Source organism: Nioella sp. MMSF_3534, assembly GCF_030732985.1.
In the GTDB taxonomy this organism is placed as follows: Bacteria; Pseudomonadota; Alphaproteobacteria; order Rhodobacterales; family Rhodobacteraceae; genus Nioella.
On record NZ_JASHJX010000015.1, the window covers coordinates 1 to 55875 of the forward strand.

Here is a 55875-nt window from a genome sequence, read left to right on the forward strand (position 1 = left end):
CGTACACCCCCTGTGCAGACAGATCACCGCCCCTGCATCGCGCGGGCGACGAAGATTGCGACGGGGAAGGCCAGCAGGACACCCGCCACGACGGCCCCAGTGATCGGCCAGACCCCGACCCACCCCGCCACCAGAAGGATGACGAGGAACACGCCCGCTAGGGTGGCGCTGATGAAGAGGTGGAGGAGGAGGAGGAGATAGGACATGGGGGATGTCCTAACCGGTGGGGCGGCGGGGGGCTTTGATTTGGGTCAGGGTCGGAGAAGACGCCGGTTTCACCCCAACCCTGAACTTCTTTGGCTCCATCTCATATAAAACATAAGGAACGGATCGGTTAGATAGAGGAAATCATCGGACCACTCCAAAACAGGCTCACCCTGAATTTCGTCCTTAGCTATTCCGGACATGTGGCCCAACGCAGACGATACTTCGTGTTTCTGCGGCACATCGGAATCTACAAGAATTTTTCTCAGCTCATCACGAATGTCGTTGTAGTGAATTTTTTCTTTCGGACCAGTGTTGGCGATTGCTCGCAGAACAGCTTGATATATATCCAAGGCTTTCTCATTAGAAATTTGCCTCCGATCGATCCTCTTGGATCGAGATTGTGGACCCTTTGCTAACTTCTCGAAAGTAGGAAAACCGAACTGGCTCGCCACATCCCTGAATATCTCCTCCACTGCGTTACTGGAGGGGTTGAACTCCTTCGGATCGCTGAGGGTCTCCTCTATGTTGTAATGATGACATAGTCGGCTACAAAACCGCTGCATCAACAGAGGGCTACCGTTCGACTCCTCGGCAAACTCCTCTACTGCTGACGAGGAAACCTGCATCCCGAGGTTAGGGAATCCTTTTTGAGGAATTTCTTTGAGCTCAGAAACGAACCATGCCGGAATCTCAACGTGTGCGAAACGACCCTCCATTTCACGTTCGACGCCGATCGCGTCAAACGCTCGATGGGGAACAGCAATGAGAATTGCCACGAGGCCCTCAAATATCTCGGATTTCAGTGAACGGATCACTTCGCGTTGGACATTAGTCGGCATATAATGAAAGTCGTCGACAACAAGCGCGAGATCGTTATCTCGCATGAATTCCAACATTGTCTTTTTGTTATTGTTGTTGAAAGTTTGCGTTACACCTTCACTAGCCTTCGCTTGGGCCGAAACCAGATAGCGTATTCCGATAGAAGCTTGTTCTGATCCAGTTTCCGTCTCGCTCTCCGGGAGCCTAAGGTCTTGGAGAAGAAGACTCCAGAATTCCTCCGAGCTGGCCACTTGCCCGCCATTGACTAACGCTGAGCTATCGCGGCCAAGAACGTGCCTAGTTAGTACTGTCTTACCAGATTTAGTTGGCCCAGTGACACAAATAACTTTGTAGCCATCTCGAATTTCTGTTCTGAGCTTCTTTTCAAGATCCAGGGCTACGCGGTCCACATAAGTGACAGATGGCATTCCGCCCGCGACAAATACATTTTTAGTCTTCAAGTACTCAATCATCCATCTTGAAAGCCGACATAACCGCCAAAAGTGAGTATAGTTGCCCAGCTTTCGACGGTGTGCGCTCATGGAATTCTAAGCGCACAAGTCGCTTTAGTCCAGCACCTCATCCGCCTTCTGCAAATCAGAGTGGATGGCTACTAGCTATCCATCTTCAACGCATTGATAAACGCCGACTGCGGGATCTCCACCTTCCCGAACTGGCGCATCTTCTTCTTGCCTGCTTTCTGCTTGTCCAGCAATTTCCGCTTCCGGGTGGCGTCGCCGCCGTAGCATTTGGCGGTCACGTCCTTGCGCATGGCCGACAGCGTCTCTCGCGCGATCACGCGGCCCCCGATGGCGGCCTGGATCGGGATCTTGAACATGTGGCGGGGGATGAGCTCTTTCAGCTTTTCGCACATGGCGCGGCCGCGCTGTTCGGCCCGGTCGCGGTGGACCATCATCGACAGCGCGTCGACCGGTTCCTCGTTCACCAGCACCGACATCTTGACCAGGTGATCCTGCCGGTAGCCCTCCATCTGGTAGTCGAAGGAGGCATAGCCCTTGGTCACCGATTTCAGCCGGTCGTAGAAGTCGAAGACGACCTCGTTCAGCGGCAGGTCATAGACCACCATCGCGCGGGACCCCGCATAGGTCAGGTCAAGCTGGATGCCGCGCCGGTCCTGGCAGAGCTTCAGCACGTCGCCGAGATAGTCGTCGGGCACAAGGATGGTCGCCTTGATCCGCGGTTCCTCGATATGGTCGACATAGGTCAGGTCGGGCATGTCGGCGGGGTTGTGAAGCTCCTGCACCGTGCCGTCCTTCATGTGGACATGGTAGACCACGGAGGGCGCGGTGGTGATCAGCTCGATATCGTATTCGCGTTCGATGCGGTCGCGGATGACCTCGAGGTGCAACAGGCCGAGGAACCCGCAGCGGAAGCCGAAGCCGAGGGCTGCGGAGGTTTCCATCTCGAAGCTGAAGGAGGCGTCGTTGAGCGCCAGTTTCTCGATCGCGTCGCGCAGGTCCTCGAATTCGGCGGAGTCGACGGGGAAGAGGCCGCAGAAGACCACGGGTTGCGCCGGTTTGAAGCCGGGCAGCGCGGTGTCGGTACCGCCCTTTTCATGGGTGATGGTGTCGCCCACGCGGGTGTCGCGCACCTGCTTGATCGAGGCGGTGAGGAAGCCGATCTCGCCCGGGCCCAGTTCCTTGATGTCCTGCATCTTGGGGCGGAAGACGCCGAGCCGGTCGACGGGGTAGCGCCCGCCGGTTTTCATCATCTTGATGCGGTCGCCCTTGCGGATCACCCCGTCGATGACGCGGATGATGACGACGACGCCGAGATAGGCATCGTAGTAGCTGTCCACCAGCATCGCCTTGAGGGGCGCGTCGCGGTCGCCCTTGGGGGCCGGCAGGCGGGTGACGATGGCCTCCAGCACCTCGGGGATGCCGATGCCGGTCTTGGCGGAGATGAGGACGGCGTCAGAGGCGTCGATGCCGATCACATCCTCGATCTGTTCGGCCACGCGCTCGGGTTCGGCGGCGGGCAGGTCGACCTTGTTGAGGACCGGCACGATCTCGTGATCCGCGTCGATGGCCTGGTAAACATTGGCGAGCGTCTGCGCCTCGACCCCCTGGCTGGCATCGACGACCAGAAGCGAGCCTTCCACGGCCTGCATCGACCGGCTGACCTCATAGGCGAAGTCCACATGGCCGGGGGTGTCGATCAGGTTCAGCACATAGGTCTTGCCGTCCTTGGCCGGATACTCGATGCGCACGGTGTTGGCCTTGATGGTGATCCCGCGCTCGCGCTCGATATCCATGCTGTCGAGCAACTGCGCCTGCATATCGCGTTCGGCCACCGTCCCGGTCAGCTGGATCAGCCGGTCGGCAAGGGTGGATTTGCCGTGGTCGATATGGGCCACGATGGAGAAATTGCGGATGAGATCAAGGTCGGTCATGATGGTGGGATATGAGCGGGATTTGGGGTTTGGTCAATGGGGTCTGTTGGGCAGAGAAATCGCCTGTGACCGGTAGGTGTCAGACAGCTTCACCCTTCTCTCAATGGCAAAGTTTCAAAGACAGTCATCCAATTTTCGCACCGGTTTGGGATCAAGGCGCAACTTGTGTGCGCGGCGGGCCACGACAGGGAATTTGCCATCGCGGCCATGGCCGGCCATGATTGGGCTTTGTGATGAGAGTTCTGGTGGTTTGATATGGACAAGATTTTCGACGCACGGGGTGCCAAGGACTGGGCCAAGTCTCAACCGGTGGAAAAACGCAGCTATGTGGGGGCACGCGCGGCGTTGCGGGCCTTTCCCGCCATTTTCCTCTGCCGGGACGCGGCTTACGCAAACGACCCGGACGCTTTCAACATGAGAGAGGTGATCGCCCTGCCCACGCTCTTCGGGCTGGCCTTGTCATCGGCTGCCGCAGCACGGGACACGCAGGGCGCAGTCAAGACCGGACAAGAGTTGGATATTGTCTCGGCAGCCCTCGAACACTGGTCTGGCGAAGCGGCGAGCGGGTTCGATCCTGCGACAGCCGACGGGGATCGCGCGGCGGAACAGGCCATGACGGCAACCCTTGATGCCGTATCGGGCGTTCTGGAGAGTTTCCGGCGGGCGTCGGGCACGGCCGTCAGCAACTCGGCCCGTGCGATTTCCAAAGCCGTCTCTGTGCTGGCCGAACGGGCGGGGTGTCCACCGGACGAGATAGACGCCCGCGCTGAGGCCGCGTCATCGGTGATCTACGCCGCCGCCACCAACGACGCTAACGACCCCGAACAGGACTGGCCACCGCTTTGGTCCAGCGATCTTCCGGCGCTGCCAGAGCTGCTGGACCTCTGGGAGGTGGGCAAGGCGCATTTCGGGAAAGAGCCGGAAACCTGGGGCTTCTGGGTCGATTGGTATGAAGGCTTGCTGAACGGGCGCCAGCCCTCATGGCCAGTGACGCTTCGCATCGCCACCGGGATCGAAAGCGGCGAATGGGAGCCCGTCGGTGGTGCGGCACTGGCTGCCCGGAGGATTGCCCGGATCACAAGGTAGTCGGTTTCGAGCAAAGCCCCGTCAGCGTCCAAGCGAAGACGCTGCGCTGATCTCCCGATCCACCATCGCGCGCAGCGAAAAGCTGGTGCGGGTGGAGCGGATGCCGGGGACGCTCATCAGGTTGTGTTCGAGGAAGCTGTCGAAACTGCGCAGGTCGCGGGCGGCGATTTTCAGCAGGATGTCGCGGCTGCCGGTCATCAGGTGGCATTCCAGCACCTCGGGGAAGCGGCGGATGGCGCGTTCGAACCCTTCCAGCGCGTCGCGGCTCTGGCGTTCCAGTTCGGCGAAGACGAAGACGGTGATGGGGTAGCCCAGTTTTTCCGGGCTGACGCGGGCGGCATAGCCGGTGATGATGCCCTCGGCCTCCATCCTTGCCATGCGGCGGGCGCAGGGGGTGGGGGAGAGGCCCACACGTTCGGCCAGATCGGTGACCGGCAGGCGGCCATCGCGTTGCAGGGTGGTGACGATCTTGCGGTCGAGGTCGTCCATCCGCGTGAATCCTTCGAATCAGGGGGTGATGACAGAGAATATCACCAATCATCGGGCTCATGGAACGGATATTTGGCGTCAATCCCCCCTGATCTGACGATATCCTCCCCCTCAAAGAGGAGGACACCCCATGCAGATCACCACCCTGCCGACACCCAGCCATGAAGAGGTCTTGCGCGTTTCAGACGAGGCGACCGGGCTTGTGGGCTTTATCGCCATCCACTCCACCCAGTTGGGCCCGGCGGCGGGCGGCTTGCGGATGAAGCCCTATGCCAGCGAAGAGGCGGCGCTGACCGATGCGCTGCGGCTGAGCCATGGGATGACTTTCAAGAATGCTGCTGCTGGTCTGCCCCTGGGCGGCGGCAAGGCGGTGATCATGGGCGATCCGGCTGTGCTGAAATCCGAGGCTTTGCTGGCGGGGTTCGCCGGTGCCATCGCGGCGCTGAAAGGGCGCTACTGGACGGCGGAAGACATGGGGATGAGCCCTGCCGATATGGCGGTGATCGCGCGCGGGACGGAGTTTGTCGCGGGCCTGCCGGACGGGGATTTTGCCAGCGGCGACCCCTCGCCCATCACCGCGCGCGGCATCTTCAACGCGATCCGTTGCGCCGCGCGGCACCGGTTCGGATCGGGCGACCTGACCGGGCGCAAGGTGGCGGTGCAGGGCCTTGGGCATGTGGGCTGGTATCTGGCCGAGATGCTGCATGATGCCGGAGCGTTGCTGATCGTGGCCGATATCGACCCGGCACGCTGCGCCAAAGCGGCGGACGTGTTCAATGCGGCTGTTGCCCCGGTGGACAAGATCCTGCAGGTGGAGGCCGATATCCTCGCCCCCTGCGCCATTGGCGGCATCCTGAACGCTGAAACCATTCCGGCGCTGCGCGTTCAGGCCGTGGCGGGTGGGGCCAATAACCAGCTGGCAACCCCTGCGGATGGCGACACGCTGCACAGGCGCGGCATCCTCTATGCGCCGGATTATGTGGCCAATGCGGGCGGCATCATCAACGTGGCGACCGAGATCCTGCAGATCCGGGACCGGGAAGGCTTTGTCACCGACAAGTTGGCCGAGGCCGAAGCGACGCTTGACGCGATCCTGACTCAGGCCACCACGCGCGGGCTGGCACCGCATAAAGTGGCCGACGATATCGTTCTGAGCCGCATGCAGCAGCGCCCTGCCGCCTGACCTCTGCCATTTTCCGCCCATTTTGCCCCCGTTGCGCGCCGGGAGATTGCGCTGCGGGGGTATTTTCGGCAGATTACCTTGCAAATGGGGGGGGGCAACCCCTTGCATGGGGCAAGCGAGGCAGGGCGATGCGCAAGACATTCTCAGCATTTCTGATCACGTTTATGGTTGTGGGCGCTCCTCTGGAGGCAAGCCCGGTGGAACGCGCCTGTATGACATCGGGCCGCACGGCGGCGAACCCGTCGCTTTGCGCCTGTATCGGCAGCGCCGCGCGCCAGACCCTGAATTTCGGTGAACAGCGCCGCGCCGCGCGTCTGTTTGACGACCCGGACGAAGCGGAAGAATTGCGGATGTCCGACAACCACCGGGACGAGGCATTCTGGGACCGGTACAGGGCCTTCGGGGAAACCGCCGAACAGATGTGCGGCTGAGATCAGGCCAGCTTTGCAGCCCAGGCCAGCGCGGCTCGTTCGATCAAAATTAACGCTCCATCGAAGTCCCGCGTGTAGTACGGGTCGGGCACGTCGGTCGGGGCGTCGTCCAGCATGGAAAGGTAGAGTGACAGCTCTGCCGTGGCATCCGCTGGCCGGATCGCTTGCAGATCCTCCAGATTGCTGCTGTCCATCGCAAGGATCAGGTCGAAGCGGTGGAAATCGTCGGCTGTGACCTGCCGGGCGCGTAGTGTGGACAGGTCATAGCCCCGTGCCCGCGCGGCCGCCTGCATCGGGCCATAGGGCGGCTTGCCCACATGCCAGCCTGCGGTTCCGGCGCTGTCGATATGTGCATCAGGCAATGCCGCGCGCAAGAGTGCTTCACCGGTGGGTGAGCGGCAGATATTGCCCAGACAGACACAGAGGATAGACTTGGCCATGGGGGCTCCTTCGTTGCGCCCCCTTGATGCCACGGAAGGGGGCTGAATGGAACGCATTGTCATCCTGACCGGCGCGGGGATTTCTGCGGAAAGCGGGCTTGGCACCTTTCGCGACAAGGACGGGCTTTGGACGCGCTACGATTTGAACGAGGTCGCCACGCCCGAGGGCTTTGCCCGCAATCCCCGGCTGGTGCATGACTTCTACAATGCCCGCCGCGCCAATGCGCTGGATGCAAGCCCGAATGCCGCCCATGAAGCGCTGGCCCGGCTGGAACGGGAGAGGGCGGGCGAGCTGCTGATCGTCACCCAGAACGTGGATGACCTGCATGAACGCGCGGGCAGCCGCAATGTGCTGCATATGCATGGAGCGCTTGCCGGGGCGCTGTGTGCGGCCTGTGACCATCGCTGGCCCGCGCCACGGGCGATGGACCCCGACGCCCCCTGCCCCGCCTGCGCCGCGCCGCGCACGCGCCCCGATATCGTCTGGTTCGGCGAAATCCCCTATCACATGGACCAGATCGCCGAGGCGTTGTGGCAGGCCGACCTGTTCGTTTCCATCGGCACCTCGGGCGAGGTCTATCCCGCCGCCGGATTCGTGCAGGAGGCGCAGGCCGCCGGGGCCGAGACGCTGGAAATCAACCTGGAGCCATCGCGCGTGCCGGGGCTGTTCGACCGGGTGATCGCGGGGCCAGCCACCGACACAGTGCCGAACTGGGTGGCTGAGATGCTGGCATAGTGACCCGTTCACAAGCCGGTGAGGCGGTTTGATTGCGCACTCAATATAGTGTATAATAAACACGTATTGAGATGCGTAAAGGACTTCCCATGCAACGCCACTCCATCCTCGCTCTTTGCCTGCTATTCGCCGCCCACGGTACGGCGGTCCATGCGCAGGCCGGTCTGGAAAGCTATGACCTGACCCCCTATCGCGTGATCTCGGTACATGGTGACTGGCGCGTTCTGTGTACGCCCGTGGGCACTGGCAGCTGGTCCTATCCGCGCGATTGCGCCGTTGAGGATCGCTATGGGCTGATCGTGTTCGTCAATCCGTTCGGCTACTTCGCCTATACGCGACGCGGGCATGTTCCCGGCGATGGCATGATGCGGGAGGGCGAAGGTTTCGGCGCTGAAGAGGTATTGCTGACCTATGCCGGTCCCGACGCATCGGCCGAGTTCATTTCGGGTGGCGCAGTCTTTCCAGACGGCTCTGCCCATACGGTCAGTCTTGACGGATATGCCGAGGCGCAGGCCGCCGCGATTGCGCTGATGCAATAGGGTTTCAATTGGGACGGCGCGCCGGATGGAACCTGCGGCGCGCCGCCAAGGGCCGCTATGGGAGGGACAGCACCGTCGCGGCCCTATCCCAAGGGCTTAGTCAGAGGCGGCGTTGCCCATGTTGCCGTGGTTCATCTGGCCATGCCCCTGCATCTGCTGGCGCATCGGGTTGCGTTCCAGGTCGATCGGGATGGTCACGGTCATTTCACCGGCCTGTTCGAAGACCAGGGTCACCTCGATCTCATCACCATGTTCGAAGGGCTGGTTGAGGCCGAGGAACATGACATGGTCACCGCCGCGCGCCAGGGCGTGGCTGCCACCGGCGGGAATGGCGAAGCCTTCCTCTACGTGAATCATTCGCATCACGCCATTTGCGTCTTCCTGATGCGTGTGCAGCTCGACCCGCTGCGCCACGTCCGAGCGTGCCGCGATCAGCCGATCATCGGTGTCGGTCTGGTTCATGATCTCCATGAAAGCCGCGCCCGATTGCGACATCATCGCCGAGGCGCGCGCATAGGGGTCGTGGATCATGATACCGTCGGCAAAGGCGGGAAGGGCGAAGGACAGGGCGGCAACGCCCGCGAGAAGGGTGGATTTGAACGACATCGGTCGTCTCCTTGATCTGATTGGAATAGGGGAATTCGGGATCAGATCAGGGATGGGGGGCCACGCCCCTGCCCGCCTTGCACGTTGGTTTCGTGAATAAGCAGCGTGAAGGGCCGCGCATAGAGCCGCGCCATGCGCCATTGCGGCGCGTCCAGCGGTTGCGGTTCCGTCAGGGCCAATGCGCCGATGGTGCAATCGGGGCAGGCATGGGTCACCTCAATCGGCTGCCCATCGGGGCCAAGGGGCACGACCTGCTGGCCTGCGTCGATGCACAGAATCATTGCGCCCGACATCGACATCCCGCCACGGGCCACGGCCATGCTGACCGAGGTCATGGCAAGCACCAGACCAAGCAGCAGCGCGGTTGCGGGATTCAGCAGACGGTTCATGTGGCCTAGATAGGCACGGGTCGCGGCGCTTGCAAAGCGCAAAAAGGACGCGGCCCCCGAACAGATGCCGGGGGCCGCAAAACTGTGCCGAAAGGATCGGGGAAGATCAGGCTTCTGCCTGTGCCTTCGCGATATCTTTCTTGATTTTCAGCGCTTTGGGCGACAGCTCTTCGTCTTTCGCCTTGGCCAGGAACGCATCCAGACCACCACGGTGATCGACGGAGCGCAGGGCCGCTGCCGAAATGCGCAGCTTGAAGCTGCGATCAAGCGCCTCGGACCCGAGGGTCACGTCGTTCAGGTTCGGAAGAAACCGACGCTTGGTCTTGTTGTTGGCGTGGCTGACATTGTTGCCAGACATGGGGCCTTTTCCGGTCAATTCGCAGACGCGCGACATGTGCTTATCCTCGGTCTCAGAAACGGACAAGGGCGCTGAGCCGGTCAGCGCCCCTACAAATCTGGCGGGTGGATACGGCGCTGCACGAGCAGTGTCAAGCGATTCATCCCCGCCCGGGATGACTTTCCCTGTTTCCCGTCATAGCCTGCCGCCATGGTGAAGGAAACCGATCTCTACCCGCCAGTGAAGGCCTTTCTAGAAGGACAGGGCTACGACGTGAAATCCGAGGTCGGGGCCGCGGATGTTGTCGGTCTGCGCGCGGGCGAGGATCCGGTGATCGTGGAGCTGAAGACCCGTTTCTCGCTGGCACTCTTCCATCAGGGCGTGGCGCGGCTGGCGCTGGCGGACCTCGTCTATCTGGCGGTGCCGCGCGGGACCGGGCGCGGGTTTCAGAAGGCGTTGAAGGAAAACATGACCCTCTGCCGCCGCCTTGGGCTTGGCCTGCTGACGGTGCGGCTGCGCGATGGCTTCGTCGAGGCGCATTGCGATCCGGGGCCCTACGCGCCGCGCATCTCGAAGCCGAAACGCCAGCGCCTGCTGCGGGAGTTTTCTCGGCGCGTGGGGGACCCCAACACCGGCGGCGCCACACGGGTGGGACTGGTCACCGCCTACCGGCAGGACGCCCTGCGCTGCGCCGCCCATTTGGCCAAGCAAGGCCCGTCACGCGGGCGCGACGTAAAGGATGCCACAGGCGTGGACCGCGCCACGACCCTGATGCGCGACGATCACTACGGCTGGTTCGAGAAGGTCGATAAAGGCGTCTATGCGCTGACCCCGAAGGGGGTTGAGGGGCTGGAGGGGTACGGCGCGCCCGAGCCGCGTCCCCTGTCTGACAGCGAAGAAAGCCCCGGCTGACCCCGGATTTGGGTTTCCCTTTCCCGTCCGGCTGGTGTCATATCGCCGAAACACTCCGCCAAGGTCGCAGGCAATGTCCTTCACGGTTCTACTGGCGGTTCTGGGCGCGGCATTGCTGCATGCGAGCTGGAACGCCATCATCAAGACGGGGCTGTCTAAACAGACCTCGATGTTCCTGCTGTCTGTAGGACATGCCGCCATCGGCTTTTGCGTAGCCCTGACCAAACCGTTCCCGGTGGCAGAAGCCTGGCCCTGGCTGCTGGCCTCGGGGCTCATCCACATGGCCTATCAGCTGTTCCTCGCCTTTGCCTATGAACAGGGGGATCTTAGTCGCGTCTACCCGCTGGCACGCGGGGCCGCCCCGATGATGGTTCTGGTGGTGAGTGTCCTGTTCCTGTCGGACCCGATGGGGGTCATGGATTATGTGGGCGTACTGGTCCTTGGCCTCGGCATCGCCTTCATGGCGCGGGGGGTTTTCACCAACGGGGAATCGCGGCGGCTGCTGCCCTTTGCGTTTGGCTCGGCCATGGCCACGGCGGGCTATACGCTGGCAGACGGGTTGGGCGCGCGTGTGGCAGGCGATCCGCTGCAATATGTGGGCTGGCTGATGATGATGTCGGCGCTCTTCTACACCCCCGCCGCCATCGCGCTGCGTGGGGTCGAAGTGATCCGGGCCAGCGCGCGGGATTGGGTCATGGGAATGATCGCGGCTGCGGCAAGCTTTGCGGCCTACGCCATTGCAGTCTGGGCCATGACGGTGGCGCCGCTGGCGCTTGTCGCGGCGCTGAGGGAAACGTCGATCCTGTTTGCGGTACTGCTTGGCTGGCTGCTGTTCGGGGACAAGATGGACCGGGGCAAGATCATCGCTGCTGTGCTGATCGTCTCAGGCGTTGTTCTGACCCGGCTCTGACCAACGGACGGTCGCGTCGCCCGCCACCATGTCGCCCTTTGCCCGGTCGAAGCGCAGATAGGCAATGGCCCGCCCGCCCGATTGGGTAAAGAGCGTGCCCGCCGGTTTATCGCCCGCCATGATCGGGGTGCCCACGGGGGCGCTGCCGTCTATCTCCACCGTCACCAGCCCCTTGCGCAGGGTGGTCTTGTGTTTCATCCGCGCGGTAACCTCTTGGCCCACATAGCAACCCTTGCGGTGATCGACCCCGTGCAGCCGGTCATAGCCCATCTCCAGAATATAACTGTCCTCGGGGATCAGCTCGATGCCGGTTTCGGGGATGCAATGGGCCACGCGGATGGCGTCCCAGTCGATCTGCGGCGCGCTGCCCTCCATCCCATAGGCCCGCCAGCCGAGGGCCTTGTGGCGTGGGTCGGCAAAGGCGCCTTCCGGCATCTCGCCAAGGCCACGGGCCACCGTCAAGCCGCTGTCGTCGATCGTCACGGCTGCACGCAGCTTGTACATCGAGAGACGCCGGAACAGCCCCGGCGCATGGTCACCGGCCACATCGAGCAGGATATCCTCGCCCCGGTCGAGCAGGAAGAAATCGGCCAGAAACTTGCCTTGGGGAGACAGAAGCGCGGAATAGACGAGTGCACCGGGCTGGGCGTCATTCGTCACCAACCCGTGCAAGAAGTGATGCGCATCCTTGCCTGCAATCCGCAATACGGTGCGATTCTCTGCCTTTTCGCCGGTCATCCACGTTTCCTTTCGCGTCTTCCCCGTCATATAGGACGGCAGACCGTCCTGAACCATGGGCTTTCGCAAGATGCCTGCGCCGCTGTCCATCATCATCCCCACCCTGAACGCAGCACCTTTGCTGGCGGCGACCACTGCGGCGCTGATGGAAGGCGTCGAGATGGGGCTGGTGCGCGAACTGGTGATCTCTGACGGCGGGTCCACGGATGAAACGGCAGAGGCCGCGAGGGAACTGGGCGCAGTCTGGGTCAGCGGCCCGGCCAGCCGGGGCGGGCAACTGGCGCGCGGGGCGCAGGCGGCGTCGGCCCCGTGGCTGCTGTTTCTGCATGCCGACACGCATCTGGCCCCCGGATGGGCCGAGGCAGGTCTGACCCATATGAACCGCAACCCCGAGAAAGCCGCCTGTTTCCGCCTTGCCTTCCGCAGCGAGGCGAGCGCCGCACGGCGCGTGGCGGGATGGGCCAACTGGCGAACGCGGGCGCTTGGCTTGCCTTATGGCGATCAGGGGCTGCTGCTGTCGCGGGCGCAATACGACCGGGTCGGCGGCTACCCGGACCAGCCGCTTATGGAAGATGTGGCGATCGCGCGCGCCCTGAAAGACCGGCTTGTGATGTTGCCGGTGGAGGCGCGGACATCGGCAGCGCGATACGAGGCGGAGGGCTGGGTGAGGCGCGGGGCGCGCAACCTCGGCACCCTGCTGCGCTACCGGATGGGGGCCGATCCGGAGCGGCTTGCACGGCGCTATCACAGCACCGATTGACCCCGCCTGCGAGGGCGGCTACCGCTTTCACATGCCCTCTTGAAAGGTCCCGACATGAGCCTCGCCAACGGTCGTCATTACCTCGCCATTCCCGGCCCCTCGGTCATGCCCGACCGCGTGCTTCAGGCAATGCACCGTCCTGCGCCCAACATCTATACAGGGCAGTTGGTGGACATGACCGCAACCATCGTTGCGGATCTCAAGCAGGTGGCACGGACCCGGCATGAGGTGGCGATTTATATCGCCAACGGCCATGGCGCGTGGGAAGCGGCGCTGTGCAACACCCTCTCACGGGGCGACAGAATCCTGATTCTCGGAACCGGTCGGTTTTGCCAAGGCTGGGGCGAGATGGCGCGCGGATTGGGGATCGAGACCGAGATCATCGATTTCGGCTTCCGCGCGGCGGTGGATCTGGACCGCGTGGCAGAGGCTCTGCGCGCCGATACGGGCCACAAGATCAAAGCGGTTCTGGCGGTTCAGGTCGATACGGCTTCATCGGTGAAAAACGACATTCCCGGCCTGCGGCGCGTGCTGGATGAGACCGGCCATCCGGCGCTGCTGTTTTCCGACAATATCGCCTGCCTGGCAGTGGATGAATTCCACATGGATGACTGGGGAGTCGACGTGATGGTGACGGGCTGCCAGAAAGGGCTGATGGTGCCGCCGGGCATGTCCTTCGTCTTTTTCAACGACAAGGCGGATGCCGCCCGCGAAACGGCTGACTGCGTGACGCCCTATTGGGATTGGCGGCCGCGTGCGAACCCGGCGCTCTACTACCAGCATTTCTGCGGCACCGCGCCGACGCATCACCTGTACGGGCTGCGCGAGGCGCTGGACATGATCCTGCACGAAGAAGGGTTGGAGGCAGTCTGGCGCCGCCACAAGGTGCTGGCAGGGGCTGTCTGGGCTGCGTTCGAGGCATGGGGAACGGGCACCGATATCGAGCTGAATATCGCTGGCCCGGCTGAACGTTCACACGCGGTTACGACGGTTCGCATGGGGGGCGTGGCAGGCACGCGCCTGCGCCACTGGCTGGAGCAGCAGGCGGGGATCACGCTTGGCATTCCGCTTGGCGCACCGGAAGAAGACGCCAATGGCATCTTTCGCATCGGCCATATGGGACACGTGAATGCGCATATGGTTATGGGCGTGCTTGGGTCGCTACAAGCGGGCATGACCGCGTTGCGCATTCCCCACGGACCCGGCGGACTTGATGCAGCAGCCGAGGTCATCGCAAAGGGATAGAAGAATTTTGAACCAAAATTCTTCAGACCTTCCCAAAATTCTTCTGGAAGAATTTTGCTGGCCCGAAAAATCTTCCAGAAGATTTTTCCTAGTCGCTCGCATCTGCCAATGCGGCGGGAAGCACCTTTGCGAAGGCTGCAAGATCCTCGTCGCGCCCGCAACTCACGCGGATGCAGCGATCCTGTGGGGACGTGAACGGCATGCGCACGAAGATTCCTCGCGCCACCAGCCCCTGAAGCACGGACCGGGCAAAATCCCCGTCGCGACCGCAGTCGATGGTCACGAAATTGGTTGCTGACGGCAGCGGCGTCAGCCCGTTGTCCCGTGCAATCTGGCTGATCTGGTCGCGGGAGTCCGCAATCCGCACCACCGTTTCACGCAGGTAATCCTGATCCTCCAACGCCGCCAGCGCGGCGGCCTGTGACACGCGGCTCATGCCGAAATGGTTGCGGATCTTGTTAAAGGCGGTGATCAGCCCGGCCTCGGCAATGGCATAGCCCACGCGCATGCCCGCAAGGCCATAAGCCTTGGAAAAGGTGCGCATGCGTATCACGCGGGTGTCGCTGGCATCAAGCGGCGGGATCGCATCGACAGGGGCGCTGTCGCAATAAGCCTCATCCAGCACAAGAAGGCAGCCTTCGGGCACCGAATTGATCAGATGCTGTACGGTGTCCGCGTCGTGCCAACTGCCCATGGGATTGTCGGGATTGGCGAAATAGATCAGCTTGGCGCGCGTTTCATGCGCCTTGGCGATCAGCGACAGCGGGTCTTCATGGTCGTCGGCATAGGGCACCTTGTGAAGCTCGCCGCCGAACCCGGCCACGTGGTAGTTGAAGGTCGGATAGGCCCCGTCCGAAGTGACCACCGCATCGCCAGGTTTGATCAGCAGCCGCACCAGATAGCCAAGCAGGCCGTCGATCCCTTCACCCACCACGATGTTTTGCATGCCCACACCATGATGGGCCGCAAGCGCTGCGCGCAGATCGTAGGATTCCGGGTCGCCATACATCCACGCCTCATTCGCGGCTTCGGCGATGGCTGCCTTGGCCTTGGGCGAGGGACCGAAAACGCTTTCATTGGCGCCAAGCCGCGCGCGAAAAGCCTCACCGCGGGCCCGTTCCTGGGTTTCGGGGCCCACAAATGGGACGGAGGCGGGGAGGCTCTGGACGAGCGATGTGTAGCGTGGACCGATCATGGCAAGAGAAGAACCCAAAAGCGAAGCGACGCGCAAGGGTTTCCCGCGCGTCGCTGGTTGTAACAGAAGGGCGGGCTGTTAGCCGATCTCTGCCAGACGCGCAAGCGCGTCCTTGATCTTGGCCTCTTCCTCTTCACGCGCGGCAAGGTTGTCGCGGGTTTCCTCGACCACCTCTGCCGGGGCGCTTTGGGCAAATTTCGGGTTGTTCAGCCGTCCGCGCAGCCCGCCCAGTTCCTTGGCGAGCTTGCCAAGCACCTTTTCCAACCGCGCCTTTTCCTCGTCCACGTCGATGATGTCGGCAATCGGCAGGCCAAAGACCGCGCCTTCCACGGCGATGGTGACGGCCCCTTTGGGCAGGGCATCCACGGCCTGAACGCCGACCACACGGGCGAGGCGCAGGATCATCGCTTCGTTGCGGTTCCACGCGGCTTGCCCCTTGGCGTCCAGTTCGGCTTGCAGAAGCGGAACTTTCAGACCCGCAGGCACATGCATCTGCGCGCGGACGGACCGGATGGCTTCAATGAGGCCGATGACCCAGTTCATTTCCCGATCCGCCTCGGCATCGACCAGTTCCTCGCCGTAGGCGGGCCAGTCGGTGTGGACCAGCAGCTTTTCGCGCTCGGCGATCTGGCCCCACAGTTCTTCGGTCACGAAGGGCATGGTGGGGTGCAGCATCACAAGGCACTGGTCGATGACCCAGGCCATGGTGGCACGGGTTTCCGCGATGACGGCCTCGTCGCCCGAGGCGAAGAGGGGCTTCGCGAATTCCAGGTACCAGTCGCAGACCTGACCCCAAACGCTGGCGTAAAGCCCGTTTGCCGCATCGTTGAAGCGATAGGCATCGAGTGCTGCGTCATGGGCGACGCGGGCGCGGGCGATCTCGCCCACGATCCAGCGGTTGACGGTCTGGGTGACGGCAGACGGGTCGAAGCCCGGCACCGGCTTGCACTCGTTCATTTCCGCGAAACGGGCGGCGTTCCAGATCTTGGTGGCGAAGTTGCGATAGCCCGCGATGCGGCTGGTGGACAGTTTCAGGTCGCGGCCCATGGCGGCCATGGAGGCGAGCGTGAAGCGCACCGCATCGGCGCCGTATTCGTCAATCAGTTCCAGCGGGTCCAGCACGTTGCCCAGGGACTTGGACATCTTCTTGCCCTTCTCGTCCCTCACGAGCGCGTGGACATAGACCGTGTGGAACGGCGCCTGATCGACCACGGCCAGCTGCATCATCATCATCCGGGCTACCCAGAAGAAAATGATGTCGAAGCCGGTGATGAGCGTCGAGGTCGGGAAATACTTGGCGTATGCGTCAGTCTCCTCGGGCCAGCCGAGCGTGCCGATGGGCCAGAGACCGGAGGAGAACCAGGTGTCGAGGACGTCCTCATCCCGTGTCAGCGCCTTGCCACCTGACATGACGACAGCCTCGTCCTCAGTCGCGGCGCAGTATTCCTTGCCGTCTTCATCGTACCAAACCGGAATCTGATGCCCCCACCACAATTGCCGCGAGATGCACCAGGGCTCGATGTTCTCCAGCCAGTGGTAATAGGTCTTGGCGTCGCGTTCGGGCAGAATGCGGGTGTAGCCTGCGGTTTCGTCGAATTCGCCCGCTTCTTGCGCGGCCATGCCCTTGCGGACGGCGTCCAAAGCGGGGCCGACGATCTTTTCGGCATCCACAAACCACTGGTCGGTCAGGTAAGGCTCGATCGCCACCTTCGACCGGTCGCCATGAGGCACCATGTGGCGGTCTTCGTCGATTCCGTCGAGCCAGCCATTGTCGCGGGCCTCGGTCACGATGGCATCGCGGGCCTCGTAGCGGTCCATGCCGTCATAGCGTTCGATGGCCGCGCCGATCATCTCCGCCGGGCAGCCCTCCGCGAAATCGTCATTGCCGCGCAGGAACATCGCCGCGCGGGTGGTCATGACGTTGATGGCGCTGAGGCCGGTGCGCTTGCCGACTTCCATGTCGTTGAAATCATGCGCGGGCGTGATTTTCACGGCACCGGTGCCCTTGTCCGGGTCGGCATATTCATCGGCCACGATCGGGATCGACCGGCCACAGATGGGCAGCGTCACGGTCTTGCCGATCAGATGCGCATAGCGCCGGTCCTCGGGGTGCACGGCCACGCCGGTATCCCCCAGCATCGTTTCGGGCCGCGTCGTGGCGACGGTCAGGTAATCGCGGGTTTCCCAGTCGGTCGGGTTGCCTTCCTCGTCGAACTCAATCGGATGTTCGTAGGTCTCACCCCCGTCAAGCTTGTAGCGCAGGCGCCACATCTTGCCGTTCACCTCGACCTGCTCGACCTCCAGATCGGAAATCGCGGTCTCGAAATGCGGGTCCCAGTTCACCAGCCGCTTGCCGCGATAGATGAAGCCCTTGTTGTACATCTCCACGAAGACCTTGATGACGGCATCGTGGAAATTGGCATGGTTGCCACGGTCGGGATCGCCCTCTGCGCCACCCATGGTGAAGGCCTCGCGCGACCAGTCGCAGGAGGCGCCGAGGCGCTTGAGCTGCCCGATGATGGTCCCGCGCGATTTGACCTTCTGCTGCCAGACCCGGTCGAGGAACTTCTCACGCCCCATTTCGCGGCGCGACGGCTCGCCATTGGCGGCCATTTCGCGTTCCGTCACCATCTGCGTGGCGATCCCCGCGTGATCGGTGCCGGGCTGCCACAGCGTGTCGAACCCCCGCATCCGGTGCCAGCGCACAAGGATATCCTGAAGCGTGTTGTTGAAGGCATGGCCCATGTGCAGGCTGCCGGTCACATTGGGCGGCGGGATCATGATGCAGAAGGTCTCGTCCCGGCTGGCATTGGCACCAGCGGCAAAAGCGTTCGTTTCTTCCCATTTCGCGGAGATCCGCGGCTCGGCCTCGGCGGCGTTAAAGGTCTTTTCCATCGCCTGCATGTCCCATGTCTTGCGTCAGGTGGTGACTTATCCGCTTCGCGGGCAAAGGCCAAGGGCACGGGGCAGGGAATTGCGGTGAAATTGCGTGGGCTGGACAGTTGCCACCGGCTTGATACCTATGAAGGCGAGGCAAGTCGGAGCAGGTCATGAAATTCGGAAGCAGCCAGTCGGTGACGAGGGAAGAGGATCAGCGGTTCCTGACCGGGCAAGGGCGCTATGTGGATGACATCGCGCCGGAGGGGGCGCTTCATTGCTATCTGCTGCGCAGCCCGGTGGCCCATGCGGAGCTTACCGAGTTGGATGTGAGCGAGGCGCGCGAGGCGCCCGGTGTGCATCTGGTGGTGACGGCGGCGGACCTGACGGCGGCGGGGTTGGCCAATTCCATCCCCTTTACGGTGATCGACACCGAGGACGGGGGCAAAGCCGCCGCCCCGCGTCGCCCGATCCTGGCGGAAGGCCGGGTACGCTTCGTTGGCGAACCCGTGGTGTTCATCGTGGCTGAGAGCATGGCCGCCGCGCGGGATGCGGCGGAACTGGTGGCGCTCGATTTCGAGGAGCTGGAGCCGAAGCTGGACGTGGCCCTTGGCGGGCCGGAAATCCACCCCGAAGCGCCCGGGAACCTCTGCTACTCATGGGGCGCTGGCGACAAAGAGGCCGCGGACAGGGCGCTGGCGGACGCGGCCCATGTGGTCAAAGTCACGGTCGAAGACAACCGCATCATGTGCGCCAGCATGGAACCCCGCGCCATCTATGCCGAGATGCAGGGCGAGCGGTTGCATGTCTGCGAGAACGGACAGGGCGTTTGGACTAAGAAGGCCGAGATATCCGGGTGGTTGGGGATGGACCCTGAGGACGTTCTGGTCACCACGCCCGATGTGGGCGGGGCCTTCGGCATGAAGACCATGCGTTACCCCGAACATTTCCTTCTGTCCTTCGCGGCGCGGCAGCTGCGCCAGCCGGTGCGCTGGATGGCCGACCGGACGGAATCCATGCTGTCGGACAATGGCGGGCGCGACCTGACCTGCACGGCGGAACTGGGGTTCGATGCGGATCTGAAGCTGACGGGCTATCGGCTGCACACGGTCTCGAATGTGGGGGCCTATGTTTCGGGCTTTGCCCAGATCATCCAGAGCCGCCTGTTTTCCCACGTTTTCCCCGGGGTCTACGACGTGCAGGCGGCCTACATGAACAACAAGGCGGTGTTCACCAACACGACTCAGGTCGACGCCTATCGCGGGGCCGGGCGGCCCGAGGCGATCTATGTGCTGGAACGCGCGATGGACCATGCGGCGCGGGTTCTGGGGGTGGACCCGATGGAGCTGCGCCGCCGGGCGTTCATTGCTCCCGGCCAGATGCCATACAAGACCGCCGCGGGCGAGCTCTACGACTCGGGCGATTTCGCACGGGCGATGGACCGGGCCGCGCGGGAGGCCGACAGCGCAGGATTCGAAGCACGTCGGGCCGCGAGTGCCGCGAAGGGCAAGCTGCGCGGTCAGGGGCTGTGCTATTACATCGAGGCCATTCTGGGCCAGCCGATGGAAACCGCGAAGGTCGCGCTGACCGGGGCCGGGGCCGGGGCCAAGGTCTATGTCGGCACGCAGTCGGCAGGGCAAGGGCATGAAACGGTCTATAAACAGCTGCTGCGCGACAGGTTGGGGCTGACGCTCGACCAGATCGAAATCGTGCAGGGTGACAGCGACCGGATCGCCAAGGGCGGCGGCACTGGCGGGTCGCGGTCGGTCACGGTACAAGGCTCGGCCATCTACGCGACCTCTGACCTGCTGCTGGAGGGACTTCTGCCCTTCGCCGAGGAGGTGATCGGCGCCGAGGGTGCGCGCTTCGATCCCGAAGAGGCCGTGTTCCGCGCGCCGGGGTCGAACACGGTCGTGGGGCTGGTGGAACTGGCCGAACGGGCCGAGGCGGAGGGGCGCGCCGACCTGCTGACCGCTGAAAAGGAAATCCGCAACGCGGGCCGCTCCTTCCCCAATGGCTGCCATATCGCGGAGGTGGAGATCGACCCCGACACCGGTTTGTTAACCATCGAGCGCTACACTGTGACCGACGATCTGGGCAACATGATGAACCCGATGCTGGTCGAGGGGCAGATCCATGGCGGCATTGCGCAGGGGGCCGGGCAGGCGATGAACGAAAGGGTGGTCTTCGATGATAACGGGCAGTTGCTGACGGCAAGCTTCATGGATTACGGCATGCCGCGCGCCGGCGATTTCCCGTTCTTCGACTTCCACTCGGAACCGACCGAGACCGAAACCAACATGCTCGGCATGAAAGGCTGTGGCGAGGCGGGGACCATCGGCGCGATGGCGGCGGTGGCGAATGCGGTTCAGGATGCGCTCTGGCCCGTGGGGGTCAGGGTTGCGGATATGCCGTTCACGCCGCATCGTGTCTGGCAGATGATCGAGGAGGCAAAGGGCGCGATTGGCACCGATCAGGGGTAAATGGTCTTTCTGGCGCGGGTTTCGCAACGAGGAACCGCGCCTGCCGGATGTTCGGCCCGCCTGCACCCATGTGGTGCTGCTCGATGGCACCATGTCCACCCTGCGCCGGGGTCAGGAGACCAATATCGGCCTGACCTACCGGCTGCTGTCGGAACTGCCCGCCTCGGCCAATGTGATGCTGTATTACGAGCCCGGCATTCAGTGGCGCGGGGTCAAACGCTCGGTCGAGGTGCTGGCCGGGGTCGGGATCAACCGCCAGATCAAGCGCGCCTATCTGTTTCTTGCCCGCAACTATCACCCCGGCGACCGCATCTTCCTGATGGGCTATTCGCGCGGGGCCTTTGCGGTCAGGTCACTGGCGGGGCTCATCGACAAACTGGGGTTGCTGCGCCCTGCCCAGATCAGCGAGGAGGCGCTGGAACGGCTCTATGGACTCTACCAGGAGGCTCCGGACAGCCAGCAGGCGCGCGCCTTCCGCGCCGCGCGCTGCCATGACCGGGTGCGGATCGAGATGGTGGGTGTCTATGACACGGTGCGCGCGCTCGGGCTGCGCTGGCCTTTGCTTTGGCGGCTGGCCCCGCAAGCGCATGAGTTTCACAGCCATGAGTTGGGCCCCTCGACCCGCCACGGGCGCCACGCGCTGGCAATGGACGAAACCCGCGATGTCTATGCGCCCGTCATGTGGACCCTGCCCGAGGGGCGCGAGGGCGACGTGATCCAGATGTGGTTTCGCGGCACCCATGGCGATGTGGGCGGCCAGCTTGGCGACTGGCAGGCGGCACGACCGCTGGCGAATATCCCGCTGGCCTGGATGCTGGGAGAGGCGGAACATTGCGGTCTGCCCCTGCCGCCCCATTGGCGCAGCCGTTACCTGACCGATCCGGGTGCGCCCTCGGTCGGGACCATGCGCGGCTGGAGCCGGATCTTCGTGCTGCGCCACAAGCGGCGGATCGGGCAGGACCGGTCCGAGAGGGTGCATCCAAGCGCCCTGCCCGCCGCGCGCCAGGCCGGGTTGCCGGTGATGTCGGACGGGGCGCTGCGGATTGGATAGGGATTTCGCCGCCTTCGGCGTCGATCCGGGAACGGCCGGTCTCAGACCCCCTTCGGGGGCCTTCGCCCGCCCGTGAGGGGGGACGCCCCCCCTTCACCCCCCGTTTGGCAGCGTTGGCGCAGAATTCATGCTTTGCGCGGCTTGGCCCGTAGCGTGGGGTCCGCCTGTGCCGGGTCCTCCGGCCAGGGATGCTTGGGATAGCGGGCGCGCATGTCCTTGCGCACATCGGCATAGCTGCCCGCCCAGAAGCCGGGAAGATCGGTCGTGGTTTGCACCGGGCGACCCGCGGGCGACAGCAACGTCATGCGCAGGGGCTGGCGGTCCTGCCCGATGGTCGGATGGGTCGTGGTGCCGAAGACCTCTTGCAGACGCAGGGCCACTTCAGGCGCATCGCCGGAGTAATCAATCGCAGCCTTGCGGCCCATGGGCGTGATCCAATGCGCAGGGGCGAGCCGGTCAAGCGCCTGCTGTTGATCCCAGTCAAGCAGGGTCTTGAGTGCCTCGGCCGGGTCCAGCCGTTTGAGATCGGCGGCGCTGTGCTGATCGGTCAGGAAGGGGGCAAGCCAGGTTTCCAACCCGTCCAGAAGGGCCGTGTCCGAGACATCGACAAGACCGGAGGCCCGCAGCCTGGCCCGAAGGAGCGTCGCCGATTTTGACCATTTCAGAACATCGAGACCAAGATCCCGGAGGCCGGCAATCAGGGCGGTTGTCATCGCCTCGGGCGGGGCATCCTTCCAGATCCGGTCCTGAAGGATCAACGCGCCGAACCGCTCCTCTTCCCGCGCCACCACCCGCCGGTCCCTGCGCGACCAGTCGCAACGCTGCACCCAGGTGATCCGGTCGGCATAGAGTCCGCGCAACTCGCCCTCGCTGAGCACCACCGCCTGACGGATGCGCGCCTCGCGTGGGTTGCCATCGAGATCGGTGGCCACGATCAGCCGCTGCCCGGCCAGCTCATCCCCTTCCGGCATCACCGCGCCTTTCCCGCCGGACAGGATATAGCGGGGCGCATCGCCCCTGCGGCGCAGCCCGATGCGGTCGGGATAGGCCAGCGCGGCCTGCTCGGCGAGGCTGTGTTGTGGCCCCTTGGCGAAACGGGCGAGGCGTCTGGCCTCTTCCTTGATGCGCGTCACCGTCCCCCGGTCCGCATTCAGCCCGCCGGGATTGTCCAATGCGCGCAAGCGCAACAAGAGGTCCGTGCCCCGGTTGCGCAGCGGATCGCGCTCCGACAGCAGGGCCGCCAGCCGCTCCGTCCCCTTGCCGCCCATGGCCAGCATATGGGCCAGTCTTGGGTGCAGCGGCATGCGCGACAAAGCCTTGCCGTGATCCGTCACAAGGCCTGCGTCGGTCAGCGCGCCAAGACCCCGCAACAGGGCCTGTGCCTCAGCCAGTGCCCCTGACGGAGGAGGCGTCAGAAAGGCAAGGTCTGCCCCATCCCCCGCCCCCCAAAGCGCAAGATCGAGCGCCAGCGACGCAAGGTCGGCGGCCTCGATCTCGGCGGGGGGAAAGGCGGGCAATGCCCCCTCAACGCCCCGCGTCCAGTTGCGATAGCAAACGCCTTCGGCAACCCGCCCCGCGCGGCCCCGGCGCTGATCGGCCTCGGCCCGGCTGACCGCTTCGGTCACCAGCCGCGACATGCCAGAGGAGGGATCGAACCGGGCGCGGCGGGCACGGCCCCCATCCACCACCACGCGAATATCGGGAATGGTCAGCGAGGTTTCGGCAATCGACGTCGCCAGCACCAGCTTGCGCTGCCCTTTCGCCTCGGATCGCAGGGCGGCGCGTTGCGCGGATAGGGGCATGGCGCCGAACAGCTGGTGCATCACCACATTGCCCGGCAGATCCGCCAGCAGCGCGGCGGTGCGTCGGATCTCGCCCTCGCCGGGCAGGAAGGCCAGAATACCGCCATCCGTTTCCCTCAGGGCCTGCTGGATGAGGCCCGCCATGGTTTGCTCGAACCGGTCTTCCCTGCGGGGCGGGGCCTCGCGCCAGCGGGTCTCTACCGGGTAGGCCTTGCCTTCGGAGGTCACAACCGGGGCATCGTCCAGAAGGGCGGCGACCGGTGCGGCGTCCAGCGTGGCGGACATCACCAGCACCAGCAGATCCTCGCGCAGCGCGCCGCGCACTTCCCATGTCAGGGCAAGCCCCAGATCCGCATTGAGGGAGCGTTCGTGAAATTCATCGAAGATCACCGCGCCGATGCCCGGCAGTTCGGGATTGTCCTGCAACATCCGCGTCAGGATGCCCTCGGTCACCACTTCCACCTGCGTGTCAGGCCCCACTTTGCTCTCACCGCGCACCCGATAGCCGATGGTCTGGCCGGGGTGTTCGCCCAGGGTCTCGGCCATCCGTTCGGCAGCGGCCCGCGCGGCAAGGCGGCGGGGTTCCAGCATCAGGATGCGCCTTGGTGCAATCCCGGCGTCCAGCAGCGCCAACGGCACGCGCGTGGTCTTGCCCGCCCCTGGCGGGGCCTGCAGGACAGCACGGCCATGGCCGCGCAGGGCGGCCACAAGCTCGGGCAGGATGGGGTCAATGGGCAGGCGGGTCACGGGGCTCGGGTCCGTCCTTGGGCAATCGGCATGTCGGGCCATAAAGGGCGGCACTGACGGCCCGCGTCAACCGCTGCCGGTTGCTGTCATAACGCCGCGCCGGGTGGACAAGGCGGCATCCGGCGGGGCAAACAGCGTCTGGCGCTTTGCCGATCCGCTGAAAGAAACGATGGCCCGATGACCGACACCCGCCTGCCCGCCGAGCTGCCCGACCGCATCCTAGCCGGGGAACGGCGTGCCTTGGCGCGTGCTGTGACACTGGTGGAGAGCACCCGGCCCGATCACCGGGCCGAGGCGACGGCCTTGCTGGAAACGCTTCAAGGCCATGGGCGGCAGGCGCTGCGGATCGGTCTGTCGGGCACGCCGGGGGTAGGCAAATCCACCTTCACTGAAAGCTTTGGCATGATGCTGGTGGACCAGGGGTTGAAGGTTGCCGTGCTGGCGGTCGATCCCAGTTCAACCCGCTCTGGCGGCTCCATCCTCGGCGACAAGACCCGGATGGAGCAACTCAGCCGCCAGAAGAACGCGTTCATCCGGCCGTCACCGTCGCTGTCTCATCTGGGGGGCGTCTCTCGCCGCACGCGGGAGGCCGTTGCGCTGTGCGAGGCGGCCGGGTTCGACGTGATCATCATCGAAACCGTGGGGGTCGGCCAGTCCGAGACCATGGTGGCCGAGATGTGCGACCTGTTCGTGCTGTTGCTGGCCCCGGCGGGTGGAGACGAGTTGCAGGGCGTCAAGCGCGGGATCATGGAGATTGCCGACCTCATCCTTGTCAACAAGGCCGATGGCGACCTGAAAGCCACCGCCACGCGGACCTGCGCGGACTATGCGGGCGCTCTGCGGCTGTTGCGCAAACGGGCGCGCGACCCGCAGGATTTCCCCAAGGCACTGACGGTCTCGGCGGTCGAAGGCGACGGGCTGGAACGGGCGTGGGACGAGATGCAGGCACTGGCGGCGTGGCGCAAGGGCCATGGCGTCTGGCAGGATCGGCGGGCGGAACAGGCCCGGCACTGGTTCGAGGAAGAGGTGCGATCGGGTCTGCTGGCGCGGCTGACCGGCGATCCCGAGATGCGAACGCGTATGGCGGAGCTTGGGGCAGCCGTGGCACGGGGCAAAACCTCGCCCGACAAGGCAGCGGCGGATATCCTTGCAGGGCTGACAGGCTAGGCCCGGTCAGGCGTCCCCTTCCCACGTCGTGACGAATGGCATCTCAATAACCGGTGCGGGTTCCGGCACCGGCACCCGGACACGGCGCAACCCAAGCCGCGGATGCATCCGCCCGGCCAGCATCCAGGCCGCCAGCAGCGCCCCGCCCGACAGGGCAAATATGGACGACAGCGGCGCCGCCAGCAGCAAGAGCCATGCCGCGCCGGGTGTCAGGATGCCCGACACATCGCGAAAGCTGGAATAGACGGCTGACATCTCGGTCCGTTCCGAGGGTTTTACCGCCATCAGGAAGGGCAAGCCCCCGCAGACATCCAGCAGGATCAGGAAAAACGACACCGAGGCCAGCGCCACCACAGCCGCCACCGGCCAACCTGCCAGCGCAAAGGCCGCGACCGACAACACCCCTGCCCCCAGAAATCCGGTGCGCACGGACTGGCGCACAGACCTTCCCTGCATCCAGCGCAGCATCAGTGGCGTGATGAACAGCAGCCCGTTGGTCATCGACAGCATCACGCCGCCCAGTTGCTCGCTCAGCCCCGCATTCACCGCGTAAATCGGCAGGTAGACCACGTAAACCCACCAACCGCAGGACCGGATAACAGCGAATAGCCAGCCCGCCACCAGCCTCGGCTGAGCCGCGAAGCGGCCCAGATAGGCAATCGGGTTCGTGGCGGGCCGTTTGGCCTTCTGGATCAGCTTGCCATTGCCGAGCCGCAGGTAAAGAAAGGTGGCCATCATCCCCAGGATCGCGACGCCCGAGATCAGGAAGGGCGCCGGACGCCACCAGTCCATCAGGTAGACACCCGCCACCGGCCCCACAGTCCAGCCGGCGGCACTGTAGAACATGCGCAGGGTTTCGCTGCGCCCAAGCTCTACCCGTTCGATGTAGTCCAGCACATAGGCGTTGAAGCAGACAAAAAGCGTGGCGACGGCCACAGTGGTCAGGGCCAGCGTTACGACGATGAGATCCGGTGAAATGGCCCCGATCCCGGCACCGGCGAAGAAGGTCAGCGCCGCACCGGTGTAAAGCCAGCGGCGCGGCACGAAACGGTTCAGCCACGGCACCAGAAAACCCGCGATCATCGACAGCAGTCCGACGATGAAATAGGCCTCTGACAACGATTTGGCGCTGCCCAGGGTCTCCAGCATCGCCAGCGGCATCACCGAGATCAGGATGCCGCGCGCCACCGCTTCACAGCCCGCGAGCGTGGCAAAGCCCTTGACGCCCGGCGCAGGAGCGTGGCGCAGCCATTCGGGTATTCGGCGTTCGTGCATGGGGGCTCAAGGTCTGAAATACCCTTTGACCCTAGGCAGCCAGCCGCCCCTGTCTTGCCCGCACGCGACCATGGCAAGGTCGTTGCCGGGCCTTTGACCTGTCGGTGACACAGCATCGCGGTGGCCTCATCCGCAAGACCGACCAACGTGCCAAATCCATACTGGACAGGGCAATGATCTTGCTGTCGGCGATCTGGGGCATGGGCGCGGCTACGGGTTGCGCATGCAATATTGCGGGGGGTGAACGCCTTCGGTGAACTCGACCCCGCCGCAAGCGGCGCAGCGCCAGCGGGCGCGCCCCCAGGGGGCGGGGCGCGCATCGGGTTCCCAGATGCAATCGCGTGTGGGGTTGTCCGGGGCGGGGGATTCTCCATGACGAGGGCCGCCGCGCGACCGGGCCAATCCGACCAGCAGCGCCCCGATCCTGAGCCACAGGAAAACGGCCAGCACCGTCAGCCCCGCCACCAGAAACGGATGGTCCTGAGGCAGATATTCGCGCAGCCAGGGCGGCAGGATGGCATCGAGATCGGTCATGACCCGGTCAGGATATCTCTGCCCGCCGTGGGGACAAGGGGCGACGAACAACGCGCCTAAGATTGATGGGCGGACCGGTCAGCCCGACTGCCCGTGTTTCACCCCACCATGGGCCTGCGATCGGGGTAGATCACCTCGGACACGCCCTGTTCTTCAAGATCGAGGCTGAACGTATCGAGCCCGACATTGGCCTTGTGCTCCAGCTCTGCCGGATAGAGATAGACGAGCCCCAGGATGGTCACCTTGTCCCCGTTCGGCAGATCAAAGCGCACGGCCTCATCCGGCAGGATCGTCGGGTAGCTGACCATCGCGGCACTCATCCCCGTATCGTCGGAATAGGGCGCGCCTTCCGGGGAGGACAGCGTGTGGCCATCCGCCACGAACGCCCCGGCGCTGTGGGGATAGCGCGCGTAGTGCTTGAGATATCTGATCGGCCACCATGTCGTGGGATCATCATTCCGACGCTGCTGCATGATCTCGACCACCTTGTCGCCCCAGTCCGCATGCAGCCCGATCATCAGCTCAACCCGGCCCCAGATCGCGGGGTCGCCATTGTCCGGCACGGCCATGCGTTCGTTGCTCATGCCCAGGGTCACGAAAACCCAGTGGTCACGGGTGCCTGCGGGGGCAAAGCACAGAATGTCGATCGGAACGACATCCGACACCAGTTCATGAAAGAGGATCGGCTGAACGCCAAACGCCTCGGCCAGCCGGTTCCGGATCACCTCGTGACTTGGCAGGGCAAGGGGCTCAGCCGTATGCGCGGCGGCGGTGTCTTTCGTCCGTGCGGGCTTTTGCGTGCCGCCGAAAATCTTCTTCAGGAATTTCATCGGGATGGAACCATTCTGGGTGCAGAGGGTGCGAGGGTTGATGCTCGTGCCGTCCGCGAGCGAAATTGCTCTCACGAGGTCTGAAAGGATGCGGCCCGTTGGGGCTGCGGTTTGAAATGGCAGTGGTCGGAGGGAAGCGTGAAATGACGCTTGTCTGGGGATGATCAGGCCGACAGGCAGCTTCGTCCGCAACACAGAAAGCCGCAAGGATACGCCCCGCGCCAATCCTGCATTTTCTGACTTCGTTACTCGTCATCACAAAAGATACTCGTGAACCCAATCGGTAGCATGGTCCTGCATTCGCGGGGCGGAGTAAATCCCCCCTGACGCGGGCCCCAAAAAGAAACGGGCCAGCGACGGGGAAGTCACCGGCCCGGTTTCGGAATGTCTAAAGGATCAGAGCTGCCTCTCGACCATCATCTTCTTGATCGACGCAATCGCCTTGGCCGGGTTCAGGCCTTTGGGACAGGTCTTGGCGCAGTTCATGATGGTGTGGCAGCGGTAGAGCTTGAAGGGATCCTCCAGCTCGTCCAGACGCTCGCCCGTGGCTTCATCCCGGCTGTCGATCAGCCAGCGATAGGCATGGAGCAGCGCGGCAGGGCCGAGGTAGCGGTCGCCGTTCCACCAGTAGCTGGGGCAGCTGGTCGAACAGGATGCACACATCACACATTCATAAAGACCGTCGAGCTTCTTGCGGTCCTCGATGGATTGCCGCCACTCTTTCTCGGGCCGCTGCGTCTTGGTTTCCAACCACGGCATGATGCTGGCATGCTGTGCGTAGAAATGCGTCAGGTCCGGGATCAGGTCTTTCACCACCGGCATATGCGGCAGCGGGTAGATCTTCACGTCGCCCTTGATCTCGTCCATGCCGTAGATGCAGGCCAGCGTGTTGATGCCGTCGATATTCATCGCGCAAGACCCGCAGATGCCTTCGCGGCAGGAACGACGGAAGGTCAGGGTCGGGTCGATCTCGTTCTTGATCTTGATCAGCGCGTCCAGAACCATCGGGCCGCAGGTATCCATGTCGACGAAATAGGTGTCGACCTGCGGGTTTTTCCCGTCATCGGGGTTCCAGCGATAGATCTGGAACTTGCGCACATTGGTGGCGCCTTCCGGCTTGGGCCATGTCTTGCCCGTGATGATCTTGGAGTTACGGGGAAGCGTGAATTGAACCATGTCCTCGTCTCCTTAGAAGGTCCGCGCCTTGGGCGCGATTTTCTTGAGCGATATGCCGCCCTCGTCTTCGGTGGTCAGCGGGTCGGTGATGACCGGGCGGTATTCCAGCCCGACGCTGCTGCCCTCGATGCGGGACACCGTGTGGACGCGCCACTTCTTGTCGTCGCGATCCGGGAAATCCTCATGCGCGTGGGCGCCACGGCTTTCCTGACGGGCCTCCGCGCCGACGATGGTGGCGAGCGCGTTCGGCATCAGGTTGGTCAGTTCCAGCGTTTCCATAAGGTCGCTGTTCCAGACCATGCTGCGGTCGGTCACTTTCAGATCGCCCATCTTGCCAGCGATGGCGGTCATTTTCTCGACGCCTTCCGACAATGTCTTGGAGGTGCGGAAGACGGCGGCGTCGGCCTGCATGGTCTTCTGCATTTCCAACCGCAGCTCGGCGGTCGGGGTGTCGCCATTGGCGTAGCGCAGCCCGTCAAAGCGGCCGAGCGCCTTGTCGATGCTGGCCTTGTTCAGAACCGGGTTCGGGGCGTCCGCGTCCACCACCTGACCGGCGCGGATCGCGGCGGCGCGACCGAACACCACGAGGTCGATGAGCGAGTTGGACCCAAGCCGGTTCGCCCCGTGAACGGAAGCACAACCCGCCTCGCCCACGGCCATAAGGCCGGGCACGACAGCGGTCGGGTCTTTCTTGGTCGGGTTCAGCACCTCGCCCCAATAGTTCGTGGGGATGCCGCCCATGTTGTAATGCACCGTCGGGATGACCGGGATCGGTTCCTTGGTGACATCGACACCGGCGAAGATCTTGGCGCTTTCCGAGATGCCGGGCAGGCGTTCGGCCAGTGCCTCGGCAGGCAGGTGGGAAAGGTTCAGGTGGATGTGATCGCCCTCAGCGCCCACGCCACGGCCCTCGCGGATTTCCATGGTCATGGAGCGGGACACGTAATCGCGCGGGGCGAGGTCCTTGTACTGAGGCGCGTAGCGTTCCATGAACCGCTCGCCTTCGCTGTTGGTCAGGTAACCGCCCTCGCCGCGCGCGCCTTCGGTGATCAGGCAGCCGGAGCCATAGATGCCGGTCGGGTGGAACTGCACGAATTCCATATCCTGAAGCGGCAGGCCCGCGCGGGCCACCATGCCGCCGCCGTCACCGGTGCAGGTGTGGGCGGAGGTGGCGGAGAAATAGGCGCGGCCATAGCCGCCGGTTGCCAGCACCACCATCTTGGCGTTGAAGACATGCATGGTGCCGTCGTCGAGCTTCCACGCCACGACGCCCTGACACTGGCCGTCTTCGGACATGATCAGGTCGGTCGCGAAATACTCGATATAGAATTCCGCGTTGTTCTTGAGCGACTGGCCATAAAGCGTGTGCAGGATGGCGTGGCCGGTGCGGTCGGCAGCGGCGCAGGTGCGCTGCACGGCGGGGCCTTCCCCGAATTCGGTCGTGTGGCCGCCGAAGGGGCGCTGGTAGATCTTGCCTTCCTCGGTGCGGCTGAACGGAACGCCGTAATGTTCAAGCTCATACACCGCCTTGGGGGCCTCGCGCGCGAGGTATTCCATCGCGTCGGTGTCACCCAGCCAGTCGGAGCCTTTGACGGTGTCATACATGTGCCACTGCCAGTGGTCGGGGCCCATGTTGGAAAGCGATGCGGCGATGCCGCCCTGTGCCGCCACGGTGTGGCTGCGGGTTGGGAACACCTTGGAAATACAGGCGGTCTTCAGCCCCTGTTCGGCCATGCCGAGCGTCGCGCGCAGGCCGGAGCCCCCGGCACCGACGACAACGACGTCATAGGAATGATGATTGAGTGCGTAGGACTCGGTCATGTGTCTTGATCTCCTGTCCCTGGATTACAGCGCAATCTGGGCGAGCGAAACGAGGCCGAAGGCCATCAGCCCGTAGCTGATGCAAGCCATGACGATGATCGCGATCTTGCGGGACAGGCCCTGCATGTAATCTTCGATCACCATCTGGATCCCAAGGCGGAAGTGGTAGAAGCCGACGATCAGCATCAAGGCGGCCGATACGGCGGGGAAGGGGCGCGACAGGGCGGCCTGCACATCGGCATAGGGTTCGCCAAGCAGCGGGCCGAAGCTGAACAGGAACATCGGGGTGATGATCAGCAGCGCCACGGCGGTGATGGTCGTCTTCCAGAAATGATCGGTGCCCGATTTGGCCGAACCGAGGCCAATCACGCGTTTGCGGTCGGTCATAAGTGCCATGGATCAGCCTCTCAGATCGTGATGATGGTCAGGAAGGTCAGCGCGACGCTGCCGATGATGATGCCCCAGCCCATCTTGTCGCTGTCATCGGGGTCGAGCCCATAGCCCATGTCCCAGACCAGATGGCGGACGCCGGCCAGCGCATGATACCACAGCGCCAGAACGCAGAGCGTCATAAGGACGTCACCGACGAAGCAGGTCATCAGCCCGTCTACGAAGTTGAAATAGGCCTCGCTGGTTGCCGCAGCCATCAGCCACCAGACGACAAGGACTGCCCCGCCGAGAAGTGCGATGCCGGTGATCCGGTTCAGGATCGAGGTCGCGGAGTTGAGCTGCGGACGGTAAATCTGCAAGTGCGGGGACAGCGGACGGTTGCCGCGATTGACGTCAGCCATGGCGAACACCCTTTCAGGTTGTGCTAGGTGATTGCTTGTTCCCCTTATGCATAACGCCTTTTTTCAAGGAGTCACCTATCCGCACGCAGGTTTGCCCCGGTTTTTTGACAGTTTTTTGTGTCTAATCGCCGCAGAGCGGCATTTTGTGATCACGTCCTCAAATAGTGTGATCACAAAAAGGAAAGACCGAAGCCCCCCATCAGCACGGCCAACAGAACCAGAGAGACTCGCCAAGGCGTCTGCACGCCGGTCTTCTCTTCCAGTTGCCGCGTATAGACCGTGATCGGCATACCGATGATCAGGCCGACCAGCACCGGACGCAGCCGGATGATGAAGTTCGAATCCGCCTCGATCATATCCGCGAACAGGTAGATCGACACGCCCGAGGCCAGCAACGCCGCCCCAAGTGCACGACCATGAGACAGCAGGATCGTCTCCAGGATCTCACTCATCTCGCCGCCTGCTTTTTCGACCATATCCCGATGGTATTGCGTCGGCAGACTGCCGAAAAGATAGCGCGCGGCCATGAAGATGGTGCCCAGTGAGGCGAGGTAATAAAGCGCGATAGCCAGCGAATGCATGAAGATCCCTTTCAGACCTGTCCTTTTAGGCAGGTTAACCGAAAGTTAACGTCAGAAATAGGGCATTGTCACGCCGCAAACCGTGCAAAACCCGCGCATTTAAGGGGTTTAGAGGAATTGTCGGGGTTTATCGGGGAATTGTACCTCAGACGGGAACAAGTACCCAATAGTCAAGATCGAGCAGAACATCGGGCAGGTATTTGCCGTCTTCACCCTTCAATTCCCCCGCCTTGCCGCCCTTGGTCGCCACCAGCCGCAAACGTAGCGCACCAACGCCGGGCGCGGCGGTTTCCGCCTTGTCCAGCACCTCGGTCCAGGCCTTCACGGTATCGCCCGCGAAACAGGGGTTGGCATGGGCGCCCGCGTTGATACCGGCAATCAGCTGCGCATTGGCCAGCCCGTTGAAGCTGAGCGCGCGGGCCATGGAGATGACATGCCCGCCATAAATCAGCCGCTGCCCATCCGGGCGGAAGGTGGCGTCGAAATGCACCTTGGCGGTGTTCTGCCACAGGCGCGTGGCGATCATGTGCTCGGCTTCCTCGATGGTGACGCCGTCCACATGGTCGATGATTTCACCGATCTCGTAGTCACCCCACCGATGCGGCTCACCTGCGAGGGTGAAGTCATAGCCGGTGAAATCCAGTCCTTCGGGGATCACAAGGGTGTCGGCCGGCACGACCTTCGCCAGATCGGGGATCACCGTTTCCGGCGCGGGCGCGTCCAGATCGTTCTTGCGCACCATGACCCAACGGACATAGTCCAGCACGACCTCATCGCGCTGATTGAGCCCCTCGGTGCGCACATAGACCACGCCCGACTTGCCGTTGGAGTTCTGCTTGAGCCCGATGACTTCCGAAACAGAGCGCAGCGTATCGCCGGGATAGACCGGCTTGCGAAAGCGGCCCTCGGCATAGCCGAGGTTCGCCACGGCGTTCAGAGAGACATCCGGCACGGTCTTGCCGAAGACCATATGGAAGGCGGCCAGATCGTCGAGCGGCGAGGAAGGCAGCCCACAGGCCCGCGCGAATTCATCCGAGGAATGCAGCGCGTGGCGGGAGGGATAAAGCGCATGATAAAGCGCCCGCTCGCCCCCCGACACGGTGCGCGGCACCGCGTGCTCTATCCGCTGGCCGATAGAATAATCCTCGAAGAAATTGCCGGGGTTGGTCTTGGCCATGTGCCTGTGTCTCTTTCGTTATCGGGACCTAGCCGAAGGGCCAGTATCCCAGCCAATAGTGGATGTAGCCGATCACACCCATCAGGATGACAGAGGCCACGAGGAACATGCCGTCCTTGGCGTAGGTTCCGGTCTGTGTGGGGTGCCAGTTGGGTTCGGCGCGGTTGATGGCGATAACCTCGACGATGGCCCAGATCAGAAGGCCGCCGAACAGGATCACCGAGGCCAAATCCCCGTTCACCAGCAGATGCGCCAGCGCCCAAAGCCCGAAGCCCGTCAACATCGGGTGGCGCATCTGGTTGAGCAGTTTGCCTTTCCGTGGGGCCGGGCTCATCATGAAAATCGCCACTAGAACCAGCAGGTTGTTCACATGCGTGCCCCAGACCGGCGGATACCAGACCTGCCCCACATCCGCGCCGCGAAAGCCGATCACCATCAGCACGATGCTCGCCAGCAGCGCCAGCGCAATCGGGCCCCTGCCCTTGTCGCCCATATCGGCGCGGGCAGCGGGGGCGGCGCGTTTGAACAGATGGGCACCGGCCCATAGGGCGATGCCGAGGATCATGAGGATGAGGTACATGGGCGCGTCTCCTGCGGACTGGCTGTTGTCGCGTCAGCCTGCCTGCATCGCAGCGATGGCCTCCGCCTTGGCCAAGGTGGCCTTGGCGGTGGCGACATGCAAGTTCTCGACGATCTTTCCGTTGACAACGGCAACCCCCTGACCGCTGGCTTCGGCTTCTTCGAAGGCCGCGATCTGGCGGCGGGCAAGGTCTATCTCGGCCTCAGAGGGCGCAAAGGCGGCATTGGCGATATCAACCTGCGCGGGGTGAATAAGCGTCTTGCCATCAAAGCCCATGTCGCGGCCCTGTTCGCATTCGGCGCGCAGCCCCTCGTCATCCTTGAAGGCGTTATAGACGCCATCGACGATCACGATCCCTTCGGCCTTGGCGGCCAGCAGGCTGAGGCTGAGCCCCGCCATCATCGGCAGCCTGTCGGCGCGGAAGCGGGTGTTCATTTCCTTGGCCAAATCATTCGTGCCCATGACGAAGCCCCGCATCTGCGGATGGGCGGCAATTTCGGGCGCGTTGATCATGCCCCTTGGCGTTTCCATCATCGCCCAGATGGGTTTGTCACCGACAAGGGCGGCCAGCGCATCGACCTGCGCCGCGCTTTCCACCTTGGGCAACAGCACCGCGTCGCAATCCATGGTCGCCGCGGCCTTCGCATCGGCCTCACCCCACCCGGTATCGAGCCCGTTGATCCGCACGATCCGCATCCGGTTGCCATAGCCGCCTGCGGCCAGGGCATTGGCCAGCGTGGCGCGGGCATTGGCCTTTTCTTCGACCGCGACCGCGTCCTCCAGATCGAAGATGATCGCGTCCACCGGCAGGGTCTTGGCCTTCTCCAGCGCCCGCTCTTTCGAGCCGGGAATATAGAGAACGGAGCGGAAGGGGCGTGCGGTCTGGGTCATGAAAACCGTCCTTTCGGGCAAGATCGGCGGCACAAAACACAAAGAATGCTGCGAATGCAAGTTGCTTTATGCCGCAACGTAGCGAAATTTTCTTTCGCGGCGCAACGGCGCGGATTAACCGAATCTTCGGATTTCTGCGGCAGGCTTTGACGATCTTTGAATGGGAGCTTCGGGCGGAACCGTCGCTTTCCCTGCATCTCTGCCCCGTTTCCGCAACGAAAGGCAGACAGGATGACCCGCTTCGTTTCTCTCTTTATCGCGCCCTTCGCGCTGCTGGTGCTGCCCGCCTTGGCAGACGCGCAAACCGCCCGGACCATTTGTGCCGAACGCGACCAGATCGTCGGCACTCTGACCGGCTATTTCGGCGAAACCGCCCGCAGTTGGGGCATGGGCCCGGCGGGCCGGATCGTGGAGATCTTCGCCTCGGACGAAACAGGTACGTGGACAATCACCGTCACCGCGCCCGACGGCACCACCTGTCTCGTGGCTTCGGGCAATTCATGGGAAGATCTGGCGCAATCCGCGCGCGGAGAGGCGACCTGACCTCATGAAAATCTCCAACTTCGTGCTGATAGCGGTCTGGATTCTTGTATCCGGCATACATTTGCATACATTTCTTCAGCTGATTGCCTGGGAATTTCCGTCCGGATTCCAGCGCGTTAACAACATCGTATGCGGCAGCGCGGCGATATGGGGCTTTCCGCCGCGCCGTAAGGCCCTTGCGCGACTCCCTTAGTGCGGCTAGGCCACTTGGCAACTTCAACTGAGCTCGGAGACGAATTCTCATGGCCAGACCCAAGATTGCCCTTATCGGCGCAGGCCAGATCGGCGGCACCCTTGCCCATCTCGCAGCAATCAAGGAACTCGGTGACGTTGTTCTGTTCGACATCGCCGACGGCGTGCCGCAGGGCAAGGCCCTCGACATCGCGGAATCCGGCCCCTCGGAAGGGTTCGATGCCGCCATGTCCGGCACCACGGACTATGCCGATATCGCCGGTGCCGATGTCATCATCGTGACCGCAGGCGTGCCCCGCAAACCGGGGATGAGCCGCGACGACCTTCTGGGGATCAACCTCAAGGTCATGAAATCCGTGGGCGAGGGCATCCGCGACAACGCCCCCGACGCCTTCGTGATCTGCATCACCAACCCGCTCGACGCGATGGTCTGGGCCCTGCAACAGTTCTCGGGCCTGCCCGCGAACAAGGTGGTCGGTATGGCCGGGGTCCTCGACTCCGCCCGCTTCCGTCACTTCCTGTCGGTGGAATTCAACGTTTCCATGCGCGATGTGACGGCCTTCGTTCTGGGCGGCCACGGCGACACCATGGTGCCCTCGGTCCGCTACTCCACCGTTGGCGGCATCCCGCTGCCCGACCTGGTGGACATGGGCTGGACCACGCAGGAAAAGCTCGATGCCATCGTGCAGCGCACCCGTGACGGCGGCGCCGAAATCGTTGGCCTGCTGAAAACCGGATCGGCCTATTACGCGCCTGCCACCTCGGCCATCGAAATGGCAGAGGCCTACCTGAAAGACCAAAAGCGCCTGCTGCCCTGCGCGGCCTATTGCGATGGCGAGTTTGGCCTGAACGGCATGTATGTGGGCGTTCCCACCATCATCGGCGCCGGCGGTATCGAGAAGATCGTGGACATCAAACTGTCGAAAGAAGAACAGGCGATGTTCACCAAATCGGTCGATGCGGTCAAAGGTCTGGTCGAGGCCTGCAAGGCGATTGACGAAACCCTCGCCTGATCAGGTTCGATACGTTAAGCAAAGGGCAGCCTTCGGGCTGCCTTTTTCGTTTCGGGATCAGTAGGGGCCAAGCCAGCATGTTCAAACCCGCCACCGGCATGCATTACCACCGCTTCCTGAGGAACCTGCACGAAACCACGCTGCTGGACTGGTATATGGAAATAGGGTGCCGGGATGGATCTTCCTTCGCGCCGGTCCGGTCCAAGACCATCGCGGTTGACCCCTTCTTCCGGGTGGAACGCAACGCGATCGGAGCCAAGCCCGCGCTGCATATCTTCCAGCAAACCAGCGACGACTTCTTTGCCAGCGGCTTTCTGGACGCGCTCGACATTCGGTTGAGCCTGAGCTTTCTGGACGGGATGCACCTGTTCGAGTACCTGCTGCGCGACGTCATCGAGACCGAGAAGCGGTCTCGCCCGGATGGGGTGATCATGATGCATGATTGCTGCCCCTTCGATCACGAGATGACCACGCGCGATCTGGACAATATCCCCGCCGCAGCCTGGACCGGCGATGTGTGGAAACTGCTGCCGATCCTTCAGCGATATCGCCCCGGCCTGAAGATCGACGTGCTGGACTGCAAACCAACGGGCCTTGTGATGCTGTCCAACCTGGACCCGGACAACAGCGCATTGTCGGATGCCTATGATCAGATCCTCGCGGACTGGACGGATGTCACGCTGAAGGACCATGGCGCGGACCGCTTCTACGACAGTTTCGACTATGTCAGCGCCCGTGGTCAGGCACGCGCGGGCTATCCGCTGCTGTCCGCGGTCGGCCTGGATGACAGTGCAGGCTTTACCCCCGTCATGATGTCTTCCTGAGCGATCCCGATTGCTGCCGATCCCAGGAAGTCAGTGATTCGCCGCAGTCAGCGCCTTGAGAACAAGGGACTTCCCATTTGTGATCACACCTTTTCCGACTGTGATCACAAATCCGGCTTTTTTCGGCAAATGCCCGCTGAAACGGCAAAATGGCGTTTCTTTGCACGCATGACTTGTGCTTAGACGGACGGGACCAAGTAGCAACATGGGACAGTTTCATGAACATTCATGAATACCAGGCGAAGGCTCTGCTTCGCAATTACGGCGCCCCGGTCAGCGATGGCCGCGTGGTCCTGAGAGCTGAAGACGCCAAAACCGCAGCCGGTGAACTCGATGGCCCGCTTTGGGTGGTCAAGGCGCAGATCCACGCGGGCGGGCGCGGCAAGGGCAGCTTCAAGGAAGCCGATGCTGGCGAAAAGGGCGGCGTGCGTCTGGCCAAATCGGTGGAAGAAGCGGCAGATGAGGCCAAAAGGATGCTGGGCCGCACCCTTGTGACCCATCAGACCGGCCCCGCCGGCAAGCAGGTCAACCGGATCTATATCGAAGACGGGTCGGGCATCGAGACCGAGATGTATCTGGCCCTTCTGGTCGATCGCCAGACCAGCCGCATTTCCTTCGTCTGCTCGACCGAGGGCGGCATGGATATCGAAGAGGTCGCCGCCGCGACCCCCGAAAAGATCCTGTCCTTCTCCGTCGATCCCGCAACCGGGTATCAGGCCTTTCACGGCCGCCGGATCGCGTTCTCTCTCGGGCTGAAGGGCCCGCAGGTCAAACAGTGCGTGGCGCTGATGGGTCTGCTCTACAAGGCCTTCACCGAGAAGGACATGGAGATGCTGGAGATCAACCCGCTGATCGTGACCGACAAGGGTGATCTGAAGGTGCTGGATGCGAAGGTCGGTTTCGACGGCAACGCCATCTACCGCCACCGCGACATTGCCGAACTGCGCGACGAGACCGAGGAAGACCCCAAGGAACTCGCCGCCTCCAAGTATGACCTGAACTACATCGCGCTCGACGGTGAAATCGGCTGCATGGTGAACGGCGCGGGCCTGGCCATGGCGACGATGGACATCATCAAGCTTTACGGGTCTGAACCCGCCAACTTCCTCGACGTGGGTGGCGGTGCGACCAAGGAAAAGGTGACCGAAGCCTTCAAGATCATCACCTCTGACCCGAACGTCAAAGGCATCCTGGTGAACATCTTCGGCGGCATCATGCGCTGTGACATCATCGCCGAGGGCGTTGTGTCGGCGGTGAAGGAAGTGGGCCTTCAGGTTCCGCTGGTCGTCCGTCTGGAAGGCACCAATGTCGAAAAGGGCAAGGAGATCATCAACACCTCCGGCCTGAACGTGATCGCTGCGGACGACCTGAAGGACGGCGCGCAGAAGATCGTGGCAGCGGTCAAGGGGTGAGCACGGGCAAACCTGTCTGACCGCAGAGAACCGGGTGGGCGCCCGCGCCCATCCAATAGACAACATCGGAGCAGCCTTTCCGTGGCCCGACCCGCAAAGCATATCCTTTCAAGCGCGAACCGGTTCGCCCGCCCGCATCGGATGCGACGTGCAGGAGTGTCGGCATGACCGATCAGCGGCCCATTCCCGGCCCATCGAGGAAGCGGCAGCGCTGTGTCGTGCATATCGGTTTGAACAAGACCGGATCGACGACGATTCAGGCCTGGCTGCAGATCAATCAGGACGCTTTGCGCGATCAGGGTATCTGGCACGACAATTTGGGCCCGCATAGCGGCCCGCACTTGTCCACCGCCGTCGGTTGGACAATCTTTGCACATTCGCAACGCCCCAATTACGTGCCGGGTGGCTGGCAGGCGCAGTCATACCGAATCCGGAGCCGCGCTGACCTGCAAGAACGACTGGACCAATTCCTGACCCGTGTCGAAGCCACCTTTCCGCCGCCCGAAGACGGCACTTATGTGACCTCGTCCGAACATATCGGGGCCGGTCTGAAGAATGTGCCTGAAATGGAGAAGCTGCATAACTGGTTTGCCGCTCGCTTCAATGAGGTGCGCTATGTGGTCTATATCCGCGAGCAGACCGATTGGGTTGCCAGCGCCTATGTGCAGGCGGTCCGGTCTGGCACGACGGAAAGCCTTGATGCCTATATCGAAAACTTCGGGTTCAACGATTACCACGCGCTGATCGAAAAATGGCGCGGCGTCGCGGGGGACGAGAATGTCGATGTGCGGATCTTCGACCGCGCGGCTTTCGCGGGCGGCGACCTGATCGACGATTTCGCCCATGCCCTCGGGGTCGATGCCAGCCGAACCGCGCGGCCGCCGAAGCTGAACGATTCCATGCCGCTCTACCAGCTTCACCTGCTGCTGTGGGGCAGCCGCCTGTTCGGCAAGCTGGTCAACAGGCTGGGGCTTCTGCCCGCCCAGCGCCGCCTCTACAGCCGTAACATGCCCTTCCTTTTCGGCAGCAAACGCCTGCGTCTCAGCCCGGAACAGGCGGCACGGGTGCGGGCGATGAATGCCGGCAGCAACGAAGCGCTTCGCGCGCTTGTCTTTCCCGCAGCGGACAGCCTGTTTCCGGGCGCCTCTGCATCCCAATCACCCCGGTCCGCGCAAGGCGCGGCCGCAGCAATCCCGCAAGTGACAGGACAATAAAATGGCCGTACTCGTAGATGAAAACACCAAGGTGATCTGTCAGGGCTTTACCGGCTCGCAAGGCACCTTCCACTCTGAACAGGCCATTGCCTATGGCACCAAGATGGTCGGCGGCGTGACGCCGGGCAAAGGCGGCATGACCCATCTGGACCTGCCTGTCTTTGACAGCGTTCACGAGGCCAAGCATGTGACCGAGGCCAATGCCTCCGTCATCTACGTGCCGCCGCCCTTCGCAGCGGACTCGATCCTTGAGGCCATCGACGCCGAGATGGAGCTTATTGTCTGCATCACCGAAGGCATCCCGGTTCTGGACATGATGCGCGTCAAGCGGGCGCTGGAAGGGTCCAAGTCGCGGCTCATCGGGCCCAACTGCCCCGGCATCATCACGCCTGACGCCTGCAAGATCGGCATCATGCCCGGCCATATCCACAAGCGTGGGTCCGTCGGCGTCGTGTCCCGTTCCGGCACCCTGACCTATGAAGCCGTGAAGCAGACCACCGATGTGGGCCTTGGCCAATCCACCTGCGTCGGCATCGGCGGCGACCCGATCAAGGGGACCGAGCATATCGACGTGCTGGAATGGTTCCTGGCCGATGACGAAACCGAGTCGATCATCATGATCGGTGAAATCGGTGGTTCGGCGGAAGAAGAAGCCGCACAGTTCCTCGCCGATGAGAAGAAGCGCGGCCGCTGGAAACCGACCGCAGGCTTCATCGCGGGCCGCACCGCGCCTCCGGGCCGACGCATGGGCCATGCCGGTGCCATCGTCGCCGGTGGCAAGGGCGGCGCCGAGGACAAGATCGAAGCGATGCAGTCCGCCGGTATCGTCGTGGCCGAAAGCCCCGCCGGTCTGGGCGAGGCTGTGCTGAAGGCCATCGGATAAACCCTGGATCAGGGCGGGGAGGCATCCCCGCCCTCTCTTTGAATACAAAAGCGAGATGATGACCGGATGCGCCTCATCCCTTGCCTCAAGCCCTCAACCGGCCATCCGAACGGTCCCAACCCGACAGAGGTAACGCCATGACCGACCAAAGCCCTAACGACCTCTTCCAGGCCTCCAGCTTCATGCAGGGCCACAACGCGGAATATCTGGAACAGCTCTACGCCCAGTATGCCAACGATCCCAATGCGGTCGATGCGGCGTGGCAGGAGTTCTTCCGCGCCCTTGGCGATGCCGAACCCGATGTAAAGGCCGAGGCCGCTGGCCCGTCCTGGGCGCGCGCCGACTGGCCGCCTGCGCCCAATGACGACCTGACCGGGGCGCTGACCGGCGAATGGCCCGTACAGGCCGAGGCGAAGGGGGCTGAGAAGAAAATCCGCGAAAAGGCGGCGGAAAAGGGCATCGAAGTGACCGACGAGGTCATCAAACGGGCGGTTCTGGACAGCATCCGCGCGCTGATGATCATCCGGGCCTACCGGATCCGGGGGCATCTGGTGGCCGATCTCGACCCGCTTGGCATGCGCGACGCGACCCCGCACCCGGAACTGGACCCGAAATCCTACGGTTTTACCGAGGGCGACATGGATCGCCCGATCTTCATCGACCAGGTTCTGGGCCTGCAAGTCGCGTCGATGCGGCAGATCATCGACATCGTGAAGCGGACCTACTGTGGCACCTTCGCGCTGCAATACATGCATATCTCGAACCCCGAAGAGGCCGGCTGGCTGAAAGAACGGATCGAGGGCTATGGCAAGGAAATCGCCTTCACCCGCGAAGGCCGCAAGGCGATCCTGAACAAGCTGGTCGAGGCCGAGGGCTTCGAAAAGTTCCTGCATGTGAAATACATGGGCACAAAGCGCTTCGGCCTTGATGGCGGCGAAAGCCTGATCCCCGCGATGGAACAGATCATCAAGCGCGGCGGCCAGTTGGGCCTGAAAGAGATCGTCATCGGCATGCCCCACCGGGGCCGCCTGTCGGTGCTGGCCAACGTGATGGGCAAGCCCTATCGCGCGATTTTCAACGAGTTTCAGGGCGGCAGCTTCAAGCCCGAGGATGTGGATGGCTCCGGCGACGTGAAATACCACCTTGGCGCGTCCAGCGACCGGGAGTTTGACGGCAATTCCGTGCACCTTTCCCTGACCGCCAACCCCTCTCACCTGGAGGCGGTGAACCCGGTGGTTCTGGGCAAGGTTCGCGCCAAGCAGGACCAGAAGAACGATGAGGCCCGCACCTCCGTTCTGCCGGTGCTTCTGCATGGCGACGCGGCCTTTGCCGGTCAGGGTGTGGTGGCCGAGGGCTTTGGCCTCTCCGGCCTCAAGGGTCACAAGACCGGCGGCACCATGCATATCGTGGTGAACAACCAGATCGGCTTTACCACCGCGCCGCATTTCAGCCGCTCCAGCCCCTATCCCACCGACATCGCTCTGATGGTGGAGGCCCCGATCTTCCACGTGAACGGCGACGACCCCGAGGCCGTGGTTCATGCCGCCAAGGTTGCCACCGAGTTCCGCCAGAAATTCGGCAAGGACGTGGTGTTGGATATCTTCTGCTACCGCCGGTTCGGTCACAACGAGGGCGACGAGCCCATGTTCACCAACCCGATCATGTACAAGAAGATCAAGGGCCATAAGACGACCCTGCAACTCTATACCGAACGGCTGGTGAAGGACGGGCTGATCCCCGAGGGTGAGATCGAGGACATGAAGGCCGCCTTCCAGGCCTATCTGAACGAAGAGTTCGAGGCCGGTAAGGAATTCAAGCCCAACAAGGCCGACTGGCTGGACGGGCGCTGGTCGCATCTGGACAAGAAGGGCGAGGAATATCAGCGCGGCGAAACCGCCATCGCACCCGAAACCTTTGCGGAGATCGGCCGCGCGCTGACCACCGCGCCAGAAGGGTTCAACCTGCACAAGACCGTGGGCCGTCTGCTGGACACCAAGAAGCAGATGTTCGAAACCGGCGAGGGCTTCGATTGGGCCACCGCCGAAGCTTTGGCCTATGGCTCACTTCTGACCGAGGGCTACCCGGTGCGCCTTGCCGGGCAGGATGCCACCCGCGGCACGTTCAGCCAGCGCCATTCCGGCCTGATCGACCAGGTCACCGAAGACCGCTACTACCCGCTCAACCACATCCGCGAGGGGCAGGCGCAATACGAGGTCATCGACTCGATGCTCTCGGAATATGCCGTGCTTGGCTTCGAGTATGGTTACAGCCTCGCCGAACCCAATGCGCTGGTGCTGTGGGAAGCCCAGTTCGGTGATTTCGCCAACGGCGCGCAGATCATGTTCGACCAGTTCATCAGCTCGGGCGAACGCAAATGGCTGCGGATGTCGGGCCTTGTCATGCTGCTGCCCCACGGCTTCGAAGGCCAGGGCCCGGAACACAGCTCTGCCCGTCTGGAACGCTTCCTCCAAATGTGCGCCGAGGATAACTGGATCGTCGCCAACTGCACGACTCCGGCCAACTACTTCCACATTCTGCGCCGCCAGATCCACCGCGACTATCGCAAGCCGCTGGTGCTGATGACACCGAAATCGCTTCTGCGTCACAAGCTGGCGATTTCCAAGGCCGAGGAAATGACCACCGGGTCCAGCTTCCACCGGGTTCTGTGGGATGATGCCCAATACGGCAATTCCGATACGCAGCTGGTGGCCGATGACAAGATCAAGCGCGTGGTCATGTGTTCCGGCAAGGTCTATTTCGACCTGCTGGAAGAACGCGACGCGCGTGGCTTGGACGATGTCTACCTGATGCGTCTGGAGCAGTTCTATCCCTTCCCGGCCCTCAGCCTGATGAAGGAACTGGAACGCTTCAAGCAGGCCGAGATGGTCTGGTGTCAGGAAGAGCCCAAGAACCAGGGCGCCTGGAGCTTCGTGGAACCCAATATCGAATGGGTCCTCAGCCGCATCGGCGCCAAACACACGCGGCCATCCTATGCCGGCCGCAACGCCTCTGCCTCGCCCGCCACGGGCCTGGCCAGCCAGCACAAAGCACAGCAAGCCGCGCTCGTGAACGACGCGCTCACCATCGAGGGGAACTGATAGATGTCCGTAGAAGTCCGAGTGCCCACCCTGGGCGAAAGTGTGACCGAGGCAACGGTCGCCACCTGGTTCAAGAAACCCGGCGATGCCGTCGCGGTGGATGAGATGCTGTGCGAGCTGGAAACCGACAAGGTGACCGTCGAGGTGCCCTCGCCTGCCGCTGGCACCCTGGCCGAGATCGTGGCCGCAGAAGGGGAAACCGTCGGTGTTGATGCGCTGCTGGCCACTCTGTCGGCTGGTGAAGGCGCAGCCCCCGCCCCCGCCGCCGAAGCAGCCCCTGCCGCCGCACCCGCATCATCGGGTGGCGAGGCCGTTGACGTCATGGTGCCCACGCTCGGGGAAAGCGTGACCGAGGCCACCGTTTCGACCTGGTTCAAGCAGGTGGGCGACACCGTCGCGCAGGACGAAATGCTGTGCGAGCTGGAAACCGACAAAGTGTCGGTCGAGGTGCCCGCCCCGGCCTCTGGCGTGCTGTCGGAAATCGTCGCGCCGGAAGGAACCACCGTCAATGCCTCCGCCAAGCTGGCCGTGATCGGCGGCGCGTCTGCTGCTGCTGCAGCCCCGGCGGCGGCCCCTGCCCCTGCGGCCTCCGCCAGCACCGACGTCAAGAACGCGCCCTCCGCTGAAAAGCTGATGGCCGAAAAGGGTCTCTCGCCCGATCAGGTGCAGGGCACCGGACGCGACGGGCGCATCATGAAGGAAGACGTGATGAAAGCCGGCTCCGCCCCCGCAGCGGCCCCCACGCCAGCCCCGGCTCCGGCCCCTGCCGCCGCGCCGCGTGCCCCGGTCAGCGCCGATGACGCCGCGCGCGAGGAACGGGTCAAGATGACCCGCCTGCGCCAGACCATCGCCCGCCGCCTGAAGGACGCGCAGAACACCGCCGCGATCCTGACCACCTATAACGAGGTGGACATGACCGAGGTCATGGCGCTGCGCAACCAGTACAAGGACCAGTTCGAGAAGAAGCATGGCGTCCGCCTCGGCTTCATGTCCTTCTTCACCAAGGCCTGCTGCCACGCACTGAAAGAAGTGCCCGAGGTCAACGCCGAGATCGACGGCACAGACATCGTCTATAAGAACTTCGTTCATATGGGCGTCGCCGCAGGCACCCCGCAGGGTCTGGTGGTTCCGGTCATCCGGGATGCCGACCAGATGAGCTTTGCCGCCATCGAGAAAGCCATCGCCGAAAAGGGCAAGCGCGCCCGCGATGGCAAACTGTCCATGGCGGAAATGCAGGGCGGCACCTTCACCATCTCGAACGGCGGCGTCTATGGCTCGCTCATGTCCTCGCCCATCCTGAACCCCCCGCAGTCGGGCATCCTCGGCATGCACAAGATCCAGGACCGCCCCATGGTCATCAATGGCGAGATCAAGATCCGCCCGATGATGTACCTCGCCCTGTCCTACGATCACCGCATCGTCGACGGCAAAGGCGCGGTGACGTTCCTGGTGCGGGTGAAAGAAGCACTGGAGGATCCCCGGCGGTTGCTGATGGATTTGTGATCCAAGTCAGACTCTGAAGCGTAGCTATTTCGTCCGTCCGGGTCTGCCGGGCGGACGTTTTCGATTGAGGTTCCCATGACCCCCGAACTCACCACCCTCGCCCTCGCGGCCCTCTGGCAAGTCGTGCAGATCGCGCTCATGGCGATCCCCGCCAATCTGGAGCTTGGCACCGCCAAGACACTCTCGCCCCGCGACCCGGACCGGCTCGGTACCCCGCTGATGGACCAGGTCAGCCCCCGCACAGGCCGCCTGCACCGGGCGATGACCAACCATTTCGAGGGGCTGATCCTCTTCACCATCGCCGTGGTCGTGGTGACATTGGGCGAGGCCTCCTCCTCCCTCACCGCCGCATGCGCCTGGATCTACCTTGCCGCGCGCATTCTTTATGTGCCTGCCTATGCCTTTGGCTGGGTGCCCTGGCGGTCGCTTCTGTGGGCCGTGGGGCTTGGGGCCACCGTGCTCATGCTGGTGGCGGCCCTGATCTAGGGGATCAGGAAGAATTTTCCGGAAAATTCTTCAGAAAAATCCCGAAAAATCTTCCAGAAGATTTTTCCTGCCCGCCTCCACCTCGACCGCTTTCATTTGCCCTTTCCCCCCGCGCGCGGCATACTCCGCCCAAACGCGCCATCAGAGCGCCGGAACGAGCCGTCACACGAAGGGCCACGCCGATGAGCAGCCGCTTTGGAACCCGAACCGTCCTGTCCTGCATGAAGAACGAGGGGATCTTCCTGCTCGAATGGGTGGCCTATTACCGCCTGCTCGGGGTCGATCATATCGTGGTCATCAGCAATGACTGCGCCGATGGCACCGACATGATGCTGGACCGCTTGCAGGAGCTTGGGCAGGTCAAACACATCCGCAATCGCGGCTACGAGGCTGACAGCCCGCAGATCCACGGGCTGCGCATGGCCAGGGACGAGATCGAGGAAGTGGCCGAGGCCAACTGGCTGCTGCATGTGGACAGCGATGAGTTTCTGAACGTGTTTCATGGGGATCACCGGCTCGATGACCTGATCGACGTGGTGCAGGGCTTCGACGCCTGCGCCATTGCCTGGCGCCCCTTTGGCGATGGCGGCCACAAGACATGGCCCGGCGGCAATGTGCTGGAAAACTTCACCCGCTGCGACAAGAAACCCTTCTGGTCCACCGCCTTCCACAAGGCCCTGTTCCAGCCGAAGAAATTCCAGACCATGACCGTGCATATGCCCAAGCACCCGCTGCGTCCCGATGCGACCCAGTGCAACGCCATGGGTGAGGCCATCGACACCACCGCGCTTTATACCATGGCCCATGAACGCCACCGGGGCATGGACCGCGAAAAGCTGACCTGGGACGGGGCCTGCATCAACCACTACACGATCAAATCCGAGGATCTCTTCCTGCTGAAGAACGATCGCGGCGACGGCGCCGACCGGGGCGGCACCAAGCGTTACCTCAACTCCACCTTCCACCGGCGTTACAACACCAACCGACGCGAAGATACGTCGATCCTGCGCCACCTGCCGGAACTGCAGGACCGGATCGACGCGCTGCGTGCCGACCCCCTGCTGGCGACGCTGGAACAGGCCTCCAACATCTGGTGGGACAACCGTCGTGCCCGCGTCCTGACGCCCGAGCGCATCGCCGAATGGACCTTGCCCGTGGACGAGGAGAAAGCCGCATGACCAGCCGTCACGGCGACAAGGTCGTTCTGTCCTGCATGCGTAACGAGGGCATGTTCCTCTTGGAATGGATCGCCTATTACCGCGTGATCGGCTTCGACAAGGCCGTCATCGTCACCAACAACTGCACCGACGGCACCGACCTGATGCTCGACAGGTTGCAGCAGATGGGCTACGTCCGCCACCTGCGCAACGACTGGCGCGGCGCGGGCCGCCCACAGATGGAATCCTTGCGCATCGCGCGCGAGGATGTCGATGATCTGGTGCTGGCCGAATGGTGCCTGCATGTGGACAGCGACGAGTTTCTGAACGTGACCTGCGGCGAGGGCCATGTGGATGACCTGCTCGACCTCATGCCGCCCACGGAATCTATCGCCATCGCCTGGCGGCTTTTCGGCAATTCCGGGCACGAGACTTGGCCCGGCGGGCTGGTGACGGAGCATTTCACCATGGCCAAGGCGGAACCCGCCTGGAACTCCTGCCTGCACAAGGCGATGTTCAAGGCGCGCAAGTTCTCCGCCGTTTCGATCCACATGCCGAAGCACCCAACCCACCCGAAGGTCCGCAATCACAACACGCGCGGGGTGCAGATCACGTCCGACTCGCTCTTCAAACCGCCCCATGAACGCCATCGCAAGATGGACCGGGCGGAACTGACCTGGGACAATGCCCAGATCAACCACTACGCCATCCGCTCCGACGATACCTTCCTGATGAAAAACGACCGGGGCGCAGCGAATACGCAGGGTCTGGGGAAGTATTTCAAGGATTCGATCTTTTACCAACGCTGCAACCGCAACGAGGTGGAAGATGCCTCGATCCACCGCCTGCTGCCGAAGGTGAAGGAGGAACTGGAGGAACTACGCGAAGACCTGATCCTCTACCATCTGGAACAGGCCGCCCTGCACTGGTTCTATGAACGGCGGGACCGCATTCTGACGCCCGAGAAAATCGCGGAATGGACCGCACCACCGATGGAACCGGGCCAGTTGGACGCAGCAGAATAGCCGTCAGGCCCATTTGTGATCACAAAACTGCACCCCTCGAAAAACAGGCGTAAAAAATCACCCCGATTTTCGGGGCAATTTTCCATTTGCGGTTGACGCAAGGGGATTCGGCCCCGCATACCCCTATGAACCATGCCCGGGACGACGACCAAGGAGATCCAAAATGGCAAGCTATGACGTCATCATCATCGGCGGTGGCCCCGGCGGCTACGTATCCGCCATCCGCTGCGCGCAACTGGGTCTCAAGACCGCCTGTGTCGAGGGCCGCGAGGCGCTCGGTGGCACCTGCCTGAACGTCGGCTGCATCCCCTCCAAGGCGCTGCTGCATGCCAGCCACATGCTGCACGAAGCGGAACACAACTTCACCAAGATGGGTCTGAAAGGCAAAAGCCCTTCCGTCGACTGGCCGCAGATGCTGGCCTACAAGGATGACGTGATCGGCCAGAACACCAAGGGCATCGAGTTCCTGTTCAAGAAGAACAAGGTCGACTGGATCAAGGGGTGGGCCTCGATCCCCGAGGCCGGCAAGGTCAAGGTCGGTGACGAGGTGCACGAGGCGAAGAATATCGTCATCGCCTCGGGGTCAGAGCCCTCCACCCTGCCCGGCGTCGAGGTCGACGAAAAGATCGTCGTCACCTCCACCGGCGCGCTGGCCCTGCCCAAGACGCCCAAGAAGATGGTGGTGATCGGCGCGGGCGTGATCGGTCTGGAACTGGGCTCGGTCTATGCGCGCCTTGGCGCCGAGGTCACCGTGATCGAATTCCTCGACCAGATCACCCCCGGAATGGACGGCAAGGTCGCCAAGACCTTCCAGCGCATCCTCAAGAAACAGGGGCTCAATTTCGTCATGGGTGCGGCCGTGCAGTCGGTCGAGGCGCTCAAGACCAAGGCCAAGGTCAACTACAAGCTGCGCAAGGATGACAGCGACCATCAGGTCGATGCCGACGTGGTGCTGGTCGCCACCGGCCGCCGCCCCTATACCGAGGGTCTGGGCCTCGACAAACTGGGCGTCAGGATGACCGAGCGCGGCCAGATCGCCACCGACGCCCATTGGGCCACCAACATCCCCGGCATCTACGCCATCGGCGACGTGATCGAAGGCCCGATGCTGGCCCACAAGGCCGAGGATGAGGGCATGGCCGTCGCCGAACAGATCGCGGGCAAGCATGGCCACGTGAACTATTCCGTCATTCCCGGCGTGATCTACACCGCCCCCGAAGTGGCCGCCGTCGGTCAGACCGAGGAAGAGGTCAAGGCCTCGGGCCGCGCCTACAAGGTCGGCGAGTTCTCCTTCATGGGCAATGGCCGCGCCAAGGCCGTGTTCCAGGGCGAAGGCTTCGTCAAGATGATCGTCGACAAGGAGACCGACCGCATTCTCGGCTGCCACATCATCGGCCCGGCGGCGGGCGACCTGATCCACGAGATTTGCGTGGCAATGGAATTCGGCGCCTCGGCGCAGGACGTGGCGCTGACCTGCCACGCGCATCCCACCTATTCGGAAGCGGTGCGCGAAGCGGCACTCGCCTGCGGCGATGGCGCAATCCACGCCTGACAAACCCCGGTTGCGCGCCCTCAAACCCTGGCGCGCAACCTATGACCCCGCGCTCGCCGTCACGGCGGGGCAGCGGATCACCCCGGGCCGGATCGACAATGACTATCCCGGCTGGCAATGGGTGGTGAATGGCGATGGCCTCGGCGGGTGGGTGCCTGCCGAGATCGTCGATGGCGACCGGATCGTCTCCCCCTTCGACACGACAGAGCTGACCGTCACACCGGGCGACATGCTCGATCCGCTGGCGCACCGCCTCGGCTGGACGCTCTGCCGAAATCGCAAGGGCCAGACCGGCTGGCTGCCCGACAGCTGCCTCTTCCCCTGACGGATGCCGGTTTCATCTTGGCCCAAATACCTCCGCCGGAGGCGTCCCGACCGGGCAACCGGGTACATCCCTGCCAACCGCACGCAACCTCCCCGATATCCCGTGGCAACGCGGCCCGACGATGGCCCCGAAGGGGCCTGAGGAGGGCCGCCCGCGGATCGACGCGCGATGCGCGGCGAAACCGCTTTTCGTATGCACGCCCGGTGTACGGGGGGTGCACAGGGGGTGTACGCATGGCACCCCCCCTTTTCAGCTCGCCAGCAGACGCAGCCCTTGCGTCACATCGGCCCGCACCGCCAGTCTCAGCCCCGGCTCGTCACCGGCCTTCAGCGCCGCGATGATCAGCTTGTGGTGGCGCGGCGGATCGGTGCGCCTCAACCGCCCGTAAAGCGCCCGCATCGTGGGGCCAAGCTGCAGCCAGACGGTCTCTGCCAGCGCCAGCATCGCCGGGGCCTGTGCGCGCAGGTAGAGCGTCCGGTGAAACTCCAGATTTGCCCGGATATAGGCCACCGGATCGCGATGCGCGACGGCCTCTGCCACAGTGCCGTTGATCACCTCCATCCGGTCGATCAGCGCCGGATGGGCGCGCGGCAGGGCGCGGGCGGACAGCTCCGGCTCCAGCAGCGCCCGGATGGCCGCAAGCTCCTCGATCCGGTCATTGGACAGCTCCGGCGTGGACACCCGCCCCGAGGAGGACAGCGACAGCGCCCCCTCGCTCACCAGCCGCCGCAAAGCCTCGCGCGCCGGGGTCATCGAGACGTCGAATTCCTTTGCAATCCCGCGCAGGGTCAGCGCCTCGCCGGGCAGCATCTGCCCATGCATGATCCGTGTACGCACCGTGCGGTAGATGCGGTCATGGGCGGCCGATGTCGGCGCTTCGGAGGGGCGTTGCGTCAGAAGCATGGGGTCACCCGATCACAAGCCCCCGCTCAGGGCAAGCGGTCAAAGCGCCAGGCCAGCAGCTCTGCCCCGTTCCGGCGCAGCCAGTCCCGGTGCGGCTGATAGCCGGGGCAGAGCCGTTCGCACACGGCCCAGAAGGCGGGCGAATGGTTCATCTCAACCAGATGCGCGACCTCATGGGCGGCCACATAATCCAGCACCTCGGGCGGGGCCATGATCAGTCGCCAGCAATACATGAGATCACCCTTGGAGGAGCAACTGCCCCACCGGCTGCGCGTGTCGCGCAGGGTGATCCGGCCAAAGCTGCGCCCCAACTGGCCTGCGTGATGGGCAGAGCGTTCTGCCAGCCGGTCCCGCGCCATCTGCTTCAGCAGCGCCGCCATGCGCGGCCCCTCCTGCCCCTCGGGCAGTTCCACCCGCCCCTCGATCAGGCGCGCGGAACGACCGGTGCCGGGCACGATCTGCCGCAATTGCCCCTCGATCGGAATCGCCCCCCCGATCACAGGCCGCGCCGGGGCGGGGCTGGCAGTCAGATGCTTGCGGACCCAGCCTTCTCTTGCATCCAGAAAGGCGATCGCCTCGGCCTCAGGCGCATGATGGGGCATCGACAGGGTGACCTGCCCGCTGGATCGCGAAACGCGCAGGGTGAATCGCCGTGCACGGGCCGAGCGCTTCAGCAGCACCTCGACCGGTGGGTCGCCCCCGAGAATGTGGATTTCGTTCCCCATATGCGCGATGCAACCCGGCTTTGTACGATTGGCCCGATGAAAGGCTTTACAGCCCCCCGACATTGTGGCAGGTGACCGCAATTCCTCGATAGCGATGATTGAAGGGGGTGTCATGCCCAAAGAAGAATGGGGCGTCAAACGTGTCTGCCCAACCACCGGCAAACGCTTCTATGACCTGAACAAGACCCCGATCGTCAGCCCGTATACGGGCGAAACGGTCGTGATCGAAACAGGCAAGGCATCGCGCACGCTGGTGGCCGACAAGGCCGACAAGGCGCAAGCCAAGGATACGGATGACGCAGAAGTGCTGGACGATGACGCCGCAGCACTGCTGGACGATGACAGCGATGACATCGATCTGGACGATGACCTGTTGGATGACGACGAGGATGACGACAGCGTCCCCCTCGACGATCTGGCGGATGTCGCGTCGGACGACGACGACAGCTGAACCAGTCTTACAACAGGCATATGAAAGGCGGGCCTCTTCGGAGGCTCGCCTTTTTTCTGACTGGCCCCTTTGGGGGAAGAGAGAGTTGGCCGAATCAATGCTCTTGGCTATCTTTGCGGCATTAAAATCTGCTGGATTAAAACAATGCCATACTCTGTGCGCGCGGCTTTGCTTGGCCTCTGTGTATCTCTCGCTTTGCCGACAATTAGCCTCGGTCAAAGCGCCGACTTCCTTGCCGATCTACTGACTGATAGCACCGATCGTGCGCAACTGAGTGCGTGGATCAATGATGCCCGGCAGGTGCGCGATGATCTCGCGCAGGAAGCGGATCAGCTTGACCAGCTTCGGGACAACCGGGACGGCTTCCTTGTCGATGATGCGATCAGCGGGGTCACCATTCTCTCCGAAAGCGAGGCGGAGCGCAGCTTTACTGCACTGATGCTGCAAGCCATGCTCGGCGAAGGCCATGTGGAGAACTCGGAAGAATTCGTGACAGGATCGGCCGCGTCGCGATTGCTGCGGGAAGCCGCGCGAGGGTTTCTGCAAAGAATGCAGGCGGGAGATTTCGGATCGGGAGAGATAACACTTTCATCTATCCATAGCGCCCTGCTTGACGAATTTCTGGCAATCCTGTCCGCACTCGATTTGGAAAATCGGGAAGTACTGGCAGATGCCGCCCGCATCAGGCGCGAAGAGGTGGCAAGAATCGACGCCATGCTGGCGCGGGCTGAATCGCTTGCCCAAACGCCCGCCGGAACTGGCGACGTTCTGATGCAGGGGGGATACTACGTTATCCAGTTCTCGGGCGGCGGCTATCAGAACCGCAACGGGTGGCAAAGCGCATGGGTCGAGGGCTATTCGAATCGGGTGCTCCAAGTGTCTTCCAGCTTCACGGAAATCACCCCGCGCGGCATATGGGAGTTCCCGGTCGGGTCAAGCGTGGATCAGTTCGAACAGGACCAGCAGCGCGAAGCACGCCAATGGGCCGTTGAAACGGTCTGCAACCGGGGCAATCAGCGCGGCCCCTATGGATATCTGCCTGCCATCTGGGTCTGGGGGCCGGAATACGAGATCGTCGCAGGGCCGTTTTCGGACATTCTGGACGCGTTGGAACTGTCTGGCGGAACCGATGGCGCCGTGAACCTGGAAGAAGGATCAGCCAATCAATGGCACATCCAGACCGAACAGCCAGACGAGGAGTTCTACGACGCTTGCAGGGCGCTCGGCTGGAACCCGCCCTGATTGGTTTCGGCGATCTTTCGCGTTCACCTGACAACTCGCAGCCGGAAGCGTTTTTTCGCTTGAACTCCCCCACGCTCTTTCATAAACCCCGCCTACCGTCGCAACGCAGACGTGCGATGGGGCCTTAGCTCAGCTGGGAGAGCGCTTGCATGGCATGCAAGAGGTCAGGGGTTCGATCCCCCTAGGCTCCACCAAATCCTCCTCCTCCGAAGCGTTGTCGTGTGATCTGAAAGCTGCGTCCTGCCGGACCTTCAGCGCATAGGGGCTATTGTTGCCCAAATCACAACCGTCCTTTCCCCGATGCAATGGACATCAGCATTGCAATCAAAGGGGAATTGTCCAAGAACGGGGCAGCACCGAAACAGATCAAGGATCGGGGTTGCGACGTGCAGGTTGACCAAACACCTCTTCCGGGACTTCTGATCCTGACCCCTCGTCGATTTGGCGATTCCCGCGGGTTTTTCAGCGAGAGCTGGAACAAGCGGCAGATGGCGGACCAGGGGCTCGACTACGATTTCGTGCAGGACAACCATTCGCTGTCAGCGCGGGTCGGCACGGTGCGAGGGCTGCATTTTCAGGCACCGCCCCACGCGCAGGCGAAACTGGTGCGGTGCGGGCGCGGGCGGCTCTTTGATGTCGCGGTCGATATCCGCAAGGGCTCCCCCACCTTCGGGCAGTGGTTCGGTATCGAACTGAGCTTCGAGAACGGCAAGCAGCTGATGATCCCGGCGGGGTTCCTGCACGGGTTCGTGACGCGAGAGCCGGATACCGAGATCATCTACAAATGCACCGATTACTACGCCCCCGACGCAGATGGCGCGGTGCGCTTCGACGATCCGGGTATCGGCATCGACTGGGGTCTGGAGGGTGCAGAAGCGGTTCTGTCGGACAAGGATGCCGCTGCGCCCTTGCTGAAGGATCTGGGCACCCCCTTTGTCTGGGAGGGCGTGTGACATGAAGCTTCTGGTCACCGGCGGGGCCGGGTTCATCGGGTCTGCCGTTGTGCGGCTGGCGGTGGCGCGGGGCCACGAGGTTGTCAATCTCGACGCGCTGACCTATGCCGCCTGCCTCGACAACGTGGCGCAGGTGGCGGACAGCCCGCGTTATACCTTCGAGCATGCCGATATCCGCGACCGGGCCGCGCTGGACCGGGTCTTCGCAGATCACAGGCCCGACGCGATCATGCATCTGGCGGCGGAATCCCATGTGGACCGGTCCATCGACGGGCCCGGAGATTTCATCGAGACCAACATCACCGGCACCTTCAACATGCTGGAAGCGGCGCGGAAATACTGGGGCGCACAGGGCAAGCCCGGCGGGTTTTGCTTTCACCATATCTCTACGGACGAGGTGTTCGGGTCGCTGCCCGCCGACCCCTCGGAACAGTTCACGGAAGACACGCCCTACGACCCGCGCAGCCCCTATTCGGCGTCAAAGGCCGCGTCCGACCATCTGGTGCGCGCCTGGCACGAGACCTATGGGTTGCCCGTGGTGCTGACCAATTGTTCCAACAATTACGGGCCTTATCATTTCCCCGAGAAGCTGATCCCGGTGATCATCCTCAACGCGCTGGCGGGCAAGCCCCTGCCGATCTACGGGGATGGGTCGAATATCCGCGACTGGCTGTATGTCGAGGATCATGCCGACGCGCTGCTGCTGGTGGTGGAGAAAGGCGCGCCTGGCCGGTCCTACAATATCGGTGGCGAGAACGAGCGCAGCAATCTGGATCTGGTGAAAACTCTCTGCGCTATTCTGGATGACTTGCGCCCGAAAGCAGACGGATCTTACGCCGACCAGATCACCTTCGTGACCGACCGTCCCGGACACGATGCACGCTACGCCATTGATCCCACCCGCATCCGCGAGGAACTGGGCTGGCGCCCGTCGGTGACCGTGGAGGAGGGGCTGCGCCGCACCGTCCTGTGGTATCTCGACAATGAACCCTGGTGGCGCGCCTTGCAGGGCCGCGAGGGTGTGGGCGAACGGCTTGGGGTCCGGGCATGACGGTCCTCGTCTTCGGCAAAACCGGTCAGGTCGCGACCGAGTTGCAGCGTCAGGAAAACCTGCGCGCATTGGACCGCGGCAAGGCCGACCTGACCGATCCCGCAG

The 55875-nt window shown here is 63.1% G+C and carries 55 protein-coding genes and 1 tRNA gene (1 of these 56 only partly in view); 31 read left to right on the forward strand and 25 right to left on the reverse strand.

Going from position 1 to position 55875, the window contains the following annotated elements:
- Positions 1–23: 23 nt before the first annotated feature.
- The 3 genes from RBB16_RS08105 to lepA form a co-directional block, all read right to left on the reverse strand.
- Positions 24–206, reverse strand: a complete 183-nt coding sequence (locus RBB16_RS08105; protein ID WP_306045681.1) for a CTP synthetase — start codon at positions 204–206, stop codon at positions 24–26.
- Positions 207–275: 69 nt separating this feature from the next.
- Positions 276–1499, reverse strand: a complete 1224-nt coding sequence (locus RBB16_RS08110) for a hypothetical protein (protein ID WP_306045682.1) — start codon at positions 1497–1499, stop codon at positions 276–278.
- A gap of 140 nt (positions 1500–1639) precedes the next feature.
- A complete protein-coding gene (gene lepA / locus RBB16_RS08115; RefSeq protein WP_306045683.1) occupies positions 1640–3439 on the reverse strand; it encodes a translation elongation factor 4 in 1800 nt (599 codons plus the stop codon).
- 255 nt (positions 3440–3694) lie between these two features.
- On the opposite strand from lepA, the gene RBB16_RS08120 reads away from it, so the two are divergent.
- Entirely contained in the window at positions 3695–4525 is an 831-nt protein-coding gene (locus tag RBB16_RS08120; protein WP_306045684.1) for a hypothetical protein, read from the forward strand.
- 21 nt (positions 4526–4546) lie between these two features.
- Here RBB16_RS08120 and RBB16_RS08125 read toward each other — a convergent pair whose 3' ends face one another.
- On the reverse strand, positions 4547–5014 hold the full coding sequence (locus RBB16_RS08125) for an Lrp/AsnC family transcriptional regulator (protein ID WP_306045685.1): 468 nt from the start codon (positions 5012–5014) through the stop codon (positions 4547–4549).
- 130 nt (positions 5015–5144) lie between these two features.
- On the opposite strand from RBB16_RS08125, the gene RBB16_RS08130 reads away from it, so the two are divergent.
- Together RBB16_RS08130 and RBB16_RS08135 are read left to right on the forward strand one after the other, a co-directional pair.
- Complete coding sequence (locus RBB16_RS08130) at positions 5145–6197, forward strand: Glu/Leu/Phe/Val dehydrogenase (protein ID WP_306045686.1); 1053 nt, start codon at positions 5145–5147, stop codon at positions 6195–6197.
- Between the two features lie 128 nt (positions 6198–6325).
- Positions 6326–6628, forward strand: coding sequence for a hypothetical protein (locus RBB16_RS08135; protein WP_306045687.1), 303 nt, complete (start codon positions 6326–6328; stop codon positions 6626–6628).
- 2 nt (positions 6629–6630) lie between these two features.
- Here RBB16_RS08135 and RBB16_RS08140 read toward each other — a convergent pair whose 3' ends face one another.
- Entirely contained in the window at positions 6631–7068 is a 438-nt protein-coding gene (locus RBB16_RS08140; RefSeq protein WP_306045688.1) for a low molecular weight protein-tyrosine-phosphatase, read from the reverse strand.
- 46 nt (positions 7069–7114) lie between these two features.
- On the opposite strand from RBB16_RS08140, the gene RBB16_RS08145 reads away from it, so the two are divergent.
- Complete coding sequence (locus RBB16_RS08145; protein ID WP_306045689.1) at positions 7115–7804, forward strand: NAD-dependent deacylase; 690 nt, start codon at positions 7115–7117, stop codon at positions 7802–7804.
- An 89-nt stretch (positions 7805–7893) separates the two neighbouring features.
- On the forward strand, positions 7894–8343 hold the full coding sequence (locus RBB16_RS08150; RefSeq protein WP_306045690.1) for a hypothetical protein: 450 nt from the start codon (positions 7894–7896) through the stop codon (positions 8341–8343).
- Positions 8344–8439: 96 nt separating this feature from the next.
- Here RBB16_RS08150 and RBB16_RS08155 read toward each other — a convergent pair whose 3' ends face one another.
- From RBB16_RS08155 to rpmB, 3 genes are all read right to left on the reverse strand, one after another.
- Positions 8440–8949 carry a copper chaperone PCu(A)C gene (locus RBB16_RS08155; protein ID WP_306045691.1) on the reverse strand — a complete coding sequence of 170 codons (510 nt, stop codon included), beginning with the start codon at positions 8947–8949 and terminating at the stop codon, positions 8440–8442.
- A gap of 41 nt (positions 8950–8990) precedes the next feature.
- Positions 8991–9338, reverse strand: a complete 348-nt coding sequence (locus tag RBB16_RS08160) for a hypothetical protein (protein ID WP_306045692.1) — start codon at positions 9336–9338, stop codon at positions 8991–8993.
- 106 nt (positions 9339–9444) lie between these two features.
- A complete protein-coding gene (gene rpmB / locus RBB16_RS08165) occupies positions 9445–9732 on the reverse strand; it encodes a 50S ribosomal protein L28 (RefSeq protein WP_071690964.1) in 288 nt (95 codons plus the stop codon).
- 153 nt (positions 9733–9885) lie between these two features.
- Here rpmB and RBB16_RS08170 point away from each other — a divergent pair, with 153 nt between their 5' ends.
- Together RBB16_RS08170 and RBB16_RS08175 are read left to right on the forward strand one after the other, a co-directional pair.
- Entirely contained in the window at positions 9886–10587 is a 702-nt protein-coding gene (locus RBB16_RS08170) for a DUF2161 domain-containing phosphodiesterase (RefSeq protein ID WP_306045693.1), read from the forward strand.
- Positions 10588–10660: 73 nt separating this feature from the next.
- Positions 10661–11497 carry a DMT family transporter gene (locus RBB16_RS08175; RefSeq protein ID WP_306045694.1) on the forward strand — a complete coding sequence of 279 codons (837 nt, stop codon included), beginning with the start codon at positions 10661–10663 and terminating at the stop codon, positions 11495–11497.
- Here RBB16_RS08175 and RBB16_RS08180 read toward each other — a convergent pair.
- Positions 11471–12235 carry a folate-binding protein gene (locus RBB16_RS08180; protein WP_306045695.1) on the reverse strand — a complete coding sequence of 255 codons (765 nt, stop codon included), beginning with the start codon at positions 12233–12235 and terminating at the stop codon, positions 11471–11473. The genes RBB16_RS08175 and RBB16_RS08180 overlap by 27 nt on opposite strands.
- A gap of 70 nt (positions 12236–12305) precedes the next feature.
- Between RBB16_RS08180 and RBB16_RS08185 the strand changes: the two genes are divergently transcribed.
- Positions 12306–12995, forward strand: a complete 690-nt coding sequence (locus tag RBB16_RS08185) for a TIGR04283 family arsenosugar biosynthesis glycosyltransferase (protein WP_306045696.1) — start codon at positions 12306–12308, stop codon at positions 12993–12995.
- 54 nt (positions 12996–13049) lie between these two features.
- A complete protein-coding gene (locus RBB16_RS08190; RefSeq protein WP_306045697.1) occupies positions 13050–14240 on the forward strand; it encodes an alanine--glyoxylate aminotransferase family protein in 1191 nt (396 codons plus the stop codon).
- Between the two features lie 88 nt (positions 14241–14328).
- Here RBB16_RS08190 and RBB16_RS08195 read toward each other — a convergent pair whose 3' ends face one another.
- Positions 14329–15435: a pyridoxal phosphate-dependent aminotransferase gene (locus RBB16_RS08195; RefSeq protein WP_306045698.1), complete on the reverse strand. Its 1107-nt coding sequence runs from the start codon at positions 15433–15435 to the stop codon at positions 14329–14331.
- A 78-nt stretch (positions 15436–15513) separates the two neighbouring features.
- On the reverse strand, positions 15514–18330 hold the full coding sequence (locus RBB16_RS08200) for a valine--tRNA ligase (protein WP_306045699.1): 2817 nt from the start codon (positions 18328–18330) through the stop codon (positions 15514–15516).
- 155 nt (positions 18331–18485) lie between these two features.
- Between RBB16_RS08200 and RBB16_RS08205 the strand changes: the two genes are divergently transcribed.
- Positions 18486–20795: a xanthine dehydrogenase family protein molybdopterin-binding subunit gene (locus RBB16_RS08205; RefSeq protein ID WP_306045700.1), complete on the forward strand. Its 2310-nt coding sequence runs from the start codon at positions 18486–18488 to the stop codon at positions 20793–20795.
- Positions 20776–21846 (forward strand): DUF2235 domain-containing protein, encoded by a 1071-nt coding sequence (locus RBB16_RS08210; RefSeq protein ID WP_306045701.1) that lies wholly within the window; start codon positions 20776–20778, stop codon positions 21844–21846. The genes RBB16_RS08205 and RBB16_RS08210 overlap by 20 nt, the downstream gene beginning before the upstream one ends.
- A 125-nt stretch (positions 21847–21971) precedes the next feature.
- On the opposite strand, the gene hrpB is transcribed toward RBB16_RS08210, so the two are convergent.
- Positions 21972–24437: an ATP-dependent helicase HrpB gene (gene hrpB / locus RBB16_RS08215; RefSeq protein WP_306045702.1), complete on the reverse strand. Its 2466-nt coding sequence runs from the start codon at positions 24435–24437 to the stop codon at positions 21972–21974.
- 135 nt (positions 24438–24572) lie between these two features.
- Here hrpB and meaB point away from each other — a divergent pair, with 135 nt between their 5' ends.
- A complete protein-coding gene (gene meaB / locus RBB16_RS08220; protein WP_306045703.1) occupies positions 24573–25562 on the forward strand; it encodes a methylmalonyl Co-A mutase-associated GTPase MeaB in 990 nt (329 codons plus the stop codon).
- Positions 25563–25568: 6 nt separating this feature from the next.
- On the opposite strand, the gene RBB16_RS08225 is transcribed toward meaB, so the two are convergent.
- From RBB16_RS08225 to RBB16_RS08275, 11 genes are all read right to left on the reverse strand, one after another.
- Positions 25569–26837 carry an MFS transporter gene (locus RBB16_RS08225; protein ID WP_306045704.1) on the reverse strand — a complete coding sequence of 423 codons (1269 nt, stop codon included), beginning with the start codon at positions 26835–26837 and terminating at the stop codon, positions 25569–25571.
- A gap of 210 nt (positions 26838–27047) precedes the next feature.
- Positions 27048–27371, reverse strand: coding sequence for a hypothetical protein (locus RBB16_RS08230; protein ID WP_306045705.1), 324 nt, complete (start codon positions 27369–27371; stop codon positions 27048–27050).
- 98 nt (positions 27372–27469) lie between these two features.
- Positions 27470–28201 carry a suppressor of fused domain protein gene (locus RBB16_RS08235; RefSeq protein ID WP_306045706.1) on the reverse strand — a complete coding sequence of 244 codons (732 nt, stop codon included), beginning with the start codon at positions 28199–28201 and terminating at the stop codon, positions 27470–27472.
- A 396-nt stretch (positions 28202–28597) separates the two neighbouring features.
- Positions 28598–29377 (reverse strand): succinate dehydrogenase iron-sulfur subunit, encoded by a 780-nt coding sequence (locus RBB16_RS08240; protein ID WP_071690952.1) that lies wholly within the window; start codon positions 29375–29377, stop codon positions 28598–28600.
- 12 nt (positions 29378–29389) lie between these two features.
- Positions 29390–31198 carry a succinate dehydrogenase flavoprotein subunit gene (gene sdhA / locus RBB16_RS08245; protein WP_306045707.1) on the reverse strand — a complete coding sequence of 603 codons (1809 nt, stop codon included), beginning with the start codon at positions 31196–31198 and terminating at the stop codon, positions 29390–29392.
- A gap of 24 nt (positions 31199–31222) precedes the next feature.
- Positions 31223–31594, reverse strand: a complete 372-nt coding sequence (sdhD, locus tag RBB16_RS08250; RefSeq protein WP_306045708.1) for a succinate dehydrogenase, hydrophobic membrane anchor protein — start codon at positions 31592–31594, stop codon at positions 31223–31225.
- A gap of 11 nt (positions 31595–31605) precedes the next feature.
- Positions 31606–31989, reverse strand: a complete 384-nt coding sequence (gene sdhC, locus RBB16_RS08255; RefSeq protein WP_306045709.1) for a succinate dehydrogenase, cytochrome b556 subunit — start codon at positions 31987–31989, stop codon at positions 31606–31608.
- A 170-nt stretch (positions 31990–32159) separates the two neighbouring features.
- Positions 32160–32570 (reverse strand): hypothetical protein, encoded by a 411-nt coding sequence (locus RBB16_RS08260; RefSeq protein WP_306045710.1) that lies wholly within the window; start codon positions 32568–32570, stop codon positions 32160–32162.
- Positions 32571–32715: 145 nt separating this feature from the next.
- Positions 32716–33747 carry a MaoC family dehydratase gene (locus tag RBB16_RS08265; protein ID WP_306045711.1) on the reverse strand — a complete coding sequence of 344 codons (1032 nt, stop codon included), beginning with the start codon at positions 33745–33747 and terminating at the stop codon, positions 32716–32718.
- Between the two features lie 28 nt (positions 33748–33775).
- Positions 33776–34327, reverse strand: coding sequence for an NnrU family protein (locus tag RBB16_RS08270; protein WP_306045712.1), 552 nt, complete (start codon positions 34325–34327; stop codon positions 33776–33778).
- A 33-nt stretch (positions 34328–34360) separates the two neighbouring features.
- Complete coding sequence (locus RBB16_RS08275; protein WP_306045713.1) at positions 34361–35218, reverse strand: CoA ester lyase; 858 nt, start codon at positions 35216–35218, stop codon at positions 34361–34363.
- A 231-nt stretch (positions 35219–35449) separates the two neighbouring features.
- On the opposite strand from RBB16_RS08275, the gene RBB16_RS08280 reads away from it, so the two are divergent.
- The 13 genes from RBB16_RS08280 to RBB16_RS08340 all read left to right on the forward strand — a co-directional run bounded on the left by RBB16_RS08280 (position 35450) and on the right by RBB16_RS08340 (position 50445).
- Positions 35450–35761 (forward strand): hypothetical protein, encoded by a 312-nt coding sequence (locus RBB16_RS08280; RefSeq protein WP_306045714.1) that lies wholly within the window; start codon positions 35450–35452, stop codon positions 35759–35761.
- A 242-nt stretch (positions 35762–36003) separates the two neighbouring features.
- Positions 36004–36966 carry a malate dehydrogenase gene (gene mdh / locus RBB16_RS08285; RefSeq protein ID WP_306045715.1) on the forward strand — a complete coding sequence of 321 codons (963 nt, stop codon included), beginning with the start codon at positions 36004–36006 and terminating at the stop codon, positions 36964–36966.
- A 77-nt stretch (positions 36967–37043) separates the two neighbouring features.
- Positions 37044–37790, forward strand: a complete 747-nt coding sequence (locus RBB16_RS08290; RefSeq protein ID WP_306045716.1) for a class I SAM-dependent methyltransferase — start codon at positions 37044–37046, stop codon at positions 37788–37790.
- Between the two features lie 218 nt (positions 37791–38008).
- On the forward strand, positions 38009–39202 hold the full coding sequence (sucC, locus tag RBB16_RS08295) for an ADP-forming succinate--CoA ligase subunit beta (RefSeq protein WP_306045717.1): 1194 nt from the start codon (positions 38009–38011) through the stop codon (positions 39200–39202).
- Between the two features lie 164 nt (positions 39203–39366).
- Positions 39367–40416, forward strand: coding sequence for a hypothetical protein (locus RBB16_RS08300; protein ID WP_306045718.1), 1050 nt, complete (start codon positions 39367–39369; stop codon positions 40414–40416).
- A 1-nt stretch (position 40417) separates the two neighbouring features.
- The gene (sucD, locus tag RBB16_RS08305; RefSeq protein ID WP_071690940.1) at positions 40418–41299 is read left to right on the forward strand and encodes a succinate--CoA ligase subunit alpha; all 882 of its coding nucleotides are present in this window, start codon (positions 40418–40420) and stop codon (positions 41297–41299) included.
- 137 nt (positions 41300–41436) lie between these two features.
- Positions 41437–44397 (forward strand): 2-oxoglutarate dehydrogenase E1 component, encoded by a 2961-nt coding sequence (locus RBB16_RS08310; RefSeq protein WP_306045719.1) that lies wholly within the window; start codon positions 41437–41439, stop codon positions 44395–44397.
- 3 nt (positions 44398–44400) lie between these two features.
- The gene (gene odhB, locus RBB16_RS08315; RefSeq protein ID WP_306045720.1) at positions 44401–45900 is read left to right on the forward strand and encodes a 2-oxoglutarate dehydrogenase complex dihydrolipoyllysine-residue succinyltransferase; all 1500 of its coding nucleotides are present in this window, start codon (positions 44401–44403) and stop codon (positions 45898–45900) included.
- 75 nt (positions 45901–45975) lie between these two features.
- Positions 45976–46386, forward strand: a complete 411-nt coding sequence (locus RBB16_RS08320; RefSeq protein WP_306045721.1) for an MAPEG family protein — start codon at positions 45976–45978, stop codon at positions 46384–46386.
- Between the two features lie 182 nt (positions 46387–46568).
- Positions 46569–47564 carry a glycosyltransferase family 2 protein gene (locus RBB16_RS08325; RefSeq protein WP_306045722.1) on the forward strand — a complete coding sequence of 332 codons (996 nt, stop codon included), beginning with the start codon at positions 46569–46571 and terminating at the stop codon, positions 47562–47564.
- Positions 47561–48568, forward strand: coding sequence for a glycosyltransferase family 2 protein (locus RBB16_RS08330; protein WP_306045723.1), 1008 nt, complete (start codon positions 47561–47563; stop codon positions 48566–48568). The genes RBB16_RS08325 and RBB16_RS08330 overlap by 4 nt, the downstream gene beginning before the upstream one ends.
- A 163-nt stretch (positions 48569–48731) precedes the next feature.
- Entirely contained in the window at positions 48732–50120 is a 1389-nt protein-coding gene (gene lpdA, locus RBB16_RS08335) for a dihydrolipoyl dehydrogenase (RefSeq protein WP_306045724.1), read from the forward strand.
- A gap of 10 nt (positions 50121–50130) precedes the next feature.
- Entirely contained in the window at positions 50131–50445 is a 315-nt protein-coding gene (locus RBB16_RS08340) for a hypothetical protein (RefSeq protein ID WP_306045725.1), read from the forward strand.
- Between the two features lie 249 nt (positions 50446–50694).
- Here the strand turns inward: RBB16_RS08340 and RBB16_RS08345 are convergent, their stop codons facing one another.
- Positions 50695–51348: a GntR family transcriptional regulator gene (locus tag RBB16_RS08345; RefSeq protein WP_306045726.1), complete on the reverse strand. Its 654-nt coding sequence runs from the start codon at positions 51346–51348 to the stop codon at positions 50695–50697.
- A 26-nt stretch (positions 51349–51374) separates the two neighbouring features.
- On the reverse strand, positions 51375–52073 hold the full coding sequence (locus RBB16_RS08350) for a SprT family zinc-dependent metalloprotease (RefSeq protein WP_306045727.1): 699 nt from the start codon (positions 52071–52073) through the stop codon (positions 51375–51377).
- Between the two features lie 112 nt (positions 52074–52185).
- On the opposite strand from RBB16_RS08350, the gene RBB16_RS08355 reads away from it, so the two are divergent.
- From RBB16_RS08355 to rfbD, 6 genes are all read left to right on the forward strand, one after another.
- Entirely contained in the window at positions 52186–52524 is a 339-nt protein-coding gene (locus RBB16_RS08355) for a TIGR02300 family protein (protein WP_071690923.1), read from the forward strand.
- A 69-nt stretch (positions 52525–52593) separates the two neighbouring features.
- Positions 52594–53766, forward strand: a complete 1173-nt coding sequence (locus RBB16_RS08360) for a hypothetical protein (protein WP_306045728.1) — start codon at positions 52594–52596, stop codon at positions 53764–53766.
- Between the two features lie 118 nt (positions 53767–53884).
- Positions 53885–53960: transfer RNA gene (locus RBB16_RS08365), tRNA-Ala, on the forward strand.
- A gap of 192 nt (positions 53961–54152) precedes the next feature.
- Complete coding sequence (rfbC, locus tag RBB16_RS08370; protein WP_306045729.1) at positions 54153–54719, forward strand: dTDP-4-dehydrorhamnose 3,5-epimerase; 567 nt, start codon at positions 54153–54155, stop codon at positions 54717–54719.
- Position 54720: 1 nt separating this feature from the next.
- Entirely contained in the window at positions 54721–55770 is a 1050-nt protein-coding gene (gene rfbB, locus RBB16_RS08375) for a dTDP-glucose 4,6-dehydratase (protein WP_306045730.1), read from the forward strand.
- Positions 55767–55875 carry the 5' portion of a dTDP-4-dehydrorhamnose reductase gene (gene rfbD, locus RBB16_RS08380; protein WP_306045731.1) on the forward strand. Its footprint extends 746 nt past the window's final position, so the window shows 109 of its 855 coding nt (coding positions 1–109); its start codon is at positions 55767–55769; the stop codon falls past the right edge of the window. The genes rfbB and rfbD overlap by 4 nt, the downstream gene beginning before the upstream one ends.

Excerpts from the sequence above, each read along its gene's own strand:
- RBB16_RS08105 (WP_306045681.1), bottom strand. The coding sequence starts at position 206 with ATGTCCTATCTCCTCCTCCTCCTCCACCTCTTCATCAGCGCCACCCTA.
- RBB16_RS08110 (WP_306045682.1), bottom strand. The coding sequence starts at position 1,499 with ATGATTGAGTACTTGAAGACTAAAAATGTATTTGTCGCGGGCGGAATG.
- lepA (WP_306045683.1), bottom strand. The coding sequence starts at position 3,439 with ATGACCGACCTTGATCTCATCCGCAATTTCTCCATCGTGGCCCATATC.
- RBB16_RS08120 (WP_306045684.1), top strand. The coding sequence starts at position 3,695 with ATGGACAAGATTTTCGACGCACGGGGTGCCAAGGACTGGGCCAAGTCT.
- RBB16_RS08125 (WP_306045685.1), bottom strand. The coding sequence starts at position 5,014 with ATGGACGACCTCGACCGCAAGATCGTCACCACCCTGCAACGCGATGGC.
- RBB16_RS08130 (WP_306045686.1), top strand. The coding sequence starts at position 5,145 with ATGCAGATCACCACCCTGCCGACACCCAGCCATGAAGAGGTCTTGCGC.
- RBB16_RS08135 (WP_306045687.1), top strand. The coding sequence starts at position 6,326 with ATGCGCAAGACATTCTCAGCATTTCTGATCACGTTTATGGTTGTGGGC.
- RBB16_RS08140 (WP_306045688.1), bottom strand. The coding sequence starts at position 7,068 with ATGGCCAAGTCTATCCTCTGTGTCTGTCTGGGCAATATCTGCCGCTCA.
- RBB16_RS08145 (WP_306045689.1), top strand. The coding sequence starts at position 7,115 with ATGGAACGCATTGTCATCCTGACCGGCGCGGGGATTTCTGCGGAAAGC.
- RBB16_RS08150 (WP_306045690.1), top strand. The coding sequence starts at position 7,894 with ATGCAACGCCACTCCATCCTCGCTCTTTGCCTGCTATTCGCCGCCCAC.
- RBB16_RS08155 (WP_306045691.1), bottom strand. The coding sequence starts at position 8,949 with ATGTCGTTCAAATCCACCCTTCTCGCGGGCGTTGCCGCCCTGTCCTTC.
- RBB16_RS08160 (WP_306045692.1), bottom strand. The coding sequence starts at position 9,338 with ATGAACCGTCTGCTGAATCCCGCAACCGCGCTGCTGCTTGGTCTGGTG.
- rpmB (WP_071690964.1), bottom strand. The coding sequence starts at position 9,732 with ATGTCGCGCGTCTGCGAATTGACCGGAAAAGGCCCCATGTCTGGCAAC.
- RBB16_RS08170 (WP_306045693.1), top strand. The coding sequence starts at position 9,886 with ATGGTGAAGGAAACCGATCTCTACCCGCCAGTGAAGGCCTTTCTAGAA.
- RBB16_RS08175 (WP_306045694.1), top strand. The coding sequence starts at position 10,661 with ATGTCCTTCACGGTTCTACTGGCGGTTCTGGGCGCGGCATTGCTGCAT.
- RBB16_RS08180 (WP_306045695.1), bottom strand. The coding sequence starts at position 12,235 with ATGACCGGCGAAAAGGCAGAGAATCGCACCGTATTGCGGATTGCAGGC.
- RBB16_RS08185 (WP_306045696.1), top strand. The coding sequence starts at position 12,306 with ATGCCTGCGCCGCTGTCCATCATCATCCCCACCCTGAACGCAGCACCT.
- RBB16_RS08190 (WP_306045697.1), top strand. The coding sequence starts at position 13,050 with ATGAGCCTCGCCAACGGTCGTCATTACCTCGCCATTCCCGGCCCCTCG.
- RBB16_RS08195 (WP_306045698.1), bottom strand. The coding sequence starts at position 15,435 with ATGATCGGTCCACGCTACACATCGCTCGTCCAGAGCCTCCCCGCCTCC.
- RBB16_RS08200 (WP_306045699.1), bottom strand. The coding sequence starts at position 18,330 with ATGGAAAAGACCTTTAACGCCGCCGAGGCCGAGCCGCGGATCTCCGCG.
- RBB16_RS08205 (WP_306045700.1), top strand. The coding sequence starts at position 18,486 with ATGAAATTCGGAAGCAGCCAGTCGGTGACGAGGGAAGAGGATCAGCGG.
- hrpB (WP_306045702.1), bottom strand. The coding sequence starts at position 24,437 with ATGGCCCGACATGCCGATTGCCCAAGGACGGACCCGAGCCCCGTGACC.
- meaB (WP_306045703.1), top strand. The coding sequence starts at position 24,573 with ATGACCGACACCCGCCTGCCCGCCGAGCTGCCCGACCGCATCCTAGCC.
- RBB16_RS08225 (WP_306045704.1), bottom strand. The coding sequence starts at position 26,837 with ATGCACGAACGCCGAATACCCGAATGGCTGCGCCACGCTCCTGCGCCG.
- RBB16_RS08230 (WP_306045705.1), bottom strand. The coding sequence starts at position 27,371 with ATGACCGATCTCGATGCCATCCTGCCGCCCTGGCTGCGCGAATATCTG.
- RBB16_RS08235 (WP_306045706.1), bottom strand. The coding sequence starts at position 28,201 with ATGAAATTCCTGAAGAAGATTTTCGGCGGCACGCAAAAGCCCGCACGG.
- RBB16_RS08240 (WP_071690952.1), bottom strand. The coding sequence starts at position 29,377 with ATGGTTCAATTCACGCTTCCCCGTAACTCCAAGATCATCACGGGCAAG.
- sdhA (WP_306045707.1), bottom strand. The coding sequence starts at position 31,198 with ATGACCGAGTCCTACGCACTCAATCATCATTCCTATGACGTCGTTGTC.
- sdhD (WP_306045708.1), bottom strand. The coding sequence starts at position 31,594 with ATGGCACTTATGACCGACCGCAAACGCGTGATTGGCCTCGGTTCGGCC.
- sdhC (WP_306045709.1), bottom strand. The coding sequence starts at position 31,989 with ATGGCTGACGTCAATCGCGGCAACCGTCCGCTGTCCCCGCACTTGCAG.
- RBB16_RS08260 (WP_306045710.1), bottom strand. The coding sequence starts at position 32,570 with ATGCATTCGCTGGCTATCGCGCTTTATTACCTCGCCTCACTGGGCACC.
- RBB16_RS08265 (WP_306045711.1), bottom strand. The coding sequence starts at position 33,747 with ATGGCCAAGACCAACCCCGGCAATTTCTTCGAGGATTATTCTATCGGC.
- RBB16_RS08270 (WP_306045712.1), bottom strand. The coding sequence starts at position 34,327 with ATGTACCTCATCCTCATGATCCTCGGCATCGCCCTATGGGCCGGTGCC.
- RBB16_RS08275 (WP_306045713.1), bottom strand. The coding sequence starts at position 35,218 with ATGACCCAGACCGCACGCCCCTTCCGCTCCGTTCTCTATATTCCCGGC.
- RBB16_RS08280 (WP_306045714.1), top strand. The coding sequence starts at position 35,450 with ATGACCCGCTTCGTTTCTCTCTTTATCGCGCCCTTCGCGCTGCTGGTG.
- mdh (WP_306045715.1), top strand. The coding sequence starts at position 36,004 with ATGGCCAGACCCAAGATTGCCCTTATCGGCGCAGGCCAGATCGGCGGC.
- RBB16_RS08290 (WP_306045716.1), top strand. The coding sequence starts at position 37,044 with ATGTTCAAACCCGCCACCGGCATGCATTACCACCGCTTCCTGAGGAAC.
- sucC (WP_306045717.1), top strand. The coding sequence starts at position 38,009 with ATGAACATTCATGAATACCAGGCGAAGGCTCTGCTTCGCAATTACGGC.
- RBB16_RS08300 (WP_306045718.1), top strand. The coding sequence starts at position 39,367 with ATGACCGATCAGCGGCCCATTCCCGGCCCATCGAGGAAGCGGCAGCGC.
- sucD (WP_071690940.1), top strand. The coding sequence starts at position 40,418 with ATGGCCGTACTCGTAGATGAAAACACCAAGGTGATCTGTCAGGGCTTT.
- RBB16_RS08310 (WP_306045719.1), top strand. The coding sequence starts at position 41,437 with ATGACCGACCAAAGCCCTAACGACCTCTTCCAGGCCTCCAGCTTCATG.
- odhB (WP_306045720.1), top strand. The coding sequence starts at position 44,401 with ATGTCCGTAGAAGTCCGAGTGCCCACCCTGGGCGAAAGTGTGACCGAG.
- RBB16_RS08320 (WP_306045721.1), top strand. The coding sequence starts at position 45,976 with ATGACCCCCGAACTCACCACCCTCGCCCTCGCGGCCCTCTGGCAAGTC.
- RBB16_RS08325 (WP_306045722.1), top strand. The coding sequence starts at position 46,569 with ATGAGCAGCCGCTTTGGAACCCGAACCGTCCTGTCCTGCATGAAGAAC.
- RBB16_RS08330 (WP_306045723.1), top strand. The coding sequence starts at position 47,561 with ATGACCAGCCGTCACGGCGACAAGGTCGTTCTGTCCTGCATGCGTAAC.
- lpdA (WP_306045724.1), top strand. The coding sequence starts at position 48,732 with ATGGCAAGCTATGACGTCATCATCATCGGCGGTGGCCCCGGCGGCTAC.
- RBB16_RS08345 (WP_306045726.1), bottom strand. The coding sequence starts at position 51,348 with ATGCTTCTGACGCAACGCCCCTCCGAAGCGCCGACATCGGCCGCCCAT.
- RBB16_RS08350 (WP_306045727.1), bottom strand. The coding sequence starts at position 52,073 with ATGGGGAACGAAATCCACATTCTCGGGGGCGACCCACCGGTCGAGGTG.
- RBB16_RS08355 (WP_071690923.1), top strand. The coding sequence starts at position 52,186 with ATGCCCAAAGAAGAATGGGGCGTCAAACGTGTCTGCCCAACCACCGGC.
- rfbB (WP_306045730.1), top strand. The coding sequence starts at position 54,721 with ATGAAGCTTCTGGTCACCGGCGGGGCCGGGTTCATCGGGTCTGCCGTT.